This is a genomic window from Dermatophilus congolensis, assembly GCF_900187045.1.
Classification (GTDB): domain Bacteria; phylum Actinomycetota; class Actinomycetes; order Actinomycetales; family Dermatophilaceae; genus Dermatophilus; species Dermatophilus congolensis.
The window spans coordinates 1036709-1094379 of the sequence record NZ_LT906453.1 but is presented as its reverse complement, the minus strand read 5'-3'; the positions used below and the strand labels follow the sequence as shown (position 1 = coordinate 1094379).

The 57671-nt window shown below is 59.2% G+C and carries 47 protein-coding genes and 1 tRNA gene (2 of these 48 running past the window's edge); 16 read left to right on the top strand and 32 right to left on the bottom strand.

Annotated elements, in window-relative coordinates; translation table 11 throughout:
- From CKV89_RS04675 to CKV89_RS04665, 3 genes are all read left to right on the top strand, one after another.
- Window positions 1-696 carry the 3' portion of a glycosyltransferase family 2 protein gene (locus CKV89_RS04675; protein WP_034400933.1) on the top strand. It extends 135 nt beyond the left edge of the window, so 696 of the gene's 831 nt are visible here — the last part of the coding sequence; its start codon lies beyond the left edge, outside the window; its stop codon occupies window positions 694-696.
- A 17-nt stretch (window positions 697-713) separates the two neighbouring features.
- Entirely contained in the window at window positions 714-2015 is a 1302-nt protein-coding gene (locus CKV89_RS04670; protein ID WP_095068476.1) for a glycosyltransferase family 4 protein, read from the top strand.
- Window positions 2016-2199: 184 nt separating this feature from the next.
- Window positions 2200-3495, top strand: a complete 1296-nt coding sequence (locus CKV89_RS04665; protein WP_051277484.1) for a WecB/TagA/CpsF family glycosyltransferase — start codon at window positions 2200-2202, stop codon at window positions 3493-3495.
- 60 nt (window positions 3496-3555) lie between these two features.
- Here CKV89_RS04665 and CKV89_RS04660 read toward each other — a convergent pair whose 3' ends face one another.
- Window positions 3556-4557: a glycosyltransferase family A protein gene (locus CKV89_RS04660; RefSeq protein ID WP_084440986.1), complete on the bottom strand. Its 1002-nt coding sequence runs from the start codon at window positions 4555-4557 to the stop codon at window positions 3556-3558.
- A gap of 193 nt (window positions 4558-4750) precedes the next feature.
- Between CKV89_RS04660 and CKV89_RS12520 the strand changes: the two genes are divergently transcribed.
- Entirely contained in the window at window positions 4751-5296 is a 546-nt protein-coding gene (locus tag CKV89_RS12520) for an acyltransferase (protein ID WP_028327091.1), read from the top strand.
- A gap of 27 nt (window positions 5297-5323) precedes the next feature.
- On the opposite strand, the gene CKV89_RS04650 is transcribed toward CKV89_RS12520, so the two are convergent.
- The 22 genes from CKV89_RS04650 to lysA all read right to left on the bottom strand — a co-directional run bounded on the left by CKV89_RS04650 (window position 5324) and on the right by lysA (window position 30316).
- A complete protein-coding gene (locus tag CKV89_RS04650; protein WP_051277486.1) occupies window positions 5324-5899 on the bottom strand; it encodes a serine O-acetyltransferase in 576 nt (191 codons plus the stop codon).
- A gap of 118 nt (window positions 5900-6017) precedes the next feature.
- Entirely contained in the window at window positions 6018-8042 is a 2025-nt protein-coding gene (locus tag CKV89_RS04645) for a malectin domain-containing carbohydrate-binding protein (RefSeq protein ID WP_161626192.1), read from the bottom strand.
- A gap of 139 nt (window positions 8043-8181) precedes the next feature.
- The gene (locus tag CKV89_RS04640; protein ID WP_157728084.1) at window positions 8182-9735 is read right to left on the bottom strand and encodes a malectin domain-containing carbohydrate-binding protein; all 1554 of its coding nucleotides are present in this window, start codon (window positions 9733-9735) and stop codon (window positions 8182-8184) included.
- Window positions 9736-9948: 213 nt separating this feature from the next.
- The gene (gene atpD, locus CKV89_RS04635; protein WP_028327092.1) at window positions 9949-11406 is read right to left on the bottom strand and encodes a F0F1 ATP synthase subunit beta; all 1458 of its coding nucleotides are present in this window, start codon (window positions 11404-11406) and stop codon (window positions 9949-9951) included.
- A 29-nt stretch (window positions 11407-11435) separates the two neighbouring features.
- Window positions 11436-12320 carry a F0F1 ATP synthase subunit gamma gene (locus tag CKV89_RS04630; protein WP_028327093.1) on the bottom strand — a complete coding sequence of 295 codons (885 nt, stop codon included), beginning with the start codon at window positions 12318-12320 and terminating at the stop codon, window positions 11436-11438.
- A 78-nt stretch (window positions 12321-12398) separates the two neighbouring features.
- Entirely contained in the window at window positions 12399-14036 is a 1638-nt protein-coding gene (gene atpA / locus CKV89_RS04625) for a F0F1 ATP synthase subunit alpha (RefSeq protein ID WP_028327094.1), read from the bottom strand.
- A 105-nt stretch (window positions 14037-14141) separates the two neighbouring features.
- Window positions 14142-14960 carry a F0F1 ATP synthase subunit delta gene (locus CKV89_RS04620; protein WP_051277489.1) on the bottom strand — a complete coding sequence of 273 codons (819 nt, stop codon included), beginning with the start codon at window positions 14958-14960 and terminating at the stop codon, window positions 14142-14144.
- A complete protein-coding gene (locus CKV89_RS04615; RefSeq protein ID WP_034401089.1) occupies window positions 14960-15556 on the bottom strand; it encodes a F0F1 ATP synthase subunit B in 597 nt (198 codons plus the stop codon). The genes CKV89_RS04620 and CKV89_RS04615 overlap by 1 nt, the downstream gene beginning before the upstream one ends.
- A 77-nt stretch (window positions 15557-15633) precedes the next feature.
- Window positions 15634-15840, bottom strand: coding sequence for an ATP synthase F0 subunit C (locus CKV89_RS04610; protein WP_028327096.1), 207 nt, complete (start codon window positions 15838-15840; stop codon window positions 15634-15636).
- Window positions 15841-15972: 132 nt separating this feature from the next.
- Window positions 15973-16779, bottom strand: a complete 807-nt coding sequence (atpB, locus tag CKV89_RS04605; protein WP_028327097.1) for a F0F1 ATP synthase subunit A — start codon at window positions 16777-16779, stop codon at window positions 15973-15975.
- Window positions 16776-17150, bottom strand: coding sequence for an AtpZ/AtpI family protein (locus CKV89_RS04600; protein WP_034400935.1), 375 nt, complete (start codon window positions 17148-17150; stop codon window positions 16776-16778). The genes atpB and CKV89_RS04600 overlap by 4 nt, the downstream gene beginning before the upstream one ends.
- On the bottom strand, window positions 17147-17608 hold the full coding sequence (locus tag CKV89_RS04595) for a hypothetical protein (protein WP_028327098.1): 462 nt from the start codon (window positions 17606-17608) through the stop codon (window positions 17147-17149). Before CKV89_RS04595 ends, CKV89_RS04600 begins: the two co-directional genes overlap by 4 nt.
- Window positions 17609-17918: 310 nt before the next feature.
- Window positions 17919-19052 carry a glycosyltransferase family 4 protein gene (locus CKV89_RS04590; protein WP_028327099.1) on the bottom strand — a complete coding sequence of 378 codons (1134 nt, stop codon included), beginning with the start codon at window positions 19050-19052 and terminating at the stop codon, window positions 17919-17921.
- 122 nt (window positions 19053-19174) lie between these two features.
- Window positions 19175-20008 carry an L-threonylcarbamoyladenylate synthase gene (locus tag CKV89_RS04585; RefSeq protein ID WP_084440988.1) on the bottom strand — a complete coding sequence of 278 codons (834 nt, stop codon included), beginning with the start codon at window positions 20006-20008 and terminating at the stop codon, window positions 19175-19177.
- Between the two features lie 93 nt (window positions 20009-20101).
- Window positions 20102-21010, bottom strand: a complete 909-nt coding sequence (gene prmC, locus CKV89_RS04580; protein ID WP_034400937.1) for a peptide chain release factor N(5)-glutamine methyltransferase — start codon at window positions 21008-21010, stop codon at window positions 20102-20104.
- Window positions 21007-22098 (bottom strand): peptide chain release factor 1, encoded by a 1092-nt coding sequence (gene prfA / locus CKV89_RS04575; protein ID WP_034400939.1) that lies wholly within the window; start codon window positions 22096-22098, stop codon window positions 21007-21009. The genes prmC and prfA overlap by 4 nt, the downstream gene beginning before the upstream one ends.
- A 93-nt stretch (window positions 22099-22191) precedes the next feature.
- Window positions 22192-22407, bottom strand: coding sequence for a 50S ribosomal protein L31 (gene rpmE, locus CKV89_RS04570; protein WP_028327101.1), 216 nt, complete (start codon window positions 22405-22407; stop codon window positions 22192-22194).
- 144 nt (window positions 22408-22551) lie between these two features.
- Complete coding sequence (locus tag CKV89_RS04565; protein WP_084440989.1) at window positions 22552-23910, bottom strand: HAMP domain-containing protein; 1359 nt, start codon at window positions 23908-23910, stop codon at window positions 22552-22554.
- A 234-nt stretch (window positions 23911-24144) separates the two neighbouring features.
- Window positions 24145-26052, bottom strand: a complete 1908-nt coding sequence (gene rho / locus CKV89_RS04560) for a transcription termination factor Rho (RefSeq protein ID WP_028327103.1) — start codon at window positions 26050-26052, stop codon at window positions 24145-24147.
- 330 nt (window positions 26053-26382) lie between these two features.
- Window positions 26383-27426 (bottom strand): homoserine kinase, encoded by a 1044-nt coding sequence (locus tag CKV89_RS04555; RefSeq protein ID WP_231935452.1) that lies wholly within the window; start codon window positions 27424-27426, stop codon window positions 26383-26385.
- A 2-nt stretch (window positions 27427-27428) separates the two neighbouring features.
- Window positions 27429-28760: a homoserine dehydrogenase gene (locus CKV89_RS04550; protein WP_034400942.1), complete on the bottom strand. Its 1332-nt coding sequence runs from the start codon at window positions 28758-28760 to the stop codon at window positions 27429-27431.
- Window positions 28761-28894: 134 nt separating this feature from the next.
- Window positions 28895-30316 carry a diaminopimelate decarboxylase gene (gene lysA, locus CKV89_RS04545; RefSeq protein ID WP_028327106.1) on the bottom strand — a complete coding sequence of 474 codons (1422 nt, stop codon included), beginning with the start codon at window positions 30314-30316 and terminating at the stop codon, window positions 28895-28897.
- On the opposite strand from lysA, the gene CKV89_RS12025 reads away from it, so the two are divergent.
- Entirely contained in the window at window positions 30287-30454 is a 168-nt protein-coding gene (locus CKV89_RS12025) for a hypothetical protein (RefSeq protein ID WP_169714591.1), read from the top strand. The two genes, lysA and CKV89_RS12025, sit on opposite strands and share 30 nt — an antisense overlap.
- A gap of 36 nt (window positions 30455-30490) precedes the next feature.
- Here CKV89_RS12025 and CKV89_RS11750 read toward each other — a convergent pair whose 3' ends face one another.
- A complete protein-coding gene (locus CKV89_RS11750; RefSeq protein ID WP_154657629.1) occupies window positions 30491-31390 on the bottom strand; it encodes a hypothetical protein in 900 nt (299 codons plus the stop codon).
- Window positions 31391-31554: 164 nt separating this feature from the next.
- On the opposite strand from CKV89_RS11750, the gene CKV89_RS04530 reads away from it, so the two are divergent.
- A tRNA-Arg gene (locus CKV89_RS04530) sits at window positions 31555-31629 on the top strand.
- A 64-nt stretch (window positions 31630-31693) separates the two neighbouring features.
- Here CKV89_RS04530 and CKV89_RS04525 read toward each other — a convergent pair.
- Complete coding sequence (locus CKV89_RS04525; RefSeq protein ID WP_028327109.1) at window positions 31694-34087, bottom strand: alpha/beta hydrolase; 2394 nt, start codon at window positions 34085-34087, stop codon at window positions 31694-31696.
- 910 nt (window positions 34088-34997) lie between these two features.
- Here CKV89_RS04525 and CKV89_RS04520 point away from each other — a divergent pair.
- Together CKV89_RS04520 and CKV89_RS04515 are read left to right on the top strand one after the other, a co-directional pair.
- Entirely contained in the window at window positions 34998-36227 is a 1230-nt protein-coding gene (locus tag CKV89_RS04520; RefSeq protein WP_028327110.1) for a hypothetical protein, read from the top strand.
- A gap of 128 nt (window positions 36228-36355) precedes the next feature.
- On the top strand, window positions 36356-37372 hold the full coding sequence (locus tag CKV89_RS04515; RefSeq protein ID WP_028327111.1) for an NADP-dependent oxidoreductase: 1017 nt from the start codon (window positions 36356-36358) through the stop codon (window positions 37370-37372).
- Between the two features lie 46 nt (window positions 37373-37418).
- On the opposite strand, the gene CKV89_RS04510 is transcribed toward CKV89_RS04515, so the two are convergent.
- The 3 genes from CKV89_RS04510 to CKV89_RS11745 form a co-directional block, all read right to left on the bottom strand.
- Complete coding sequence (locus CKV89_RS04510; RefSeq protein ID WP_028327112.1) at window positions 37419-40106, bottom strand: AAA family ATPase; 2688 nt, start codon at window positions 40104-40106, stop codon at window positions 37419-37421.
- Window positions 40103-41239 carry a metallophosphoesterase family protein gene (locus tag CKV89_RS04505; protein WP_028327113.1) on the bottom strand — a complete coding sequence of 379 codons (1137 nt, stop codon included), beginning with the start codon at window positions 41237-41239 and terminating at the stop codon, window positions 40103-40105. Before CKV89_RS04505 ends, CKV89_RS04510 begins: the two co-directional genes overlap by 4 nt.
- Before the next feature lie 101 nt (window positions 41240-41340).
- Complete coding sequence (locus CKV89_RS11745) at window positions 41341-41655, bottom strand: C40 family peptidase (RefSeq protein WP_157728083.1); 315 nt, start codon at window positions 41653-41655, stop codon at window positions 41341-41343.
- A gap of 194 nt (window positions 41656-41849) precedes the next feature.
- Between CKV89_RS11745 and CKV89_RS12515 the strand changes: the two genes are divergently transcribed.
- Window positions 41850-41984 (top strand): hypothetical protein, encoded by a 135-nt coding sequence (locus CKV89_RS12515; protein WP_267879269.1) that lies wholly within the window; start codon window positions 41850-41852, stop codon window positions 41982-41984.
- A gap of 116 nt (window positions 41985-42100) precedes the next feature.
- Window positions 42101-42532: a hypothetical protein gene (locus tag CKV89_RS11740; RefSeq protein WP_157728082.1), complete on the top strand. Its 432-nt coding sequence runs from the start codon at window positions 42101-42103 to the stop codon at window positions 42530-42532.
- Between the two features lie 213 nt (window positions 42533-42745).
- Here CKV89_RS11740 and CKV89_RS04495 read toward each other — a convergent pair whose 3' ends face one another.
- A complete protein-coding gene (locus tag CKV89_RS04495) occupies window positions 42746-43438 on the bottom strand; it encodes a metal-dependent transcriptional regulator (RefSeq protein WP_028327114.1) in 693 nt (230 codons plus the stop codon).
- A 237-nt stretch (window positions 43439-43675) separates the two neighbouring features.
- Here CKV89_RS04495 and CKV89_RS04490 point away from each other — a divergent pair, with 237 nt between their 5' ends.
- Complete coding sequence (locus tag CKV89_RS04490) at window positions 43676-44212, top strand: hypothetical protein (RefSeq protein ID WP_034400950.1); 537 nt, start codon at window positions 43676-43678, stop codon at window positions 44210-44212.
- Between the two features lie 235 nt (window positions 44213-44447).
- On the opposite strand, the gene CKV89_RS04485 is transcribed toward CKV89_RS04490, so the two are convergent.
- Window positions 44448-45935, bottom strand: a complete 1488-nt coding sequence (locus tag CKV89_RS04485; protein WP_028327115.1) for an NCS2 family permease — start codon at window positions 45933-45935, stop codon at window positions 44448-44450.
- 131 nt (window positions 45936-46066) lie between these two features.
- Entirely contained in the window at window positions 46067-46810 is a 744-nt protein-coding gene (locus CKV89_RS04480) for a DUF3027 domain-containing protein (RefSeq protein WP_028327116.1), read from the bottom strand.
- Window positions 46811-47110: 300 nt separating this feature from the next.
- Between CKV89_RS04480 and CKV89_RS04475 the strand changes: the two genes are divergently transcribed.
- The gene (locus tag CKV89_RS04475) at window positions 47111-49420 is read left to right on the top strand and encodes a helicase-associated domain-containing protein (RefSeq protein WP_154657630.1); all 2310 of its coding nucleotides are present in this window, start codon (window positions 47111-47113) and stop codon (window positions 49418-49420) included.
- A 60-nt stretch (window positions 49421-49480) separates the two neighbouring features.
- Here CKV89_RS04475 and CKV89_RS04470 read toward each other — a convergent pair whose 3' ends face one another.
- Window positions 49481-51493 (bottom strand): M13 family metallopeptidase, encoded by a 2013-nt coding sequence (locus CKV89_RS04470; RefSeq protein WP_034400952.1) that lies wholly within the window; start codon window positions 51491-51493, stop codon window positions 49481-49483.
- Between the two features lie 280 nt (window positions 51494-51773).
- Here CKV89_RS04470 and CKV89_RS04465 point away from each other — a divergent pair, with 280 nt between their 5' ends.
- The 4 genes from CKV89_RS04465 to CKV89_RS04450 form a co-directional block, all read left to right on the top strand.
- Window positions 51774-53429 (top strand): DNA repair helicase XPB, encoded by a 1656-nt coding sequence (locus CKV89_RS04465; RefSeq protein WP_028327119.1) that lies wholly within the window; start codon window positions 51774-51776, stop codon window positions 53427-53429.
- Between the two features lie 203 nt (window positions 53430-53632).
- Window positions 53633-55360 (top strand): alpha/beta fold hydrolase, encoded by a 1728-nt coding sequence (locus CKV89_RS04460; protein ID WP_028327120.1) that lies wholly within the window; start codon window positions 53633-53635, stop codon window positions 55358-55360.
- Window positions 55361-55422: 62 nt separating this feature from the next.
- Entirely contained in the window at window positions 55423-56133 is a 711-nt protein-coding gene (locus CKV89_RS04455) for a response regulator transcription factor (RefSeq protein ID WP_028327191.1), read from the top strand.
- Window positions 56134-56177: 44 nt separating this feature from the next.
- A protein-coding gene (locus CKV89_RS04450) for a sensor histidine kinase (protein WP_231935451.1) crosses the window boundary here: on the top strand, window positions 56178-57671 show its 5' portion. 54 nt of this gene lie beyond the right edge of the window; 1494 of the gene's 1548 nt are visible here — the first part of the coding sequence; it begins with the start codon at window positions 56178-56180; its stop codon lies beyond the right edge, outside the window.

Here is a 57671-nt window from a genome sequence, read left to right as displayed (position 1 = left end):
GAGATTGCCCGCAGCTATGACAACGTCCGCGTGATCGATATCGCTATGCCAGGAAAAGCGAACGCGCTTAACGAGGGTGATCGTGTCGCACAAGCATTCCCGCGCATTTTCCTTGACGCTGACATTGTTTTGGGTCCGGGAGCTTTAGCAGCGATGGTGGAAACTCTCACTACTTCTCACACACGGGTCGCTGCCCCGCAAGTTCGTTTTAATTCTGCAGGGGCCAGTTGGGCCGTGAAACAGTATTACGAGGTGTACGAGCGCACTCCTTACGTCACTCAAGGCTTGGTAGGTTTGGGCGTATATGGTCTTTCCCGCTCAGCTCGCAGTCGTTTCCGTGAATTCCCGGCACTCCAAGCTGACGATTTGTTCATTCAGCGTCTTTTCGCACCTGCTGAACGCATCACCACTGCGGGATGGTTTGAAGTGCAGACTCCTCGAACTCTTAAAGATCTTGTCCGAGTCCGCACTCGCGTAGCCCGAGGTAACGCAGTGTTAGCCGCTTCTAGCCATACTCTCCCGGCAGCTGACTACAGCCCCACCACTACCTCCACATTCCGTTCTCTGGGCGACATCGTCCGCCATGCCCCGCATTTGGCTCCTGGCGCCGCGATTTACACCAGTGTCGTGACCGCCGCGCGGTTGCGTGCTCGACGCAGCAGCACCGCGTGGCACCGCGACGAATCCACCCGCTGACCTTCCAGGAGTCTTGTATGCCTACCCCTTCGGTTCCCCCGACCATCCCTGATGACGCCAGCGACATTAAGGTCGCGTACCTGGTCAGTAAGTATCCCGCTCTTTCTCACACATTCATCGAACGTGAGATCGCTGGTTTACGCGCCTTGGGGGCACGCATCGACACGTTCTCGGTGCGACGCTGCCCTGATGCTGAGCTGATCTCCGCGGCGATGCGGCAGGAAGCTGCTGAAACCACTGTTCTCATTGATGAGGTACCGGCAACTTTTCCTCGCATGCATGCTCGACTACTCACCTGCCAACCCAACGCGTATGTGCGCACCCTGATGCGGGCAGTCACCACCGGCGAACCACACCCCAAAACCCGCCTGTGGCAAGGGTTCTACTTCGCTGAGGCGGTCAAACTCCACGACCAGATGCGCGCCCGGGGGCTACGCCATGTCCACGTCCACTTCGCGAACGTTTCCGCCGATGTCGCCCGCCTAGCCGTGGCAATTGGCCGTTTCATCGACGGCCCCACCTCTGACTGGCGTTGGTCACTGACCATGCATGGCCCTACTGAATTCGAAGGCGTCGATAAAGTCGACCTGCCAGCCAAAATCGTTGATGCCGACGCCGTCAGCTGCATCACTGACTTCACCCGCAGCCAACTGATGCGGTACGTCGACCCCGCTCACTGGCACAAACTAGCCATCACACACATGACCATCGACCCCACCATCTATATGCCACCTCCCGATGGCCGCGCTGGACGTGAGGGACAGCCCTTACGGCTCCTGTTCGTGGGGCGCCTCGTCCCTGAAAAAGGTGGACCGCTCCTACTCGAGGCACTCACGCTGCTCAAAGAGCGCGGAACTGCCGTGCAGGTGCGTTTCGTCGGAGACGGCCCCGCACGCGAACTACTCGAACGCAGCACCCGCGAGCGCGGGCTAGATCACATGGTCGAATTTGTTGGGGCGGTCGGACAAGACGACATGATTCCCCACTATCACTGGGCCGATGTTTTCACTTTGCCCTCCTACATGGAGGGGTTGCCCGTGGTAATCATGGAAGCTCTTGCCACTGAATTGCCTGTCATCACCAGCCGTATCAACGGCATTCCCGAGCTCGTCCACGACGAGGTCATGGGGCATGTTCTCACCCCGGGGCGAGCCGATTTACTCGCCAACGCCATCGAAGACCAGGCCCGCAATCCTGACCGTCGACAGGCGCAAGGACATGCCGGCCGCAAAGCCGTTCTCGACAGCTACACCATCGACTCCCAAGCCCCTGTCATGGCTGATTTTCTCCGTACCGTCAGCCCCAACGCTGGCAAGTAACCCCACCCCTGGCATGCCCTGTCACTGAAGGATCACCGCAGCAGAAAATACCCTGCGACCCTCCCTGGCACCTCCCCGATTAACCCTTACCTGCGCGGTACTTTCAACGAACAGAGGTTCTGTGCGCACGGTATTGACCCTCGTCTATCTGCCTGCGCGCGTTCAACGTCCCGGAGGAAACCGCATGGCTACCCCTCACACTCGCCTCGGAGACTGTCCGCACCATACCGACACCAGCGACCGGCTCATCGCCACGGCGCTGGCAGTCACTTTTTCTCCCCTTTTAGCTGCTCGCGCAGCTATCGCCTACGCCACCACCGGCCACGTCTATGAACAGCACTCACGGCTAGGGCGCAACCTCACCCCGATCACAATTCGATCCTTTGCAGGCTCAGCACCCGGGCGTCGACTTCCTTATCTGCTGTCCGTAGCCAGAGGCGACATGTGCTTTATCGGACCCCGCCCCCTGGACCCTGAAGACGCTGAAGCCCAACCGCGCCGCACACCCAACATCACTCCAGGATTCCTCTCCCCCAGCCGGTTACGCGCTCGACTCGGCATCGACTACGAACCCGAAACCCTCACCTGCCACCAACGGCTGTTGTCTAAAGATGGCATCGCTTTAACGGCCCGCTACCTCATTGCTGAAGTTCTGGGCGGCAACGGACTTGCCACCCCAGCCACATACACACAACTCGGCTTATCCATCACCAACACCACCATGGACGAAGCACTCACCTGGTGCGTGGAGGCTGCCCGCACCCGCCCAGCGTCCACCCTCGTTTTCGTTAACGCTGCCTGTTACAACGAAAGCGCAGAAAATCCGGCCTACGCCAGCGCCCTCCACCACGCGGACCGTATCTTCCCTGACGGCATCGGCGCCAAGCTTGGGGCCCGCCTGCACGGGGTTTCACTGATAGCCAATCTCAACGGAACTGACATGTTCCCACGGCTGTGCGAACGTGCCCGCAATGAAGGACTTTCTCTTTTTCTTCTCGGGGCTCGGCCGGGCATCGCCGAGGCTGTTGCCCAGAACATGACCTCCAAATTCCCCGGGCTACACATCGCCGGAACCCGCCATGGATATTTCACCTCCGAGGAAGAACCTGAGGTCATCGCAACAATCAATAACTCTGGCGCTGACATCCTCCTCATTGCTTTCGGGGTTCCGAACCAAGAGCTTTGGATTGACCAGCACCGCAAACAACTCAATGTTGGCCTTATCCAGGGCGTAGGCGGGCTTTTCGATTTCTACTCTGGCCGTATTCCCCGGGCACCTTTGTGGCTGCGTGAGATCGGGCTCGAGTGGGTGTGGAGGCTTGTGCAGGAACCAGGGCGCATGTGGCGCCGATACATCGTCGGCAACCCACGGTTCTTACGCCGCGCCTGGCTCGACTCGCGCTGCACCCGGCACTGTCGTCACCACAGCACCGGGCAACGTCCTCTACTGAACTACCGCGACGAATACCCCGAAAACTAACAACGAGTTTTTCCGACCTCTAAACGGATCACCCTGTGACTGCGGTTATATCCTCACCGGTCAAATGTGGCTGATTTTGGTGTGCTTAGACCTCGGCCGCACCAATTCCGCTGCCCTGCGCTGACCCTCAGCAGCCGCACGCACTTGATTACGGATAGACCGCACAAACATATGCGCCCCATGCTTGACCTCACCTGGCCGCGCAGGCACCATTCCCGAGCGTAAAATCAACGCCACGTCTCCCACTGCCCCCACATTGGCCAGCATCGTCGTGAAATACCGAACCGCTCGCTCTCTCTGCTCAGGAGTCAATTCATCCCGATGCTGCAAGACATGCGCCCACATACGACGCATCCCCTTGACCACCCGCGAATTATCAACAGTGATCCGGATTGGGTCATGCGGATCAACTAAATAATCCACCAACACTTCACGCACTACACACACCGCCACTAGCCGGGAAACCCGCACATAAAACTCCCAGTCCTGCTGAGCAGGCATCGAAGCATCCAATCCCCCTGCCTGCAGCAGAGCTGAACGACGCACGATAATCGCCGAAAACCCACCCAGGGGATTCCACGTCATCATCTCGGTGGCAATCCACCCATCCACCTGCGGGATCTGCACCATCTCTGACGTGCCATCTGGTGCGTAATGCTCAATCCCGCACCCAGCCAACCCATACTCAGGCCCGCTTGCCCGCAGCATCGCCAACTGTTTCTCCAGCTTGGTTGGACGCCACGCATCATCACTATCCAAAAACGCGATCCATTCACCCCGTGCATGTGCGATCCCGGTGCTGCGTGCCGCGTTCCCGCCCTTGTTGACTTCGTGCTCATAAAACCGCACCCGCGGGTCGCTCACCCCGGCCATATACTCAGCCGTGCCGTCTTGCCCGTGATCGTCAACAACAATCGCTTCCCAGTCCGTGAACGTCTGAGAGTACACCGACTCCAACGCGCGCTGCAACACCCCGAGCCGTTTATACGTAGGGATGATCACTGAAACGGTGGGTGCAGCATCAGTACTGTTCCGCTCCGTTCCGTCATTGGCCGGGGTCATGAAAGCCTCCGAGTTGCCTCACGTGCGTTCCGATTTGCCAGGCAGCGCTCAAACGCTTCTGACACCTCTTTACAACCACCCTCACGGTTCTTGGTTTTGATAGCCAGCCAACACAACTGTCTTTACTAACCCATGAAGATTCTTTGACTCCTCCTGCCTTGCTTGTCCGGCGCTGCCTTCTATGCTCGGCCCCATGCCCCTGAAGTCGATGCTCCGCTCACTGAAAAAAGAACGTCTTCCGCTGCTGCGACTCCAGGCGCGTCATCGAGGCGCGTGCATCTCCACCACGGTGAAATTCTCCGGCGATCCTGGCCAGGTACGCCTAGGAAGCAAGGTCACCATTGAGGGGCCAACAGTGATCAACGTCGCTCAGGGCGGAGAACTCAACGGTTCTTTGCTGGAAGTTGGTGACCGCACCTACATCGGCGAGTTCAATAACATCCGGTGTGCGGGAGCCCGGATCGTTATCGGAGCTGACTGCCTCATTTCGCAACACATCACGATCATTGGCACTAATCACGGCACTGCACCAGGAATCCCCATCAATACACAACCGTGGGCAGGGGAAGGCGTAGTGATCGGTGACGACGTGTGGATCGGTGCCGGTGCAGTAGTGATGCCTGGGTCGCAGATTGGTGACGGGGCTGTGATCGGTGCTGGCGCGGTGGTGCGTGGGCAGATCCCTGCTGGGTGGATCGCGGTAGGTGTACCAGCCAAGCCAATTCGCCAGCGATCCTAACCGGCTATCACGTGATAGCCGGTTCGTTCATCGGTCCCGGCGAGGTATAACTGGGCGGGCTGGGATCCCCACCCACGTAGTGTTTGGTTCGGTGTCGGAGACAAGAACTGCGTTGGCGCCGATACTCGTCCCAGATGCCACTGTGATGGGGCCAAGGATTTTCGCACCAGCACCGACGACGATGTCGTCGCCTAGCGTGGGGCCTTCCCTGGTGTTACGAACGCCAAGGACAGTCTGATGGTAGAGCGTGACATTCGCGCCGATGCTCACGCTGGGGTGGATCATCACGCCACGCAGGGCGTGTGGGATGCGCACGCCAGGACCGATCCACACTTGGTTGGGGATCTCAGAGCCGATGAATCCTTCAACCCACACGAATTTGAGGACTTGCAGCACACGTCGGATCAGGAAAGCTTTTATACCTGGCTGCCGGTGCCACGCTCGTCCTGCTCGCAGGCAGAAAAGGGTGAGGCGTTGTGTCCAGTACGGGTTGCGGGGAAAGTCGGCGGCGAGCATGGCACGACACCATCGGACCGGGTCCTGAACGGGTTGGTCGGCAGTAAGGGGTCGGGGTGGCCCGGCGGCTGTTTTTTCTCGTGCCATCGCAGAGCTCTCCTTTGGGCGGGTGCATACCCGGAAGTACAACGTTAGCCGGGCGTGCACAGCCTAGTGCGCACTCCCGGCCAACTCTGGCGGTTCGCGATGTGAATATTTGTGTCGCTTAACGTTTCCCGTAGTTGACGGGTAGTGCTTCTAGCTCTGTCCAAGGGAAGTCGCGCATCGTGGACCAGGCATCGCTACCCAGATAAGCAGACCAGGGGTCTTTACCTGTTTGGGCAGTGATAACTCGGCTGGATTCGGCAGTGACTGCGACGGCACCGGCGTTGTCGGTGACGATGAATCCGTATTTTTTCGCTGCTTCGGCGATTATGCGACCGGCAGGGGTGAGGTTGTACCTGTCTAGGTCAAGGTTTGCTGGTAGGCGCAGTCGTTGACCTTCGTAGGGTGCGTTGGGGTCTGTCGAAGTGCCATCGGTACGGTTGGCAGGCCAGCTGTATCCCAGTCCGCTGGGGGTGGGAACTGCTAGAGCGATCGCGTGGTCGATGCGTCCGCGGCGAATGTCGTCCAGGGTGATCATTCCGGGTGAGATAGCCATCCCGGAGGCTGAGGCCCCGAATCCGTCAGGGAAAACTGTTTCGTGGGTGGAGAAGTTGTCGATGCGTCCTCCCCAGCAGGCCTGCCAGCGGTTTTTGCTGTCGCGGGACATTTTCCAGAATTCCCAGAGTTGATCGGTGGCTGGGTCGTAGATGCTCATTTCTCCGTCACTGCCCGCGGCAGGGATGGCGTTGGCGGGCACGGGCACTGACCGGAAGTGCGCGGCTCCATCGAAAAGGTTGCTCGGTACTCCCCAGTCGACGGCGCAGGAGTGGATGATGTCGATTCGTGGTGTGCCTGGCTCTGCCACGTGCATGGCAGTAGTGAATTCACGGTTGTTGAATCCTGCGTATCCGTCGTAGCGGGTTGCGGCTTGACGGGCGATGTAATCGCCGACTGCCTGGGCGTTGGCGGCCAGGGGGGCGTTGCTGATGTCAGTGGCGTAGACCGATCCGGGGTAGAGGGGGAATGGAAGGCCTGGATAGTTGCGCTCTACGGTGGTGTAGCTGGTCAGCGTGGTCGCGCTGGTGACCTCGATGGCGCTGATGGTTGGGGTTCCAGCAGTGGCGCGGAAGGTGAGGTCGAGGATGCCATCTGTGACGTTGGTTTCGAAGGTGACGTCGTAGGCGGTGCGGGGGCCGACTGCAGCGGTGATGTCGATGTCTTTGACCACGGTGGTGTCTTCGGCGAGGACATCGAAGACACGGCCGCCTTTGTTCCAGTAGGTGTTTTCGACCATGGCGAGGCGTACTTTGTAGCGGCCTTTGCCTGGAACATCGAGGGCGTATCCGCGTGGGTTTTGCACGTAAGTGCGGTAAACCTCGTCATCGTCTGTGCCTTGGATGTCAATGCCGCGCAGCCCACGGTCGACGCGGTTCGTACCGAGTGTGGCTGACCAGCGGTTCCAGACGTTGCCGGATTTGTCGGTGACTGGTGTGGGTGAAGCCACCATGCGTGAGGTGAATGAGTTGTGTGGTGTGGCGGTGGATGGCGCTGGTGCGGGGGCAGATGGGGCTGCTGGGGTGATGGTGATTCCGGCGATGATGGCTTTATCAACGCTTGCGAGGAATTTCAGATCGAGTGCGCCGTCAGTAACGTTGGTGGTGAAGGTGATGTTGTGTGCGGTGGAGTACCCAGCAGTGGCGTAGATGTCTAGATCGTCAACGACGGTGGCACCTTCGGCAGTGATGTCGAAAACGCGTTTGCCTTTTGCTTTCCAGTAGGGCTCTGCGGTGGCGATCGTGACGTTGTAGCGGCCAGCGGTGGGCAGAGGAATTGTGGTGCCGGTCAGACCGTAGACCTCGTAGCGGTAGAGGTCCGGGTCGTTGGTGTTAGTGATGGGCTGGCTGGCAGGGGCAATACGGTAGTTGGGGGTTCCGCGGAGCGTGTACATGGGTTTCCAGGTGTTTCCCGCTGGATCGACGCGTGAGGTGGTGCGGGCAGCCAATCGAATGGTGTTGGTGGTCGTTGCGGTAGCTGCGGGTGCTGCGCTGTATTGGGTGGCGTGACCTGGGGTTACTGCTGCGGAGGTGATAGTTCCAGCAAGTGCCAAAGCGATGGCTGTGCGTGTTGGTGTGTTGTAGGCAGGCATGATGATGGTTCCTTCCGTGGGGGGGTGTACACGCCGAGGCATCCGTTCCTCGTCTGATGTGTCTTGTGGGGTATCCCGCTGCGTTGAGGGATACAAAGTAGGGAGGCCGGGTATGTACGGCCTCCCTGACTGTGTGTGGTCAGTTCTTGCCGTAATCCTTGGGAAGGGCTTGCATCTTGTCCCAGGGGAAGTTTTTGAGTGCGCTGTAGGCGGGGCCGCCTAGCAGGGTGTTCCAGGGGTTGGTGCCGGTGCGGGCTTGTTCTGCTCGGCCGTCTTGGGTGGCGACGGCCACGGCTCCGGATCTGTCGGAGATGATGAAGCCGTATTTTTGTGCAGCCTCGGCGACCATTCTCCCGAAGGGGGTGAGGTTGTAGTCGTTGAGGTTGATGGTGGGGTCCAGGCGGATGCGTTGCCCTTCCATGAGGGCGTTGGGGTTGGTGGAGATTCCGTCTGATCTGTTGGCGGGCCAGGAGAATTTGTCCCAGCGGTGGCTGTCGAGGACAGCCAGGTACATGGCGTGGTTGATGGTGCCTCGGCGTGCTTCGTCGATACCGATGAGGCCGGGGGCCATGGCTAGTCCGGAAGCGCTAACGCCGTAGGGGAAGGTGAATTGACCGATGTTGGTTGAGAGTTTGTCGATGCGCCCGCCCCAGCATGCTTCCCATCCGTTGGTGTTGCGGCGCATCTGCCAGAACTCCCAGAGTTGGTCAGTGGCGGGGTTGTAGATGCTCATTTCGCCGTCGCTTCCGCGTGCTGCGGTAGCGTTGGCTGGAACGGGAACGTTGACGAAGTATTTGGGGCCGTCGTAGAGGCCTGCGGGGGTGGAGGGTTTTTTCTGGCAGTTGTGGAATCCCACGCGGATGCGGGGGGTTTTGCCGGTGGCGATGTTGACTGCGCCGTTGAATTCGTAGGCGTTGGTGGCTGCGGTTCCGCCCCAGTTGTCGTGTACTTGGCTGGCTAGGTGAGCGATGGATTGCTCGGAGTTGGCGGCCAGTGGTGCTTTGTCGATGGGGGTGTAGAAGGGTGAGCGTGCGTCGAGTTTGACGACTCGGGTGTTGGTGGGTGTGGCGACTTTGCCGCGGGAGGTGACGGTGACGGCGCTGATGACGGGTTTTTTGGCGCTGCGGGAGGTGAATTTGATGTTGAGGAGGCCGTCGGTGACGCGAGTGGTGATGTTGAGGTCGTAGCCGCGGTTGCGTCCTGCAACACGAGCGATATCGAATCGGTTTGCAACCTTGCGGTTTTCGGCGGTGATGTCGAAGACGCGTTCGCCGGGGGCTGCGGAAGGTTCGACGAACATGAGCCGGACCCGGTAGGTGCCCTTGGGAACGGGGAGTTGATAGCCCGTGGCGTTGTTGGCCAGGGACTGGTAGGCGATGCGTTCACGGGGTGAGGGCACGCTGGTGACGGTGACAGCGGAGCGTTGTGTTGTGCCGAAGGTTAGGGGCATACGCTCCCAGAGTTTGCCGGATGCGTCGCGTACTGCACCGGTATGTGAGGATGCGCGTACGGCAAAGACGCTGGCGGGCCGAGCTGCCGTGTTTTGGGTGGTGGAGGTTTTGCCAGTGGTGGGGGCGTTGTTAGGAACCGCGGCGGCTGCTACGAAGACGGGGGCCAAGAGCAGCGCGGATGCGGTAGCTATCGTTGCACGGCCAGCGATATGCGAGCTTGCGAGGCGGATCTGTGTAAACAAGGCGGGGCCTTCCCTGGCTGAGTGTGTCGCGGCGGCGTTGCCGCGCTGACACATACCTCATCGACCGCCATTTACATCACATGAGTGTGTTTTATTTCCTTGTCCAAGTCATATGACACATCCAGGTGTCCATCAATAGGTGTGGGGCTCCGACCATGGTCGGAGCCCCACACCTATTGCATTGAGCACCCCGGTTGGGGTGCTCAATGGTGGTTACTTCTTAGCGAGTTCTGCGGCCTGGCGCTCGACGTCGTCGAGGCCACCACACATGAAGAACGCCTGCTCTGGGACGTGGTCGTATTCGCCGTCACAGATGCGGGTGAATGCGTCGATGGTCTCGTCCAGCGGAACCGTCGATCCTTCGATGCCGGTGAACTGCTTGGCAACGTAGGTGTTCTGCGACAGGAAGCGCTGGATGCGGCGGGCGCGGTTGACGACGATCTTGTCTTCCTCGGAGAGTTCGTCCATACCGAGGATGGCAATGATGTCTTGGAGTTCCTTGTTCTTCTGCAGGATTCCCTTAACGCGCACGGCGGTGTCGTAGTGGGCCTTACTGATGTACCGCGGATCGAGGATACGGCTCGTGGAGGTCAGCGGGTCCACTGCGGGGTAGATACCCAGGGAGGCGATTTCACGGCTCAGCTCGGTGGTGGCGTCCAGGTGAGCGAACGTCGTGGCCGGAGCTGGGTCGGTGTAGTCGTCGGCGGGCACGTAGATAGCCTGCATCGAGGTAATGGAGTGGCCGCGCGTGGAGGTGATGCGCTCCTGGAGCACACCCATCTCGTCGGCCAGCGTCGGCTGGTATCCCACGGCCGAGGGCATACGGCCCAGCAGCGTCGAAACCTCGGAACCGGCCTGCGTGAACCGGAAGATGTTGTCGATGAACAGCAGCACGTCCTGGTTCTGCACGTCACGGAAGTACTCGGCCATTGTGAGGCCGGACAGGGCGATGCGCAGACGGGTGCCCGGGGGCTCATCCATCTGGCCGAACACGAGCGCGGTCTGCCCGAGAACGCCAGCTTCTTCCATTTCGACGATGAGGTCGTTACCTTCACGGGTACGCTCACCGACACCTGCAAACACGGATACACCACCGTGGTCGCGGGCCACACGAGCAATCATTTCCTGGATCAGAACGGTTTTACCGACACCGGCACCACCGAACAGACCAATCTTTCCACCCTGCACATACGGGGTGAGCAGGTCGATGACCTTAATACCCGTCTGGAACATCTGGGTTTTGGATTCGAGCTGGTCGAATGCGGGAGCCTTGCGGTGGATACCCCAGGTTTCACCGACCTCGAGCTTTTCTCCTTCGGGAAGGTCGAGGCAGTCACCGGTCACGTTGAAGACGTGTCCGAGGGTGGCGTTACCTACCGGGACCTGGATGGAGTCGCCCGTGTCGATGACTTTCTGGCCACGGACAAGACCGTCGGTCGGTTGCAAAGCGACGGCACGAACGACGTTGTCGCCGATGAACTGAGCGACCTCGAAGTTGATGCGGCGCTCTCCTTCGGAGAGGGTCACCTCGCTGTAAAGCAAGTTGTACATCTCTGGCATCGAGTCCTCGGGGAACTCGACGTCGACGACGGGGCCGATGACGCGGACAAGCCGTCCCGTGCCGGGCGCGTTGGCGTCCTGGCTGGACTCCTCGACGAACGCAGTTGACATTGCTGAGTACTCCTCGTTCTCTCGCCCGATCACGCGTCCGCGAGCGCGTCCGCGCCGCCCACGATCTCGGTGATCTCCTGGGTGATCTCGGCCTGGCGAGCTTGGTTCGCCAACCGGGTGTAGGTCTTGATGAGCTCTTCGGCGTTGTCAGTTGCCGATTTCATGGCTCGTTGCCTGTTGGCCAGTTCGGATGCGGCCGCCTGGAGCAGGCAGTTGTAGATGCGGTGACGTACGTACTGGGGTAGTACGGCGTCGAGGACCTCGTCTGCGCTTGGTTCGAACTCGAACAGTGAGTGCATTTTCTCGTGTTCGTGCTCGGCGTCGACGACAGCCAGAGGTAGCACGCGGCGGGCGCGGACTTCTTGGGACACCATCGAGTTGAACCGCGTGTAGACCACGTGGACCTCGTCGAAGGGTTGGCTGTCGGCAAGGAAGCCATCAAGCAAGGTGTCGGAGATCTCTACGGCGGTCTCGTAGACCGGCGCATCCGTGTTCCCTTCCCAGGAGTTGACGAACTCGCGTGAGCGGAAGGAGAAGTATTGGATTGCTTTGCGTCCATAAAGGAACGCTGAGACTTCGATGCCTTGCTGGTTGAGGCGTTCGACGAGTCGCTCTGTTGCTTTGAGGACGTTGGCCGAGTACGCACCTGCTAGTCCTCGGTCACTGGTAACGACCAGAACCGCTGCCCGGCGAGGGTTGGTTACCACGCGGGTGAGGGGGTGGTCGACGTCCGAGTGTCGTGTAACCGCAGCAAGTGCTTTGGTGATCGCGTCGGCGTAGGGAGTGGTGGCTTCGACGCGTCGACGGGCTTTACCCAGTCGGGACGAAGCCATGAGCTCCATGGCTTTCGTGATCTTCTTCGTCGCAGTGACGGAGCGGATGCGGCTCCGGTACTCCCGGATCTGCGCTCCCATGGAAAACCGCCTTCCTGATCGGATCGGACGGGCTGGACCGGGCCGCCGACATTGTGTGATGTCGGCGGCTTACGGGCCTCAGCCGCGTCGGATCGTCTCCTGATCCATTTGCTCGTCGCTGAGGGCGTCAACGTCCTCGGCGGCCGAGCCGGGAGTGATTGCTCCTCCGCTACCGGCCTGGAATTGGTTGTCGAATTCCTTCACTGCGGTTTCGAGGGCGTCGATGGCGGCGTCGTCGAGTTTGCCGGTTTCGACGATGCCGTTGAGGACTCCCTGGTGGTTGCGTTGGAGGAACTCGTGGAATTCAGCCTCGTAGCGGCGCACGTCGGAGACCTCGACTTTGTCGAGCTTTCCGGTGGTGCCAGCCCAGACGGACACAACCTGTAGTTCGACGGGCAGCGGGGAGCTTTGCGGCTGTTTGAGCAGCTCAACCAGGCGGGCACCGCGGTCAAGCTGAGCTCGGGAGGCTGCGTCGAGGTCGGAGGCGAACATGGCGAACGCTTCCATGGCGCGGAACTGGGCAAGGTCGATCTTGAGGCGGCCGGAGACCGACTTCATTGCCTTGATCTGCGCGGCGCCACCAACACGGGAGACGGAGACACCCACGTCGATAGCCGGGCGTACGTCGGCGTTGAAGAGGTCGGCCTGGAGGTAGATCTGGCCATCGGTGATGGAGATGACGTTGGTGGGGATGTACGCGGAGACGTCACCGGCTTTGGTTTCGATGATGGGTAGTCCCGTCATCGAACCAGCTCCAAGCTCGTCGGAGAGCTTGGCACAACGCTCAAGCAGGCGAGAGTGCAGGTAGAAAACGTCACCGGGGTAGGCTTCACGGCCCGGCGGGCGGCGCAGCAGCAGTGACACTGCACGGTAAGCCTCAGCCTGCTTGGACAGGTCATCGAAGACGATGAGGACGTGTTTGCCGCCGTACATCCAGTGCTGACCGATGGCCGAACCGGTGTAGGGAGCCAGGTACTTGAAGCCAGCGGATTCAGAAGCGGGGGCGGCGACGATGGTGGTGTATTCCAAAGCGCCGGCCTCTTCAAGGGTGCCGCGCACCGAGGCGATCGTGGAGCCCTTCTGACCGATAGCGACGTAAATGCATCGGACCTGCTTGTTCGGGTCTCCTGATTCCCAGTTGGCTTTCTGGTTCAGGATTGCGTCAACGGCAACAGTGGTTTTACCGGTTTGACGGTCACCGATGATGAGCTGGCGCTGGCCACGACCAATCGGCACCATCGCGTCAACGGCTTTGATACCTGTTTGTAGTGGCTCGTGAACGCTCTTACGCGACATCACGTTGGGAGCCTGGAGTTCAAGCTCGCGGCGTCCTTCTGCCTTGATTTCGCCAAGACCGTCTACTGGGCGGCCCAGGGGGTCGACCACGCGGCCGAGGTAGTTGTCGCCGACAGGCACGGAGAGAACTTCTCCGGTGCGGTGCACTGCCTGTCCTTCTTCGATGCCGGAGAAATCACCCAGAACGACCACACCAATTTCGTGGCGGTCGAGGTTCAGGGCCAGGCCCAGGGTTCCGTCCTCGAAGCGCAGCAGCTCGTTGGTCATCGCTGAGGGCAGGCCCTCGACGTGTGCGATGCCGTCACCGGCGTCGGTGACGCGTCCGACCTCCTCGCGGGAGGCCCCATCGGGCTCGTATGACTGGACGAACTGGTCGAGGGCGTCCCGGATTTCCTCCGGACGGATCATGAGCTCCGCCATCGTTAAGTCTCTCTCCTCATCGGCGGCCGCGAGGCGGCCAGTTGGGCTATCGGTGCCGGGGATCCGGCGGTGTGCCTCGGTGCCTGACACCGGGCGGTGCTGGTATCAGGACACACTCAAGGTGCGGCTGACATCGGCCAGTCGACGCTCGATCGTGCCGTCGATGACTTCGTCGCCGACCTGAATACGAAGACCGCCGAGCAGCTGGGGGTCCTCGACCTGGGTGACGAAAATGGTGGTTCCGTACATTTTGCTCAGGCCCGCTTGCAACCGGCTGACGGCTGTTTGTGGGAGCAATGTACGGGTGGTGACGACAGCGGTGACTGCCTGTCGTCGTTTGGCCGCGAGGCTGAGGTAGCGCCGAATGACCGTCGCATAGTCATACCCGCGGGGGTTAAGCACGGGGCGCTGGGCGATCCAGACGGTGTCGGGCAGAACTTTTCCGGCGAGCAGGCGCGCCACGAGTTCTGCTTTAGCGTGCTTGTCTCCGCGATCCTCAGAGAGCGCTGCACCGATCTGGTGGTCCTGACGGAACTTTTCCTCGACGGCGATGAGCTCGCGCTCTATCTGGTCAAGGTTTCCTTCGGTTTGCGCTGCGGCCAGGACGCAGTCGCCACCGAGGCGTTCCATGCCGGTTACGAGGTTGTAGGACTCTTTCCAGTGCCCAGAGACGGCGGCCTCGACAACAGCCAAAGCAGGTTCGCTGAGTCGTCCACCGAAAAGACGACGTGCCAGTTCACGCTTGGACCACGCATCGCGTGAGCGATCCGTGAGAGCCATTCGTAGTTTGGCGTTGTCGGCAAGAAGTTCCGAGACCGAGAACAGCTCTCCGGCCAGGGAGCGGAGGTCAGGACCTCCAGCCCGCTGGTAACCGGCGAGTGTCTCGACCGCGCTCTGCCATGCCGAGCGGGGTGCACCATCCATCAGCGACCTGCCCGGTCCATCGTGGAGGTCTCACGCTGCAAGGTGCCGTCTTCGAGCTGTTGCAGGAACCGCTCGATGACACCGTTGCGTCGAGCGTCGTCCTGAAGGGACTCGCCGACAATGCGACCTGCCAGATCGGTGGAGATTCGCCCGACGTCGTTTTTCAGTTCAGCCATGGCGCTTGCACGCTCGGCTTCAACCTGACGGCGGGCAGATTCAATGATGCGCTCGGCTTCAGCGCTGGCCTGGGCCCGCATCTCGGCAACGATTGCAGCACCTTCTTCACGGCCGCGTTCGCGCATCTGGTTTGCTTCGTGGCGGGCGTCTTCCATCATCCGCTGGTACTCGGCCTTAAGAGCTTCCGCCTCGGCGAGGGATTTCTCCGCACGGCTCATGTCGCCTTGAATGGCGTCCACACGCTGTGTGTAGGCGGTCTCCATCTTGGGAACGACGTACTTGATAATGAAGATGAGGAAGACGGCGAAGAAGACACAGCCGAAAATCAACTCACCGAGGTGAGGGAGAATCGGCATGCCTAAGCCGTGGTTGCCGCCACCGCCCGCTGCGGCGGGAACGGCGGCCGCGAGGTTCGACATGTTCTGCACGGAGAACTCCTTGTGCCATGCATCGTCCCGGCCTGGTTAGGCCGGGCGTTGGGGGTGGGCGGTCGGACTCAGCGGAGGATGAAGACGAGAACGAAGCCCAGGATGGCGAGTGCCTCGGCGACAGCGAAGCCCAGGATGGCCAGCGGCTGGAGGACGCTCTTGGCCTCAGGCTGACGGGCCACACCGTTGATGAGGGCAGCGAAGATGAGGCCGATCGCGAGGGCCGGGCCCAGCGTCGAGATGCCGTAGCCAACGAGGGAAAGGGAGCCGGTCATGATCTGCAGATTCCTTCTCTGGTGGTGAGTTACCTCGGCTGGTGCCGAAGCATCGTTCGTGTGAACGGGTGGTCTATGAAGTTGTGAGTAATGGGTGCATCACCTGGTGGAGATGCGGTTAGAAGAAAAGTGTCAGTGTGCTTCTTCGAGGGAGCTCGAGATGTAGGAAGCAGTGAGCAGGGTGAAGACGTAGGCCTGCAGGAACTGGATCAGCATCTCGAAGCAGGTCATGAGGAAGGCTCCGCCGTATGCAGCGATGCCTGCGGCTTTGAGAGCTCCGGGTGCGCTGAAGAGGAGGAATTCACCACCGAGAATGAACAACACCAGAGTCATGTGACCGGCAAGCATGTTGCCGAAAAGACGCAAGGTGAGAGTCATCGGCTGGATGAGGAACTTGGTGACGAATTCGATGAGGAAGATGAAAGGCACGATCCAGGCGGGAAGACCGCCGGGGACCATGGTCTTGAGGTAGCCGCCAACGCCATGCTGCTTGAGGCCGACGTAGTGGTAAGCCAGGTACACCACGAGGACAAGGGCGAGTGGGAAGGCGATTCGGCCAGTGGGCGGGTTTTGCAGGAACGGGATCACGCCAGCGAGGTTGTTGGCCAGGATGAAGGTGAACAAGGCCAGCAGCAGCGGCAGGAAACGCAGGAAGTGTTTGCTGCCAATCATGTCGCGTGCGATGCCGTTACGAACAAAGTCGTAAATGAACTCGACGAGGAACTGGGATTTGGTGGGCACGACCGCTGCGCGGCGGGCACCGAGGAACAAGAACGTGGCGATGATGGCAACTGCCACGAGGGACACCAGCATGGGGCGGGTGAAAGCGAATGCACCGTCGCCGATGAGTGGGGTCCAGAAGTCACCGGTGGAGGGTGCCACGAACTCGCTGCCGGAAGCGGTGAGGGCTCCGGCGAAGGCCGCGCTGGTGAAGCTCACGAAATCTCCTCAGATGTTGTGCGGTTCAATCCGGGGGAAGCGGTCACGTTAGGACGCGCTACCGGCTCGTTCACCTTGGCGGTGTGCGGCGCAAAGGCGGAAGGGACAGGGGATTGGCTCCCACCGTACCGGAGCCAGACGATGTACAAAGACAACCCGAGCCCCAGGAGAGTTCCGACTGCGATACCGAATCGTGTTCCGAGCCATATGTCGATGAGGTAGCCCAACCCGCCGTACACGACAGGACCGGCGATCAGGTAAGCCACCAGGCGCGATGCTGCGTTGGATGCGTTGTCTGACGTGTTTTTTTCGGTCTTTGCGAGGGCGTTCCAGTCGGTGTTTCGTCGTTGCGAGGGTGGCACGTATCTCACAACTCACCTCGCTCAGCTGTGGAGTAAGCAAATACACGGGTACGTAGCAAGGAGTACGCCTGTGCTGATTGCCACACCACGACCTCCACAGCGACGCTCGCGCTGAACCACTCAGGGGCTGGCATGTGAATGCGAGGCAGCTGCATGAGCACGATTCCAAGCGCGATGACTTGGATCACGTACACGCCTAAAGCACCGACGAGGTAGTTGGCGGTTGGCCCACGCAAGATCAGCCAGATCCCTAGCGCCCCCATAGCGAAAAAATGGGCGGCAAATGCAGCTCCTGCAAAGGAGGCCAGCGCTGCTCCGTCGGGCCCGAAAGCCATAGCAGTCACGGTGATGATGAGCGCCGCCACCGCACTAGCGCAGCAAGCAGTCAACATCATCGGTTTAAAAGCAGATTCGACACCGACGTCAGTGATGGTGCGTGCCCTCGAATGCGTCATGGTGGACGTCACTACGGGGCACCCCCTTGAAGGTTTGGGTCATCGTCGGCCAAGAGTTTTCAAAACCTAGCCGATCATTCAATGCCGCGTACAGACATCGAGCGAAATCTTCGAAATCAGTTGCAGCGGTTTGAACTTCGACCAGTGGAAGCAAGTGCCGCCACCTGTTGGCGGGGCATGAACTTTCCTGTGAGCACCAGCAACGTTTTACAACGTCACCGAGAAGATTCCTTTAAATCTGAGCCACAGCTGTTCCTTACCTGAGATTAACACGCACGACCTGGTCGATCCGCCAGTTCGGCACCCACAACCCCGATTGCTTTCATTCAGCCTCACGGGTTTTGGACAACCGAAGCCGAGAACGCCGCATCCGCAACCGATCCCCCACATTGAGCGTGAGCACCAAAGCAACAGCAGCGAGCAACATGATCCCTGCCAACGGCACAAGCCCATCAACAAAACTAAATGAGACGACCCCAAAAGCAACGATGGCCGCCCACAAATACAGCAAAAGCACCGCGTGCCTATGCGAGTGGCCGATGCGAAGCATTCGATGCTGAAGATGCTGAGCATCAGCTTGGAAAGGACTTTGCCCCCGGCGCACACGTCGAACCACAGCCATAAACATGTCCAACAACGGAATACCCAAAACCGCCACTGGGACAATCAAAGGCAAATAGAGAACGATTTCATCGTTCTGTGTGACGTGAGCCGTCGGATCGATATTGCCGATCATTGAGATCATCGCAGCAGAGAGCATTAACCCAAGGAACAGTGCCCCTGAGTCCCCCATGAACAGCTTGGCCTGATGAAAGTTATGCGGCAAAAATCCGATACAACTTCCAGAAATAGCAGCACATACGAACGTGCCGGTGGAGATGACGTTCGGCGGATCATAAGTGTACGAAAGCTGATAGGCATAGATAAAAAAGGCAAAAGCCGCAATAGCAACAATCCCTGCAGCCAAACCATCTAATCCGTCAATAAAGTTGACGGCATTCATCGCCACCAGGGCAATAAAAACGGTCAACCCAATAAGAACTGGACTAGGCAGTACCGTGACACCGAAAAGTGGAATTGATAGCAGCTGTACACCAAACCATGCCATCACTCCAGCAGCAATAGCTTGACCCGCCAATTTAGTGAGGGCATCAAGCTCAACAATGTCATCAATAGCCCCGACTGCAGCAGCTAAAACTCCCCCAGCACAAATACCAAGAATTTCAGTGCTGTCGAAAATCTGAGATAGATGCGGCAATTGTCGAGCCACTAACACCGCGGCAAGAAAGCCGAGACATATACCTACCCCACCCAGTCGTGGGATTGGTTGCGAATGCACGTCACGAGCACGCACAGCGGTAACTGCACCAACACGCACAGCCAACCGCCTAATCAATGGAGTGATGACGAAAGTACAAGCAGCAGCAAGCGTCGCAATGAAAAAGTACTCGCGCACGCTAGCCCTCCTGCCAACGCCGGTTTACCCCCGACCACGTGACACACGTGAGTTCTAGAGTCACGAGATCCGACTTCCCCCAAGGCAGAGAGCAGTCTGCGCCATAGTATCGACCCAGAACTTCATGAACAGCTATTACCTGCCGTAGGTGGTTCAGTATTCGTTCTCGCATGTCCCTTGTTCTGCTCGACGTGTGATGTGCCTTGCTCTTCAACTGACGAATCAGCCGATGCACTCGTGGCTTTCTCACCAGGGTGCGATTGTTTTTGCTCGACTTCAGGTCTGTGCTCAACTTCGGGCGTGTCCGCAGACGCAGCGTCGTCACCAGGAAACGCCACCGAACGCAACTGCACTTCAGATATTTCGCCTTCACGCAGAACTGTGAAATCCGCGCCTGTGGCATCGATGATCGTCGAGGCCTGCCCACAACCAGCCGGGCCCCCATCGAGATAGATCGACACCGCATCACCAAGTTCGCGCTCAGCATCGGCAGCACTTGTCGCAGCCGGGTGGCCATGCTTATTCGCACTCGTGACCGCCATAGGTCCAGTAAGAGCCAAAACGGCCAAAGCTAGCTCAGAATCCGGCATGCGCAGTGCCACAGTTCCGTTGGTGTCACCCAAATCCCACACGAGACTACTTTGTGCCTGCAGAACAATCGTCAACGGGCCGGGCCAAAACTCATTCACCAACCGGCGGGCATAGTCCGGGACAGATGTAGCCAACCCATCAAGCGTGCGCTTGTTCGGCACAAGAACCGGTGGCGGAATATTGCGACCACGTCCTTTCGCGGCAAGGAGGTCACCAATGGCTTCGCTATTGAAAGCATCAACCCCCACGCCGTAGACCGTGTCGGTAGGGATGACAACCACTTCTCCGCGCTGTACCGCATCGGCAACAGCATGGATCGCCGAGTCGGCTGTCTCGTTGTCGGTGCCGTCGACGATCTCGCTCATCTGTGCCTCCTCCACCCCTACGCAGGGGTGCCTACGGTTGTGCCACTGACGATCTTACGATCGTGTCCTCCACGCGCGCTTAGAGCGACCCGGTCAGCTGCTTTCTCCACTGGTGGCACGGGTGGCCACTACATGCCGGGGGCGGCCAGCGTCGTCGTTTTGATCATGAACCTTTACCCAACTTTGCTGCCCCAGCAGCACATCAACAATCGCTTTACCCTGCACATCTGCATGTTCCATCAGGAAAAGGCCACCTGGCCGCAGCAGGTCACTGGCTCGCCACGCTACGGCCGTGGGGATGGCCAACCCGTCATCGCCAAGCCCATATAGCGCCATTGCCGGATCATGCTCAGCAACCTCAGGGTCGATAGGAATCGCATCTGGCGGTATGTACGGCGGGTTAGAAACGACAATGTCAACAATTCCGTCAAGGTCGCCCGTGACAGCTTCAGCTGTGGCATCTCCGCGACGTAACTCCACCTGAGCTGCCATAGAAGTGATATTGCACTCAGCCCACTGTGCAGCATCACAGGAAAGCTCAACAGCAATCACCCGCGCTTGAGGCACCTCCGTCGCGATAGCCAAAGCGATCGCGGCAGAGCCGGTACACAAGTCCACTACAAGCGGCTCATGAACCCCTTCCTGCACGAGCGTTGTGGCCGCATCGATGGCAAGCCCAGCAAGCATTTCCGTTTCCGGCCGCGGAACAAACACCCCAGGCCCTACGCACAGCTCAAGATGACGAAACGGCGCCAACCCAGTGATGTGTTGCAAAGGAATCCGGCGTGACCTTTCAGCCACCACCAGCTCGTAAGCTGCGATATCCGCTGATGTTAAGGCATGCCCTAACAGTGCAGAGCGCTCCACATCTGCTGTGTCACATCGAGTTACATGCGCCAGAAGCAGCGCAGCATCACGCCGCGGCGAGGGCACTCCAGCGGCCTGAAGATCCCTGGTCGCCTGCCGTAAAGCCTGCCCAAAAGAGCATGATTGAACGGTCATGAGGCGGCTTGCGCCATGCGTGCCCGCTCATCAGCTTGCATCGCCGACTCCACCACGGGGTCCAATTGACCATCCAGCACAGTATCGAGGTTGTAAGCCTTATACCCCGTACGGTGATCAGCGATCCGGTTCTCCGGATAGTTGTATGTACGAATTCTTTCACTACGGTCAACGGTACGAACCTGGCTCCGCCGCGCAGCCGAAGCCTCGGCCTCAGCCGCATCTCGCTGTGCCTGCAAAAGCCTGGCACGCAATACCCGCATCGCAGACTCTTTGTTCTGCAACTGTGACTTTTCGTTCTGGCTCGTCACCACAATCCCCGTAGGCAAGTGAGTCAACCGCACAGCAGAATCCGTCGTATTAACGCTCTGTCCACCCGGGCCCGAAGAACGGTAAACATCAACACGCACGTCATTAGGACCGATCTCGATCTCGTCATCGGTTTCCACCTCAGGCATCACAAGCACACCTGCTGCAGAGGTATGAATACGACCTTGGCTTTCCGTCACTGGCACACGCTGCACCCGATGCACACCACCCTCATACTTCAAACGTGCCCAAGGAGCCTGGCCAGGCTCGGGGGTCCCCTTGGCCTTTACCGCCAGCCGAATGTCTTTGTACCCTCCCAGGTCTGAGTCAGTGGCTTCCAGAACCTGCACACTCCAGTTCCGCTGCTCCGCATAACGCATATACATACGCACAAGATCACCAGCGAACAAGGCAGACTCTTCCCCACCTTCACCTGCCTTCACCTCCAACAACACATCACGGTCATCATCAGGATCGCGTGGCAGCAACAAATGATGCAGCCTCTCCCCCGCGCTCTCCAGTTGTTGACGCAGCGCAGGCACCTCTTCAGCAAACGCAGCATCCTCGTCAGCCAACTCAATCGCTGCCTCAAGATCGCCATGCACCTGCTCAAGCTCACGAGCCGCAGCAACCACTGGCCCCAAAGCAGCGAACCGTTTACTTGCCGCCCGGAAACGTCCCTGGTCTGCCAGCAGCACTGGATCCGAGAGGTCTTTCTCCAACTGCTGGTACTCCTCAACGTGAGGTTGTGCAGCTTCCAGTAACGACTGAACTTCCATGCCAATCCCCTCTCATCACCAACGCCGCGCACACCGCGACGAAACAACGATGCGCCGGACCCAGTATCGGGTCCGGCGCATCAATCACGACCGTTAGTTGGCCTTGCGCTTACCGTAGCGGGCCTCAAAACGAGCAACACGGCCACCGGTGTCTAGGATCTTCTGCTTGCCCGTGTAGAACGGGTGGCACTGCGCACAAACGTCGGCGCTAATAGTGGCGCTCTTCGCAGCACTGCGGGTGGTGAACTGGTTACCGCACGTGCAAGTAACCGTTGTCTCGTGGTACTCAGGGTGAATGTTTTTCTGCATGGTTTCTCCTTGGTAGAGGCTGCCGGGTCGCACGGAATCATCCGAATGATGAGGTGGACGCCATGTGCGTGAACCGGCGCGTTGCGTGAACCGGCAGACAAAGCTAATTATGCCTGAGCTCCCGCTATGTGAGAAACCACCTGATCATGCGCGAGCCAAAGCCACGCTCTTGCGAGCCATTTCACGCATCACCCGCTCTATATAAGCGATCTCCGAGGCATCCCACGCGCGCTCATCAGCCCAAGAGCTGACCGAAATCACGCCAGCAACATCACCATCAACAAGTATTGGCAAGAACAACGCTGACTTAGAGCGCACCACCACAGGATCCTCAGCGATCCACGTATCCAAAGACTCAAGCTCGCTACGAGCCCCGCCATCCCATACACGCACCGCATACGGCGTCTCTATCGTCGGTGGCGTATGCGCCGAAATCCGGTACCACCACATTTCTGGAACCTGCAAACGAGCAGTCGCCGTCCGCGACCACACTGCGGCATATGGCCCCTCATCGGTCCACCCAGCCAACCGAACCGCATCAACTGCCAAAGTAGTGCCAATAGCATCCGCAGCGACCTGCGCTGCACGAACCATACTCGTCTCACGAGAAACCAACATCACGGCATCGTTACCAGCCTGCAGCAGAGCCAACGACTGCGCCTGCTGATCCACCAGCCGCAGATGCTCCCGGTTCAAATGATTCAAATCCGCCGCTACTGCTCGAATCTCCGGCGTTCCTGCCTCCACGTTGGCCCACGCCGTGCGCTCCCCCTCCACCTGCCGGCGCAACGTTTCTCGGAGCCCAAGCAACGGACCAGTCAAACTACGAACCGTCCGCCACGCCGTAAAAATCGCCAACAACGCAGCAAGCACGGTCGCAGTCAAAACAATCCGGGCACCATCACCAAGCATGTCCACCACTTGCGAGCGCCACGAAATCGCCGCCGCATCCAAAGTGGCCTGTACCGCCGCATTGTCTTGCATAGCGACTCCGTACAACGCCCGCGCCCTGACCATGTCTGCTTGCGGAGGCGTTTCTTCTTCGGCTGCTTTCGTCAGCAATCGGCTGGCCTCCACCCAAGCAGCCGTCGAAGCTCGCATCTGGGCAATCTGTTCCGAAAGATTTCCCACCCTGGATGTGTCATTCAATGGCCATAGCCATGCCAGACGCTGCACCGCATCAATATCAGTTGTGTACCTCTGAGAGAACCGATTCCACGGCGCCAGCAAATCAGCGGACGAAGAAGCGTCACCGATCTCAGCGCCTTGACTGGCAGTCACGGCAGCCGAGAAAGACCGCTCAGCCGAACGCAAATCATCCAACACCCGAACATTGGCGGCCCTGGCGGGCGCAATCACTTCCGCCTGCTTCTGCACCATTGAGGCGGCATGAGTGCTGATCCACGCTGATGAGCTCCCGATCAACACAAGCAACGCAATCAACAGCGTCGTGAAAAGAATCATCCTGGTTCGCACGGAAAGGGAACTCTTCGGTCCTGTCATGCCAGCTCCCTTCGACGCGCTCAGCCCTGGATTTGCAGCCTAGCAATGCCTTTAGCGCTCGCAGCCCCTGGGGGCCAACCGTCCGCTACTCCAACAATCAGTGTCAATACAACACGCGGTCGCGTAGATACAAGGAACGAGGGCATCTGCCCGCGCGGCCATCACCGCAGGATGCAGACACCCTCGCACCTCAATCTTCAAAGTTACTCACCCTGACTACCTCCGGCAGCCAGGTCACTCATCTTCAAGTTTGATACTGGAGTTCCGCTGCACCATCATCAAAAACTCTGCGTTGCTCTTCGTCTTCTTCATCTGCGACAGCAACAGTTCTAGCGCAGCCTGCGGCTCTAGCGCCGAAAGAACCCGACGCAGCTTCCACATGAGCTTCAATTCCTCGGAACTCATGAGAATCTCTTCGCGACGCGTACCCGAGGGGTTCACATCGACAGCGGGGAAAATTCGACGATCAGCGAGTTGACGCGACAACCGCAGCTCCATGTTGCCGGTGCCCTTGAACTCTTCGAAGATAACCTCGTCCATCTTCGAGCCGGTCTCAACCAGAGCGGTAGCCAGAATGGTCAACGACCCACCATTCTCAATGTTGCGGGCCGCACCAAAGAACTTCTTCGGCGGGTAGAGCGCACCAGAATCGACACCACCAGAGAGAATGCGTCCGCTTGCCGGAGCCGCCAAGTTATAAGCACGCCCCAACCGAGTGATCGAGTCCAGCAACACAACCACGTCGTGCCCCAGCTCGACCAGACGCTTAGCGCGCTCAATCGCCAGCTCGGCAACCGTGGTGTGGTCATCGGCAGGCCGATCAAAGGTAGAGGCAATAACCTCACCCTTAACCGTGCGCTGCATGTCCGTGACTTCCTCTGGCCGCTCATCAACGAGCACAACCATGAGGTGAGCCTCGGGGTTGTTCGTTGTGATCGCGTTGGCGATCGCCTGCAGCATCAGCGTCTTACCAGCCTTGGGCGGGCTGACAATGAGGCCTCGCTGTCCCTTACCAATCGGTGACACCAGATCCATGATTCGGGTGGTGTACACATTCGGTTCGGTCTCCAAACGGAGACGTTCTTGCGGGTACAGCGGCGTCAACTTATTGAATTCAACACGCCCTCGAGCTGCTTCTGGCGTGCCACCATTCACCGTGTCCAAACGCACCAATGCATTGAACTTCTGTCGCGCCGGGGGCTGCTCGCCCTCACGCAACGCTTTCACTGCACCGGTAACGGCATCGCCCTTACGCAACCCGTGACGCTTAACCATGGCCAACGGCACATACACATCACCTGGGCCTGGCAGGTAGCCACTCGTACGCACGAACGCATAGTTATCTAGTACGTCCAAAATGCCCGCTACCGGGACCAGAACGTCATCCTCACTGTAGGACTCCACCTGGTCATTGCTGAAGTCATCGCGACCACGACGACGGTCACGGTTACGGTTGCGGTTACGGCGGCGCCCACGGGAGTCATCTTCGTCACGGTTACGTCCACGGCGCCCACCCCGCTCACCGCGCTCGAAACGCTCCCCGCGCTCATCATCGCGGTTGCGGTTACGGCGGCCACCACGGTCGCCACGGTCCCGGTCACCGCGGTCCGAGCGATCCCGGTCACCGCCACGCTCATGGCGCTCTGTGCGCTCATCATCGCGGTTGCGGTTACGGCGGCCACCACGGTCGCCGCGATCACTCCGTCCGGAACGGTCATAGCCGTTCTGCTCCTGCCTGTCGGAGCGTCCCATACCCTCCACGGCCTGTTCATCACCCTTGTCTTCGCGCGTCTCATGCAAGCGCTCGCGGCCGGACTCCGACACGCGGGTCCGCTTCTCGTGATCTTGTGCGCCGTGATCTTCCCGCTTTTCACTGGCACGGCTCTGCTCACTGGTCTCCACGGATCTAGCGGAGCCTTCATGTGTTTGAGCAGGTCGCTCCGGCCGAGAGGAGTTGCGGCCACTACCGCGACCTGCTCCTTCAACCTCGCGAATAGCGGTGATCAAATCACCCTTACGCATCCCAGTGGTGTCAGGGATACCTATATTCCGTGCAAGTTCCTGCAGCTCCGCCAGACGCATCGTCGTGAGACCGCGACGCTTGGGGGCGGTTCCCACACCCGCTTCGGTGGTGTCGGTCACAAACGTTCCTTCCCCTCGGCGAGCAACTCGCTTCATTCCGAGGTTTTTGCCACGGCGGCCGAAGGATACGGCAGCATGTGGACGGCGGCAGAGAACGGGGCTGATTCACCGGATGTGAATACAGGCGCGTTCCTGGCGCCGTTTCGAATACGTGAAACTCTCAGCGGACACGGCATCGGAAAGCGGATACCGGTAAAGCGGATCGTCGCCGCATCGGGGGCACATCGCACGAAAGTGAACGGATCGAACAACAAGATCTAGGCCGCTGAAATGACCCGTCTCCTTAATGATCCGCAGGCCCCGTCAGATAAGGGTCAGAACAGGGTCTGATCAGGCGAGCGAAACATCTCCGCCAGAGAGCGCCTCAAGAGTAACACGCTCAACCCTCACACCTCTCGTCGGAACACCAGGACGAAGAACCTTCCACCCCTGACTACTACGACCAGCCACCACAGCCTCAACCACCGACACATCACCCGAAGAAGAGCCCAACACAAGAACACTCGGCCCCGCACCAGAGATCACAGCAGCCAGCCCTCGAGCTCTCAACTCATCAACAAGTTCCATCGACGCCCCCAGCGAGCCACGCCGCTGCTCCTGATGCAGCCACTCCCTCGTAGCAGGCAACAACAAATCAGGACGTTGCGACAACGCCAACGTCAACAACGCAGCCGTACCCGAATTCCGGGCAGCCTCACTATGGGGCACCGAAGCCGGCAAAACCGATCGCGCAATTGACGTCGGCAGCTGAGCCGTAGGTACAACCACCAACGGTTCAATATCCGGATGTAACGGAACCACCGCAGAGGCAAAACGTGGAACCGACTCGACCTGCTCGCCCGCCTCATCCAGTACCCACGACACAGTGGCACCACCAAAAACACTGGCAGAAGCATTATCAGGATGCCTCTCTAAACGAGAAGCAAGATCACTCACGGCATCAAGGTCGATCTGCACCTCACCTTGGTCCAGCGCATCACCCTGATTCTGCTCAGCCACGGCAATCAGCCCGAAACCCAATGCCACACCCGCCGTAATAGCTGCCGCCGAAGAGCCCATCCCCCGCCCCTGCGGCACCGTTGAAGCGCACCTCAACACCAAACCAACAGGAACCGCGACCCCGGCCTGCTCAAAAGCAGTACGCATCGACGCGTAAACAAGGTGCCTCTCATCACGAGGAACACCCTGATCATCACCATCGATCACGATGCTCAGCCCAGGGGTCTCCACCACGCCAGCTACATACGTATCCCACACCCCCAAGGCCAAACCCACCGAATCGAACCCGGGACCCAAGTTGGCCGAACTGGCGCAGGACCGCACCCGCACCGCTGTCCCCACCGGCAACACATCAACCACCGCGCTACCTTTCACCCTCAGCTCCCCACAACCCGCATCACAGAATTAACTCCGCGAACAACCCCCAAACTCGACACGGCCTTCACCGTCGCCGACAACGAGGCCTCACTACCTTGATGCGTCACAATCACCAACTCAGCATGACCAGACTCCTGGCCATCCTCATCTGCAGCAATCGACTCCTGACGAACCTGCTCGATTGACAAACCAGCCTCAGAGAACAACCCCGCCACCGACGCCAACACGCCTGGACGATCCTCAACATCCAACGACAGGTAATACCGAGTCTGAGCCTGCCCCGGATCCAACACCGGCAAATCCGCATACGCCGACTCCACCGGTCCACGGCCACCCTGCACACGATGACGAGCCTGGGCCACCACATCACCCATCACCGCCGAAGCCGTCGGCTCACCACCAGCACCAGGCCCATAGAACATCAACTCACCAGCCCCCGAAGCCTCAACAAACACCGCGTTGTAAGCCCCACGAACACCAGCCAGCGGATGCGTCACCGGCACCATCGCCGGATGCACCCGCACCGAAATACCCTCCCCCTCACCCACATCAGTACGCTCACAAATTGCCAACAGCTTGACCACACACCCCATGGCCCGCGCCGCACGCATATCTGCGCTTGTCACCTCAGTGATCCCCGTCCGGGAGACACCCTTCAACGCCACCCTCGAGTGGAACGACAACGACGCCAGAATCGCTGCCTTAGCCGCAGCATCAAACCCTTCAACATCCGCAGTTGGGTCAGCCTCGGCATAACCAAGCTGCTGAGCACGCTCTACCGCCTCATCGAACCCCATACCGGTCGAATCCATCTGATCCAGAACGTAGTTCGTCGTCCCATTGACGATACCGAGCACACGATTCACCGAATCGCCAGCAAGCGACTCCCGCAAAGGACGCAGCAACGGAATAGCACCAGCCACTGCAGCTTCATAGTGAATGTCCACGCCAGCTTTCTCAGCAGCCGCATACAGCGTCGGACCATCCTCAGCCAGCAACGCCTTATTTGCCGTCACCACACTCGCACCGTGATCAAACGCCCGCAGGATCAACGACCGCGCAGGCTCAATCCCACCAATAACCTCGATCACAATATCCGCGTTCTCCACCAACGACTGCGCATCAGTAGTGAACAACTCCGCCGGCAACCCCGACGCAGAACGATCCACCCCAGCCCGGCGCACCGCCACACCCACCAACTCCAACGGCGCACCAACCCGCGCAGCTAAATCCTCAGCCCCCTCAGTCAGCACCTTCGCAACTGCAGAACCAACCACACCAAAACCAAGCAACGCCACACGAAGCGGAACCTGCCGAGAGTCATCGTTCATCACTGGACTGCTCACCTCTACTACATCAACTTGTACACAACACACTCGACCAGACCAGAACGCAAACCAACGAACCAGTCCCCATCAACACACGCCGCAACAACCCCCAACCCGACAACACACCACCAGTGCCATCACCCTTCGTCCACATCCAAAGCCAAGATGTCCTCCACCGTCTCACGCCGAACAATCACTCGCGCAGCACCATCGCGCACCGCAATCACCGGTGGACGCGGAACATGGTTGTACTGGCTCGACAACGCACGGCAATACGCGCCCGTGCCAGGAACCGCAACAAGATCACCCGGCACCAAATCATCTGGCAAATACTCATCCAGCACCACGATATCGCCGCTCTCACAATGCTTTCCCACTACCCGCGACAACACCGGCCCAGCCTGCGAAACCCGCGAGGCCAACGTCGCACTGTAGTCAGCCTCATACAACGCCGCCCGCACGTTATCGCTCATCCCACCATCAACCGACACATACCGACGCCGACCACCACCTGGCAACGCAACGTCCTTACACGTCCCCACCTCATACAACGAATATGTGCTCGGCCCCACAATCGAACGCCCTGGTTCCACCGAAACCACAGGAACCTCAACACCAACCTGCTCAGCCTCACACTGCAACAACACCGCAAACTCCTGCGCAATACGCGAAGGCGGCATCGGCTCATGCTCACTGGTGTAAGCAATCCCAAACCCACCCCCAAGATCAAGCTCAGGAAGCACCCTGCCCTGCTCATCACGGCATTGCGCCAACAAACCCAACAAACGACGCGCCGCTACATGGAACCCATCTGAAACAAAAATCTGACTACCAATATGGCTATGCAAACCCACCAAACGCATATGCCGCCGGGAACGAATCGCCTCCACCGCCTTAGCCGCCACCCCCTGAGCCAATGAGAAACCAAACTTCTGGTCCTCATGCGCCGTAGCGATGTACTCGTGCGTATGGGCCTCCACCCCCACTGTCACCCGCACCATCACCCGCGCAACCACCCCCAGCCGTGCCGCAACCCGCTCCACCCGATCAATCTCGTCAAACGAATCAACCACCAGACGCCCCACCCCATACAACAGCGCCTGCTCGATCTCCGCCACTGACTTGTTATTGCCATGCATTCCGATCCGCCCAGCAGGGAACCCCACCCGCTGAGCCACCGCCAACTCACCACCAGAACACACATCAAGACTCAGACCCTCATCCATCACCCACCGAGCAACCTGCGTGCACAAAAACGCTTTACCCGCGTAATAAACATGGGCCCGCCCCACCCCGAACGCCGACTCGAACGCCTCTTTAAACGCACGCGCCCGATACCGGAAATCCTTCTCGCTCATCACATACGCAGGCGTACCAAACTGTTCAGCAACAGTGAGCGCATCCACCCCATCAACACTCAATCGGCCACGCTCATCACGGCCAGTTCCCCTGGGCCACAGCTGCGGCAGCAACTCGTTGACATCCGATGGCGTCGGCAGCCACAACGGCGGCCCCCCATACCCTGAAGCATGCATCGCTCCAGCCTCATGCGCGCGCATCTCAACCTCGAATCGCTCGACAACAAGACAGAGCCCCGCGGCGCAAACCACATCGACCGAAGCGGAACCACACCGACAGCCCTCACTTCTGAGTGTGTCAGCTCCATCCATCCGCAGGAACACATCACTAATCCGTGAGATCCCCTACAACACCAAAGCCACACAAAACGCCCATCACACACGATGCGGCAACGCCACCCCCAACGCAGCCACGCCATCATCGACAACGCTCAGTACAGAACGCGCAACAGGCACCGGCAACCACCTCGCCTCCTGCACCAACTCCCCCACCGCCAACAGATGACGAGCCACCAGCCTCGGCGAGGACGTAGCCACCGCCTGCTCCAGCACAAACGGCCACGAAATCAAAAGCACACTCAGCTGCTCTATACGGCGACGATCACCACCAGACACAACGCCCCTGCAATATTCATCACCACTACGAACAGTCAGCGCAGCCCGAAGCCGAGCATGAGCAACCACAAATGCAGCATTGCCTGCTTTTCTCGCCAATAACTCTGTTGAATACAGCTCCACCGCACGCGCAGGAGCAGCCAGCAACAACGCCCACGCCACCACCGCACTGCCCAGCGCATCGACGTCTTCTTCCCGCAACAACTGGCCATCAATCTGCACCAGAGCACAACGGACCTGGTGCGTTTTTTCTTCATACTTGACTCGTACTCCTTGGGCAGGAGTAACCACACGCTCCACACAGTCCCCCACTGCAGAAGCACAGCCACTGAGGGCAGCAACAAACACCTCTTCGCGAACCCCACCCCCCTGAGCAGCTTCTATCTGAAGACACGACCCACTACCTAGCCACAATCGCAACCCACCATCCTGAGTAGGCAATAGGGCAGCATGGTCCTGCTGCCCTATTAGCTCCAACTCAACATCAAGCCCCCTACCTGCAGGTCGCGCGGCAGCAACCCCCGGAATCTGCACCACCTGATCAGCAAGAGCAGACTGCCACCTTGAAGGGTCGCCACCAGCTGCGAGTAACTGCGGCAACGGAGTACGCCACGTACGGAGGCCATCAACTGGACGCAGCGCAACTTTCCGGAGCAACACTCGTGATCCACCGAGCCGTGCAATCAGGTCATTTTCCACGCAGGAAGAAATTTTTCGAGCCAACTCCACGACTGATAACTGCCCAACCATCACGCGGAATGCCCCCTGTGTGAGCTTCTATTTCAGTGCTGCCCGTTGAGCTGATAGCCTGACCTACGTCCCGAGCCCCCTTAGCTCAGGGGATAGAGCACCGCCCTCCGGAGGCGGGTGCGTAGGTTCGAATCCTACAGGGGGCGCCATAGAACGGTAGTGGCCCCGGACCAGCGATACTGGTCCGGGGCCACTACCGTTCTCATGTGGCGTTTAGCCGATCTTGCCGGTAAGGATCTTGTCCGGAACGTTGAACGCGGTAAACGAAAGCTTGAGCTTCACCTCACGTCCGGCTACTCCAGGAGCAGCCGCGACACGCACCGTTGCCGTCTGAGTTTTCTTGTCGAACTTCACATCGATCGACTGCGCATTCTTGGAGAAGACATCTCCCGTAGCTTTTTCGATCCCGAAGGCTTTGCGCGTCGCCTCATTGAGCTCTTTAGACAAAATCTCCTTGGCTCCAGCCGGCTCAGGCTGAACAACCAACCCAGATGAACGGTTCGTCGAGCCATTCATCTTGATCTTCCACTCAAGCACGCCACCAGCCTTCGCTGTGGCTTGCTCGGGAATGACAGAGAAAGTGGGGTCGGGATCGTCATCAACAACCTCGACAAGACCAATGGGGTTACGCACCACAATCGGCCCGCGCGTTTCAATACCGATCTGTTTACGCACCGTCTCATCGTCAACAGTATTCCCCTCCACAGTGAAGGGAAGATTCACTGACTGCTGTCCAGGCTTGACCTGCACCCAGCTGACGTTAGAAAGATCTTTATCTCCATCCTTACCCGCGGCATCCGTAACAATTCCGACCTGAGCCGGAGCCGTCACGCGCCCCTGAATCGGCAAAGTCACATTAATTTGATGACGCTTGTTTCCCTCGTTAACACGGACAACTTTCGTTGGGGCCTCAATAATCGCCGGAGGAGGCGTGGCCGTCATTCCCCCTTGCCCTCGAGCAATAGACATGTCGAGAACAGCAATATCGCTTGCAGAAGAAGCAGTGAAACGGATACCGCCTAGAGTTTTCCCCTGAACTCCATCAGGCAGATCAACCCGCCACAGTTGGGCAAGGTCACGCACGTGTGATCCCTGATCCGTTGGTTCTTTCCCACCTAGACGGGACAAGTTCACGGGGGCCGTGTGCAGCTCTTTGCCTTGGGCATCGAGAAGGGTTGCCTTCATACGGGCAGCCTTCGGCCCGCGAACCACGATGCGCGCTTCAAAAGAGTCACCTCGTTGAAGAGGTGTCGGCGCAGCGAATTTGATCCCGCCAGCTTGCCCCTGATCCAGAGGCATGTGGAGCGCAAATCCGTTCCGGGAGTCATTATCCAACCAGTGCGGGGAAGCGCTGCGGTCAGAGTCGGTGCGGCATTTCTCCGCAGTGCACCACGTGGCGCGATCAGTGGGGGTGCCTGTCAGACCTTTGGTCGACGTCGCTCCCAGCGCATTCATCACAGTGATGCGGTTTCCTCCAAGTGGCAGCGCCGTGACGCTATTGGCCCCAGCACCTTTGGCGGTTTTCCGACCATCCAAAACTTGCTGAGCATTACGATCCCCAAGAAGGAACGCCCGAGCGGTTTCTCCCGCGTACGTCACAAAAGCATCGCGCTGCTGTTTGGCACTGATTCGCGTTTTTGCTGGACAAGCAGCACGAGTGCCATCATCCAGTCCTGCTGCTACGCCCAAACCGGGAGTCCACTCCGTGTTGAAGAAGTTATGCACTCCCCCGGTGAGAACGAGGCTGGAATGGAATGCTGCCCCGGCGCCGTAACGACCCGGTGCGTCGGTGTAGATCTGCCCTTCAAGACCAGTGACGTCACCGTCACAGGTAGGCAGCATGGACACGGAAGGCACATTAGGAGTGCTGATGCGCCCGAAGTTCGTGGGCGCAAGAGTGAGAACCCCAGCCACGCGCCATGGGTCATTGGTGGTGCTATCGAGTGCTGTGCGCCCCACCCCTTCCCCGCCACGAGAGTGTCCGATAAGCATCGTTTTTTTCAGGTCGAATGCTGTTTTACCTTGCCACGACACTGACGAAGGAGAGGAAGCCGCGGTAGCAAGAAGCTTCAGGTTCGCGCGAGCTACAACGGAGCGAGCTGCGGCGCCTTTGTCTGGGAGTTCTTGGTCGTTAGCTGTGACGGCGTTCGCATCAATAGAAACGGTGTAGTACCCCTGCGCTGCGAGCGCTTTCTGGGCATAGTCGTATCCGCGATAGTTCGGGACTTCGCGAGCGCCTTGAGGACAAGGCCACTCTGAGACGCTCTCTTTGGCGGCATTGGTGCAGGTGTCGAAAAACCCGTGCAAGAAGAAGATGACAGGTCGGTTACCGGGCGCACCGACCGGCTCCACGACGTGCCCTCGAATGACATTGTTCTTCTTGATCTGCGGCACGAAAACCGAGCCATGCTGATAGTCGAATGAGCGTGTCTTATAGGTGCCTGCGTTTGTCTGCGCAGATTGATCGTTAGTGGTGCGGGCTGCAGTGCCCGAGACGGCTTGAGCAGAGGTCGGAGTGAAAACAGGTGCGGTAGCTGATCCGGTAGCGAGGAGGAGAGCAGCGCCGAAAGACCCTGCGCGAGGGTGTTTTCGGATGAAACTAGACATGGTGGCTCCATCGTGCGAGACAGGTAGGGCCCGAGACATAACCGCCTTAGGGGCGGTTTTTTAATGTCTGGGGTAGTAGGGTGCCCGCGCGAAAACGGGGGTCCATAGATATATTGCGCCTGCAAGGCAGCCCTCGTCCAGCTGCACGTTTAGCTGTTTCTCAGCGGAAGTAAATAGATGTTTTTGTTTTCCACCACTTCATATAGGTGGATTTCTCCACCCCAACTATATTGGCATTTTGCCGGGAATGACCCCGCACCCTTGAGAGGAACACCTCATTTCCACAGGCGCAGTAGAGAAAAATTTGACCACCCGTAAAAGAACTTATTTCTTCGCCATGGATAGCTTTATGCCACCTCAGGTTGAATATCTGCACACATGAAACCGTGACACCGCCCGTATTGCACAGCTGCAACAACTGCTCTCGCTTGCGTTTCATCGTTTGCAACAGGAGGCGCTTCGGCCGCAGAACACGCTGCTAATGACAATGCCAATGCAACGGCAGCCAACCCGATATCAGATCTCATGAGGCACTCCGCGACGCTGAATAAACCGACCACACCAGTATCCCCACCACGCACCTCAACCCATGGAAGCCCCCGGCGCGCGTCGCACAACTAAAGCACTACGAACCGCTCTTATAACGGAATAACCGCATGCACGGAACTGAAGAGAACGCCGAAACACTGAGGGCACCCACTCCCCCAACACCCCCTGCCCTCTAGCCCAAAAGCGCACAGCCACATATGCGACTACACACCTCGAAAAACGTATCGACATAAAGCGTCACAGATAGACGTGACCACGACACCAACCACCACAACCTTTGAACACCAACCCACAAGAGCGACAACGCATTCACCACTTCTGATGAAATGCGCGAAACGTCACTTGCCTCTCGGAGTGCCCCATGAACACCCCTGATGATTCCACCGTGCCTCTACCCAACTCACCGGCCACCTCCCGCGCTGCCCGGTCCAGGAAAGTCCCCTGGCTGATTCGGCGAGCGAACCTTCCCAACCCCCAGCTCAACGACCCCCGCACCGAAACCCAAGCTTTACGTGAAGCAATCAGCGACATTTGGCGAAGGATCTGGGCAGTAGCCTTCGGGAGCCTTCTGATCGTTTCCCCTTTGACCGCCCTGCCCTACCTACTCAGAAGCCCCGGAAGCGCCGAAAATGCCCTAGCCACATGGTGGGATACCGAATTCCAAGGAAACGCTTTCGAAGGACTCGAACCATCAGCCGTCGCTTCTGGGTTCGCAGCAATCGTGGTAACCCTTTTCGTCGCGCACACCATGCAAGGACAAGTCCCGCCCTCCCCTTCCGAGAACGACATGAACACGCACATCGAAGCCAAAGCGCGTGTCATTGTTCTAGACATCCTCGTCTCCTATGTAGGAGCCACCGGCGCTGCATTCAGCTGGCTACTGATCCAGCTACCCGAAGACGGGAAAAAAGCTCAGTCAGCAGACTTCCTCATTCCCCTCGGCAGTGTCCTGATCTGCAGCGCACTGACCGCTCTCACCTCACGATCCACCGAATCGTTACATCTGCTGCAGCTCATGGACAAACTCCAAAAAGCGAACCTGAATTCTGCAGTACAAGCCTATGAAAAACACATCCATAATGCCGAGCGCAGGGGAGTCATCATCGATAAAACAGGTCTCCCAATCCGTGAATCCCTCAAATCATGGTCACACGGCTTCCCCATTTCACCCACGATCTACGTAGCCCTCGGATGGATTCTTTTTAACCTCGCCTTGGGTGTAGTTAGAGGCGGTTTTTCCCTAGCCCTTATCGCCGTGATTATCGTCTTGGCCACCATTGGTTGCCTCTTGAGCTTGGCCCTCCTATCGATCATCATCGATGGAATTGTCACCCAAACCATCGGAGGACGACTCGGAATATTCACCACCCGATTGTTCTTCATCAGCATTCTTTTCCTGATCTATCTCCTCACCGGAATCATTCTTTTTTTCCTTCACCCTCCTGTAGGGCTCCTCATGACCACCTTCGCCTTCCTCCCCCTTGGAGGAACCTGGCTCAGCATCCCCCACCCCAAATTCACCGAATCAATCGGCGTCGCCCTCAAACGTCGCGGCATCCTCTTCGCAAACATGAAGCCAGGACGGATCTAGCCTCTGCCCCAACCGACTACGCGTACAGCCCATCACCACCGAGGCACCGTATAGGTGACGTAATCCAACAAATGTGATGAGTTAGTCAACGCAACTCACGAAAACCAGACGCGTCGAGAGGAATTCACATGCCAACAACCACACGAGTGTTTCTCGCGCAGTACCCCAACGGCGAACCCACCGACGAAGACCTCCGCATCGAAGAAACCCAACTCACCACACCCGAACCCGGCCAAGCCCTTCTCCAAACCCTCTCCCTGTCCCTAGACCCCTACATGCGCGGACGTATGAGCCAAGCCGAGTCTTACTTCCCACCACTAGAACTCGGCAGCACAATCGTCGGCGGAACCGTCTCCCGTGTCCTTGAATGCCCCGGCGGCGAACTCACCCCCGGAGACCTCGTCCTGGGCTACGGCGGATGGCAAACCCACTCCGTAGAAAACGTCGCCCACCTCACCCGCCTCGACCCCGACAAAGCACCACCCTCCACCGCATTGGGCATCCTCGGCATGCCCGGATTCACCGCATACGCAGGGCTACTCCTGCTTGGAAAACCACGCCCAGGAGAAACCGTCGCCGTCGCAGCAGCAACCGGCCCCGTAGGCTCCGCCGTAGGACAAATCGCCCGCATCCACGGCGCCCGCGCAGTCGGCATCGCCGGCGGAGAAGCCAAAACCGCATACCTCAAAGAACTTGGCTTTGACGCCGCCTTGGACCACCGCAGCTCCACCTTCGCCGAGGACCTGGCCACCGCCACCCCCGATGGCATCGACGTCTACTTCGAAAACGTCGGCGGACACGTTTTCGACGCCGTCCTGCCCCGCATGAACACCTACGGACGCATCCCCCTGTGCGGCCTGGTATCTGGCTACAACTCCACCGACCTACCTGCCGGCCCCGACCGCAGCAGCCAACTCATGGGCACCATCCTCAAAAAATCCCTCACCGTCCGCGGATTCATCCAAACCGAATTCCAGAAAGACCACTACAGCGACTTCCTGCGCGACATGACCACCTGGATCAACGAAGGAAAAATCCAATACAAAGAAGACATCGTCGAGGGCCTGGAAAACTCCCGTGAAGCTTTCCGCGGCTTACTCACCGGCAAAAACTTCGGAAAACTCATCATCCACGTCGCTGAATAACCCCACTAGGCCGGGACAGTCCACGGACTGCCCCGGCCTAGTGCCGCTACACCACCGAATACCGATCCTGCCCAACAACAACAACCTCAGCCCCCCGCACCCCGTCATAGCGACCAGGAGTACACGTCAACATCACTACCTGAGCCCGCTCACCGATACTTTCAAAAGCCGCAGTAGTAGCCACAATGCGCTGCGGATCGGAATACCCGAGCGCATCGTCAATCACCACCGGCACCCCCTCCCCCGGCTCCACCAACTGCGCCACCGCCAACCTCACCAAAATCGACAGCTGCTCCTTGGCACCACTGGATAACGACTCAAACGGCACATTCACCCCGTGCAGCACCCGCTCCTGCACCTGGAGATCTTCAGCCACCACCACATGAAAAGACGGTCCGTACACCAACCGTCCCAACCGTTCAACCTCAGCCCTAAACGGCGCGACATACGCAGCCTTAGCCTGCGCACTGTGCTCCCGCAGCACCTCACGCAACATCCGTGCTGCCTCCGCACGTCGCGTCACCACCTGCGCATCATGCTCAGCCACTTCCAACTGCGAAGCAGCCTCATCCAACTGCTCTGCCCTACCCTGACCACCCGCCTGCTCCAGCACAGCCTCAATACGCACCAACTCACGCTCAGCATCAGCCAACCGAGACCGCGCGCCCTCCACCCGACGCTCCACCGCCACCAACTGTTCTTCACCTGTAGCAGCTTCCTGTGCCGCTTGCCGAGCCTGCTCATGCTCCACCTGCGCCTCCTGCACAGCAGCTACGGCACGGACCACTCTCTCGTTAACGTCTTCATCGCTCAGCTGCGCACGCGCCGCCTCCAACTCACTTTGCCGCACCTGCAACTCACGCCGACCAGCCACAAGATTCGCCTCAGCAGCAGTCGCGGCTTCCCTCGCCTCTGCAGCGGCAACAGCGGCCTCTTCCCCACGTACTCGAAGACGCTCCACCTCATCCGCAGCTGACTCCTCAGCCTCCACCAGCGCACTTAATGCCACCTCCGAACCGTCATCAGCCGCATCGCTCTTATCCTCAGCACCATCCGTTCTCAGAAGCATCGAGGCAAGCGCACCTTCTACTTCCTCAAGACGATCGCGCATCCAACTAATCTCATCACCGGCCAACAACGCGCTGCGCTCAGCTTCACCCCTCTCAATCTCAGCCTCCACCACAACTCGTCGCGATGCCTGACGGTGAGCCTCCTGCATGCTGTCCACCCCGCACTCTTCTACTAGTAACCGCTCCACCTCACGTTCCGCACGACGCACCTGATCAATGTGCTCAGCCGCCCCCGCCTCAGGAACCCACCGGAAAGCCGCCACACCAGGAACCACTACCTCAATGGGCTCACACAGCACCCATTCACTCTCATCTTCGCCCAGCTCAACTGCAGCACCATCAACCTCAACTGCAGCCGAACCAGCCAATGCACGCCCCGTCACCCGCGCTGAAGCCGCCCGCTGAGCAATACGTGCCACCTCCACTTCCCGCTCAGCAGCCTCAAGCTTCTCTCGCAGCTGCGCATCTACACGCAACTCCTCCAACTCATTACGTGCTCGCCCCAGCCGCGCTGCCACGTCATCTACACGCGCAACACGTTCACTCAACCGCTGCTTCTCTTGCTCCAACGCACCCTGCCTCCGCCGCTGCCGCGCAGCCGCCACCGCACGCCGGCAAACACGAGAGTGACTCTCAGCCTGCGTTATTTCTTCCCCCACCTGCTCAGCACGAGTTGCCATCTGTGTTCGCTGTTGCGCAGCGGCGGCGAAATCTTTCTCCGCTTCCTGTACCTGCTGCACACGCCCAGCGACATCATCAATCAGCACCTCCCGGCGAGCTGCCTGCGACTGAGAGTCCTCCTGCACACGAAGAGCTTCCGTAAGCGCATGCTTAGCCGCAGCCTCGCGTTCTCGAGCCGTATCAGCTTGTTCCCGCCGCGTTGCCCATTGCCGTGCCTGGTTTTCGGTCTCCTGAACTTTTACGCGTAAATCGACGATGCTGGCGCTGATGTTCGCATGCCGCTTGACGTCCCGGTCAACTTCCTCAACCGCGCGTTGAGCTGCATCCCGCTGTTCTTGGGCAGCTGCTACATGTGCAAGCGCTTTTTCGTATTCGCCTTTGGGGCGCCCAGTGGAGGGGGTGAAGTAGCGGGTGTATTCGCTCTCGACAGCAGTAAGAATGGTATCCCCGTCGCCGCCAGCATCAGTACCAGCTCCGCTTGCGGCGTCAAGCGCGGCGCGTAGTTGTGTACTGCCTTCTAGACAGATGGGGGCAAGTTCGCTGCCTTGCAGGAGACGCAGGGCATCCCATAGTGGGGTGTCTACGTATTCTTCCAGTATTTCGGTGGCTCGTTCATGGGCGGCGACGCCGGAATGGTTTTCGGTGCGTGGAGTAGTGATGTGCAGGGTTGTTTTTCCGCCGCGGCCTCGTGCCCCATTGGCGCCGCGCTTTGCCCATCGTTTGGCGTAGGAAAAGCGATATGGGCCAATGCTGGCTTCGAGTTCAACGTAGGGAGATTCGTCTTCGCCGATGGGGTGAGCTTCAGTGATGGCTTTGTGGCTAGAGCTGTCTTTGTATCGGAAGAGCAAGTCGATGGCTTCGATGAGGCTTGATTTTCCTGCTTCGTTGGGGCCTTCGATGATGATCACGCCCGTGTCGGGAAATTCGACTGTGGTTTCGGTGATTCCTTTGAAGTTGCGGACGGTTAGGGCGTGAAATTTCATCGACGTACTCCCGCGGAGAGACGGAACAGCAGGGATAGGGCATCACGAGCTGCGGCAGCGTCCTGATCATGTGGGGTGCTGGCGCGTTGTTCAAGTTCGCGTGCGGCAGATGCGACGAAGCCGGAAAGTCCCATTGTTTCTACGTCGGTGCCTTCGACAGCGACGGCGATGTCTTCATGTCGTTGCCAGGAGAAGAGCGCAGCTAGCGAGGTGGAGTATCGCTCGAGGAGGGTATCCAGTTCTGCTTTGTCGGTGAGGCTGAGGGTGCCACGCAAGATTGTGCGCACGACGGTGCGGTCTTTGGGGTCTATGGCTGCTAGTCGGCTGTCGAGGTCAACGATGTCTTCTCGGCTGTTGAGGTCAGCCTCGAGGGTCAGGAAGGTCCAGGTACCGACATGGATGGGGGTGACCTCGACGTGCCTGGCGCTGTCGATGTCGACGATGAGGACGTCGCCGGGCAGTTTTTCCACGAAGTCGGTGACTTCACAGGCTCCGCTGTAATGGATTCGCCCGGTGTTTCCTACAGAAAGACGGGAGTGCCTGTCTCCCAGGGCGATGTAGTTGACAGCGCCGCACTCCAGGGCGCGTTCCATGGTGGCCAGGCGCATGGTGGCCGGGTTGTGTGAGTCTGGATCGATGAGGTCAACGCTGCCGTGACCAAGTGCGATGCGGGGTAGATCCCCGGGGCCTTCGAGGGTGTCAAGTTCGCGGCCAAGTAGGTCTGCGCGGGGGTCGTTTGATGGCAGTGGTGCGGCGACGATTTCGAACCCTAAGCCAGTGTTTGTGATTCCGGTATCGAGGACGTGGACGTTCTCGGGTACGTGGTCGAGCCATGCTGGTGAGGTGTAGATGGAGACGGCGTTGAGAGCATCGTGGTTGCCGGCAAGGAGATAGATGGGTAGTCCCACGCTGCGCATCGCGTCGATAGAACGGTGGACTGTGGCAGGTGCGACGAGGTTGGAGTCGAAAACGTCGCCAGCAACCACGATGGCGTCGGCGTTGTGGCTATGTGCGAGTTCACCGATAGTGCGGATGGCATCGATGCGTGCGGCTGTGTATCTGGCTTGGGCTTCTCCTGCTAGATAGTGGCGTGTCATACCGAGCTGCCAGTCGCTGGTGTGCACGATCCGCATGTGGGGCTCCGTTCGCTGTTCTCCACCTGCCGAAGAGGTTGTCGCGTTCAACGTACAGGGCAGCGGCGACGTTCTTGTCTGAGATCGTGTCTTGTGTGTGGCTAGTGGGCACGGTGGTACGTCACTTTTGAGGACCAGATTTTGTGTAGGCCGGTGGTGCGGCCGCTGCGTGGGGCGTCGTACATGTAGCCATTTCCGGCGTATATGCCCACGTGGTGGGCAGGGGATCCGAAAAATACGAGATCGCCAGGTTTGGGATTTTTTATGTGGGTGGTTGCTGCTTGTTGTTGCGCTGCTGTGCGTGGCAGGGAGATGCCTGCTTTTCGGAAGATGTGTTGAGTGAACCCGGAGCAGTCGAATCCGCTGGTGCTGGTGCCTCCCCATACGTATGGAATACCGGAGAGGTTTTTCGCCATTTCAAGGACAGCTGTTTTATGTGTTGGTGCGGATGCGGCGCGTGTGGATTTTTTGGTGGTTGGTTTTTTCTGGGTGTGGCGGTGTGTTTTTTTCGGTGATGCGGTGGGTGGTGTGTAGAGGCGTGGATGGGGTGTGCTGCGTTTACCTGGATGGAGTCGGGGGCCGTGTGGTGCTTTCTCGAAGGGTTGTGCAAGTGCAGGTTTGTGTTCAGGTTTCGGTGTGCTGGGGGTGGCTGGTTGTGTTGGAGCGGGCTGTCGGGACGGGGGTGTGGGAGTTTGGGCAGCTGGTGGGGTTGCGGGGCGTGAAGGTGCGGGGGTTTGTTGGTTAGCTGAAGGTGCGGGCTGAGGCGTACTGGTGGTTGCGCTGGCGCAGGTTACAGGTGCAGGTTGCTGGGGTGGGGTGTCTTTTTTACCTACTAATTGTGGAAGGTAGACACGAGCACCGGTGGTGGTGTTGGGGCTGGTCTGGGGTGGTGGTGTTGGGGCTGAGGTGACCAACGGTGGTGGCTGGGGAGTTGGGTTTATTACTGCGGCGCAGGGGCAGTCGGTTGTGGCTGCGGCTGACAGTTGTGCCGCGGAGGGGACAGGTTTTCTGTGCTGGGTTGCAGTGCGAGTGGCGTTGGTGGCAGCTGTGTTGGATGTTGTCTCTGCGTGTGTTTTTGCGTTGGCCAAATCAGTTGAAGTGTTGTGTGGCGGCGGTGTTGTGCGCGCAGTGACCGTAGCGGTGGTGGGGTTTGGTGTAGGGCTGTGGGGGGCATCGGTCAGTTGGGCTGAGGCTAGTGCTGAACCGGCCAGGACAATTCCGCCGGTTAGCACAGCTCCTGATGCGGTGCGTGCGATCCATGGTGAGTCTGCTGCGACGCGGCTCCACATGTGATCGCCGGGGACGCGAACACGGTGGCGCGCTGAGGCCTCGTGTGGTTGGAGGCAGGCTCGTGGGGGTGGCGGGATAGTCGGCATCAGAACTCCTGAGGGAGGCGGTCATGAGTTCTCTCATCCTTGACCGCGCAGCCCTGACCAGGTGTGCCGTCCCCAGCTGTGTTTTCTGTTCAGTGGATTATTGCCAGGTTGTGGAAACTGTGTCCGTTGTTCAGGACTTCTCTGCTGGCTCCACGAACAGGTAATCGGCTAGCTCATCTCCGAGCCACAGCGCTTTGTCTGAACCGACTTTCTCGCCGTAGAGGACCACGCCATCGCCGTCGCGGCGCGGAATGACTACGGCTCCGGGGGTCACTCCGGCGCGAGACATTTCGGAAAGAATGTCTGCCTCTGCTTGCAGATGCTCACCGATGCTGCGCAGCACCACTGGTGTGTCGTCAGGCACTGCTCCGATACGCAGTGCCTGTGCGATCGGTTGTGGCTCCTCACCGAATGCTTCCAAACCTGGAATGGGGTTTCCGTATGGGCTGCGGTCGTAGTCCTTCAAAATGGCCAGTATTTTGCGCTCCACACGGTCGCTCATGACGTGTTCCCACCGGCACGCCTCTTCATGGACGTACTCGATTTCCAGACCGATCACGTCGGTCAACAGTCTTTCGGCGATACGGTGTTTACGCATTACACGTGTAGCTAGGTCACGGCCAGCCACAGAGAGTTCGATCGTCCGGTCGGGCATGACTGTTAAGAGCCCGTCGCGTTCCATACGCGCCACCGTTTGCGACACCGTCGGGCCGGAGTGTTCCAGTCGCTCCGCGATGCGTGCACGCAGAGCTGGCACACCTTCTTCCTCAAGTTCGAGGATGGTGCGCAGATACATCTCAGTCGTGTCGATGAGGTTGCTCACGTCCTTAGTCTGACACCCCTGATGAGGTGTGACTATCCATGGCGTTCGCCAGAACGTGTCGCGTGAGCAGAAAAGCCGCTCCACCACACCCCACGTGCGACCAGCACGACTCCAGGAACATCGGGTAGCGTCAACATCTTCGAGGCCAATACGTATGAATCCAGCCTCCAATCCGTTACCTCGCTTCGAGGCAACGGCCCCCCCTTGCACACCCAAACGTCCCGAAAGGTGCTCTCGGTGGTCGATCGCAAAGCTCTCGTCGCTCGCCTGTTCAAACTCGGCGTGACCTATGGACCGATCGCCTACGAAGGCGTGATGCGTAACCGTGGCGCCATCGAACATGTCGCCCGCAAATCTTTTACACGCAGCACCACCTACGAACACATGGCCTACGAGCACGCAGCGGGCCTGGTTAACGGCAGTGTTCTGCTCACCTTCGATGGCGATACCCGCGTATACGTGGTGTTCAGCGGTGATCGGCCCGTAGCTACCCACCCGGCGGTCCCCACTCCTATTGATCGCCTCCTAGAGAACTACGACATCACTCGACGCCTCACTCCCGAACAATGGGTACGCGAAAACGCTGAAGCACAAGCTCTCAAGTCCAGTGCCAGTGTGAGTAGCCGCCTACGCGGAATTCCACGGGCTATCACCCGTGGTTCTGCTGCCAGCCGCGCAACGATCCGCATCACCCCGCGTGTCTCTACATCTACACCTGCGGAAAAAACACCGACCGAAAAGACAGGGACAGACAGCCCCTCCTCGCAGGACTGACCCAACTCACGCAATCTCACAAAAGCGGCGACAGCACCACCGCAGCCAACATCGCCACCAGAGCGACCCACACGATCACTTTGCGTACCCGGGGAGTCATCGACGCGTCCTTTCCATGAGGGGAAACCCAAGACTAATCACCCTGGACCCTGACCCGGTATGTCAGCGACAAGCAAAGGGGCCTGCGCCGCATCTTGATGCAAGCGCAAGGCCCCTTTGCTCATTGATCTATGTGTCAGGCACCTACTAGCCAGTGACGGATTGGGTCCATCGTGAAGTAGATAAGGAACATCACGGTCACCACCCACATCAACGCGTGAATCTCCCGGAATTTGCCCTTGGCTACCTTGATCGCAACGAACGCGACAAACCCCGAACCGATACCAGCCGTGATCGAGTACGTAAACGGCATCATCACCATCGTCAAAAATGCGGGGATCGCGATCTCTAGGTCACGCCAGTCAATGCTGCTGACCTGCTGCATCATCAAGAAACCAACCACAACAAGAGCAGGTGTCGCCGCCTCGTAAGGAACAACCTCAACCAACGGAGTCAGGAACATAGCTACCAGGAACAAAACCCCCGTCACCACCGACGCCAACCCGGTACGAGCTCCTTCAGCCACACCCGAGGTCGACTCGATAAATCCTGTGTTCGAGCTTGTCCCTGCAGCACCACCAACAATCGCAGCGCTGGCATCAACCACAAGAATGCGGGAGGCATTCACCGGCGTTCCTTCTTCATCAAGAAGGTCAGCCTCAGCACCGATGGCGACCATCGTCCCCATCGTGTCGAAAAAGTCGGCCAGCACCAGCGTGAACACGAGAAGCAACGCCGTCAGCGCCCCCACCCGCTCTACAGAACCGAGGAGGTCGAAGTGACCAAGCAGCCCAAGATCAGGGGTAGCGATCGGCGAATTCGGCAAACGTGGAATGTTCAAGCCCCAACCTGTGGGGTTTACCAATTTGCCAGCAGCATCTTTCTGACCACCAATGTTGAATAACGCCTCAACAAGAATGGCCAGCCCTGTTGCACCAACAATTCCGTACAGAATCGCGCCCTTAACCTGACGAACCAGCATCGTCACGATGGCCAGCAGCCCAACCACGAACACGAGGCTTGGCCATCCGGCCAAGAAACCACCCGGACCAAGTTGCACCGGTGTGCCCTCGGCCTTACGCACAATCCCAGCGTCATACAAACCAACAAAAGTGACGAAGAGGCCAATACCGACACTCATCGCCGTCTTCAACTGCGCCGGTATCGCGTGGAACACCGCCTGACGGAACCCAGTCAGCACCAGCACAAGGATGACAATTCCTTCGATTACCACCAGACCCATCGCATCGGCCCAGGTCATCCCCGGCATACCCGCAATCGAAAACGCCACAAACGCGTTCAGGCCCAAACCGGCAGCAATAGCGAATGGGAAGTTAGCGATCACTCCCATCGCGATAGTCATGACCCCAGCCACCAACGCGGTGGCTGCAGCGATTTTTGCCAGATCAGGGTTAGCTCCCCCACCCAAGAACTGTCCCGTTCCATCAGGAACCAGGCCAAGAATCAGCGGGTTGAGAACCACGATGTAGGCCATCGTGAAGAACGTCGCAAGACCACCGCGCACCTCGCGGCCAACAGTCGATCCACGCTCAGAAATATGGAAAAAACGATCGATCACGCCACGGCTCTCAACGGGCGCAGCAGAAGCAGGGGCATCAGGCATGAAGGAAACCTTAACGTTACCTGTGACCTACCACTCGCCACGCCTGAGAGCGACCAGAGAACCGCCTTATTAGCCAACGAATCTCGTTGCGTTAACCAGGCGCGGCCGCGCCCCACAACCCTGCCGGTAAATTACACCGCCTCGATAGCTAAATCGTCGACAACCGGCTCAGAAGCCAACGCCGCCTGAGTAGGCGCAGCATCAGTCTCGCTGTGTGCACCACAGCCATGATCCAAACTCACCACTCGACCATCCGAAGGCGACCATGGCGAAGCGCACACACCAAACACGCTGCGCAGCGCACCGGTCACCGGCAAGAAGAAACCACACGTGCTGCACGGGGCCTTCGCAGCCCGAGCCATCTCAGAACGCGGCCCGCACTCCCCCTCGTACCATCGAGTCGCAGCAGCCTCACGCCCCTCCGCGGACAACACCCGCGGACGCCCAAGACCCAACTCCCACAAAGCAACCCGATCAACATCCTCATCACCAGTTGCCTCAAACCCCGGCTGTACCAGAACATCATCTTCCCGGTAGGGCAACACATCACCAGGACGCAAATCCCCCGGCTGCAACCGATCCGCATACGGCACCCACTCTTTAGACAGCACCGCATCAGCCCCCGGCACCAAACCGACCTCACACACCGTCACCTTGCGAGAACGCGGCGCACGCCCCAACGTCACCGACCAACGCCACCCCCGGTAGGCCTTCGCCATGCACTCAAACTTGTGCGTCACCAACCGGTCAGCTTCAGTCACCGACTCCACCAAATCACCCACCGTGCCCGGCTCGGCCAACTCAGCAGCAACCCCCCGTGCAACCTCAACCGCACGCGGTGAACTCAACGTGGTGTCCTTCTTAACAGCGGGCATCACACACCTCCACAAAGATCGCCGCAGCACACACAAACACCGCCAAGCCGAAACCCCCGGCCTTGGGAACTGTGCATAGCCTCGACCTCACATCCGAAACGTCATCTGTGCCGAGCCGACCGGCGCAATCACACCTGGCAGAACCCGTATCCCACACGGATCACCACTACAGGGGTGCAGCCTGACACCAGCCCGTCATCAAACCAGCGTAGCTGGTGCCATCGCCCAACGCCCCACCCCAGCCCAACAACACCATCCAAGAACCCAACCCCCACCTCAGCGAGGACTACCGTGGAAAACATGGCCGCATGCCCATTGAGCCGAAAAATTCGCTCACTCGCCGAGGACCTACGCACCCGCAGCGACGATGCCCTCATCACCCTCCTCCAACAACGTCCCGACCTCGCCCGACCAGCCATCCCCGACCTGCGCACCCTCGCTGCCCGCGCCACCGCAACCCCCAGCGCCGCCCGCGCCCTGGACAACCTCGCTCCCCGCGAACTCCACGTCCTGCAAGCCCTAGCCATCAGCAACGGCAACGTCACCCAGGCTGCAACACTCCTCAACATCACCCCCACCGCACTACGCCGCAGCGCCGAAACCCTGCGCGACCTCGCCCTGCTCTGGAAAGAAAAAAACACCTACCACGTACCTGCAGGCGTCAACACCGCCCTAGGCCCCTACATCGCCGGACTCGCACCAGCAGACGAAAACACCCCCCAGCCCGATGAAATCGCTGACCACCTGAACACACTCACCCCCCACCAACGCACCATCCTCGACACACTCACCTGGGGACCACCCATCGGCGACATCCCAGCCACAGGACGCATCACCGACATCGTCGAACACCTCACCACCCTCGGACTCCTGCAACGCCCAACCCCCACCCGCATCATCCTGCCCCGCACTGTCGCACTCGCCCTACGCAACGGCAACCTCCTACCCCCAAACACCCTCGACCCCACACCCCCAACAACCACCCCTCTACCCCCGCACACACCCGAAGCAACCCTGGCAGCCATCACCACCTGCCTCGAACGCATCGACGAACTCGGCCACATCCTCGCAACCACCCCACCCCGGATGCTCCGCAACGGCTCCCTCGGCGTGCGCGATCTACGCCGCATCGCCGCCGACACCGACACCGACACCAACACCACCACCCTCTACCTCGAAATCGCATACAGCGCAGGACTCATCGGCACCTACGACCCACCAGCCCGCCACGCCGACACCGACACCTACTACGCCCCCACCCTCACCTATGACACATGGCGCCACACCAGCGCTGCCACCCGATGGGCCCGCCTAGCCCTAGCCTGGTTCGACACCGACCGCACCACCACAGCCACCACCCCCCTGGGCCCAGAAAACACCTCCACCGCCTACCGCACCACCCGTCACCGCGTCCTACACGCTCTGACCTGCCTACCCACCGGACACGGCACCACCCCCGCCTCACTAGCCACTTCGCTGACCACCCAGCACCCCCGCCGCGACCCCAACCTCCTCACCGACGCAACCCACATCACCCTCCACGAAGGCACCCACCTCGGCATCATCACCAACGGAGCACTCACCCCCACCGGACACGCACTCTGGATCGCCTGGAACAACGGCCTAACCACCACCGACCTCATCGACCCAGACACCCCACCCAGCGCCGAGGACGACCCACACAGCACAGCCCTGCATGCCCTTGCCACCCTCGACACTCACCTGCCACCACCGGCAAACGACATCCTCCTCCAAAGCGACCTAACCGCAGTCGTCCCCGGCCGTCTCGAAGGCCACACCGCCGATTTACTCCGCCTCATCGCCGACCTCGAATCCCGCGGAGGAGCAAGCGTTTTCCGATTTACCCCCGAAAGCATCCGCCGCTACCTCGACACCGCAGCCTCCGCCGACGACCTCCTTACCACCCTCAAACGCCACTGCCCCACTGGCATCCCCCAACCTCTTGAATACCTCATCCGCGACGTCGCCCGCCGCCACGGCCGTGTCCGCGTCGGCGAAACCAGCACCTACCTGACCAGCGACGACACTTCCTGCCTCGACGCCATCGAACACGACCCCCGCCTGACACACCTCGCCCTACGCCGACTAGCCCCCACCGTTGTCATCACCCACTACGACCGCAACACCACCCTGACCGCCCTACGCAAAGCCGGACACAGCCCACTGGCCGAGTCCCTCAGCGGCAACCACATCCCCCACAGCCGCAACACAATCCGCGCCACCGACCAGCACACCCCCACCCCCATCCTCACCGCGCCACCACCGATAAGTCACGACGATGCCGCTCACCTCATCCAGGCCATGCGCGCAGGAGACGCTGCACTCACCAACAACGACGACCCCACTATCGAAGCCAGCGACCCCACCATCACCCTGGACACCCTCCGCGAAGCAATCACTGCACGCCACAACGTGTGGATTGCCCTGGCAGGACCCGACGGATCCACCACCAAACTCCTCCTACGCCCCACCTTTATCGAAGCCGGACGCGTACACGGCATCGTCGACGGAAGCGACGCTGTACGCACCTTTTCCATCCACCGACTCATCGGCGCTACCACTGCCCCCGCCAACCCCCTAAACAGCTAAACAGCGACGATGGCCGCCCTCGCCTCGAACTGGGCGAAGACGGCCATCACTGACAGCAGCTCACCAAATACGCACTCGTTCACTGGGCGCGAGCCACAAACCATCACCTGGCGCGACCTCAAACGCTTCATGGAACTCCGTCAAGTTGCGCACAATGTTGGCCCGCAAATCTACCGGCGAATGCGGATCAATCTTCAACAAACGACGCGCCTCCTGCGGACGAGACTTACCCCGCCATGCCTGCGCCCACCCCACGAAGAATCGCTGCTGGCCAGTCAAACCGTCCAGCAAAGCTGGCTCCGCGCCATCCAAAGAAATCAAATACGCCAGGTAAGAAATCGTTACTCCACCAAGATCCCCAATATTCTCACCAACCGTCAGAGCTCCATTAACTTTCTCTTCGGGAAGATCACGCGTCCTCAAACCCTCATACTGCGCAATCAATGCCGTGGCGCGCTCATCAAAACGCTCACGATCTTCTTCAGTCCACCAATCCTCTAGATTGCCTCGACCGTCATATTTTGACCCTTGGTCATCGAATCCATGCCCAATTTCATGGCCAATAACCGAACCAATAGCGCCATAATTCACTGCATCATCCGCCTCAGGATCAAAGAAAGGCGGCTGCAAAATAGCTGCCGGGAAAACAATCTCATTCATTCCCGGGTTGTAATACGCATTCACTGTCTGTGGAGTCATGAACCACTCACCGCGATCCACCGGACCGCCAAGCTTGCGCCATTCACGATCCGTTTCAAACGCCATAGCGCGGCGCACGTTTCCAATCAGGTCATCAGCCTCTACTCGCAACCCTGAGTAGTCACGCCACGAATCCGGATAACCGATTTTCGGAGTAAACAACGAAAGCTTCTCCAAAGCGCGCGCTTTGGTTGCTTCACTCATCCAATCCAAATCCGAAATATCACGCCGATACGCCTCAATTAGGTTCGACACTAGTTCCTGAACACGCGCCTTCGATTCAGGCTTGAACCGCTCGGCAACATACAAACGTCCCGCAGCTTCACCAATCAGCCCATCCACCAAGGCAACACCACGGCGCCACCGATCCCGCTGCACCGTCGTACCAGTCAACACCCGACCGTAGAAGTCAAAATGCTCCTGGTCGAAAGCCCCCGGCAAATAGGAAGACCACGAACGCAGCACCGACCACACCGCCCACCGCTTCCACTCAAGCAGCTCAGCTGACTGAACCAACTCAGACAATCCCTGCACATACGAGGGCATCGCCACCACGAACTCACCCGGCCCGCCCTCAGGTGCACCAGCACCATCAAGCCACGCGCGCCACGGAACCGCTGGCGCCAACTCCACCAGGCCATCAAAAGAAACCTTGTTATAAGTAGCGACAGCATCCCGCGCTGCCACCCGGTTCCAATGGTGCGAAGCCAACACCGTTTCGTGCATCATCACAGCACGCGCAATCTCACCTTCAGCACCTAACGGAGCCACCAGCTCAGGAGCATGTTCGGCCAGCAAAGCGAACGTGCGCTCGATATGTTTCACATACTGCTCACGGACCTCAGCGTGATCCTCTTCCCGGTAGTAGGCCTCGTCCGGCAGACCCAACCCTGACTGGTACACATTCGTCACATACGAGTCAGAAGCTCGCCGATCGGTATCAACAAACACCGCCACCGCCCCAGCCACACCTTCACGCTGCAGAACTCCCAGACGAGCCCACAACTGCTGAGCATCAGCAGCCTCAATCACCCCCGACACGGCATCGACCAGCGGTGAAACCCCAGCTGCCTCTACCTGCTCAACATCCATGAAAGACGCATACAGCGCTCCCACCTGGGCACGCACGCCGGCCAGCTCATCACCCTGGTCCCCTTCTGCTGCTGCCTCAGCAGCCCGGTCCACGATCTCGCGCATGTGCTCCTGCGCGGTATCGCGCAACACATCAAATGTCCCAAACCGGCCACGGTCAGCAGGGATCTCTGTGCGCGCAGCCCACCCACCGTTAACAAACCCAAACAAATCATCCTGAGGGCGGATGCTGCGGTCAAAAGCATCCACATCCACACCCGAGCGCAACTGATCAATAGACATGCGTTTATCTCCTCATCGGCGGTGCCTCGACCGCACACTCTTTGGTCGCGCGGCCTTTGGTCGCGCGGCCTTTGGTCGCGCGGCCTTTGGTCGCGCGGCCTTCGAAACCTCTCAGAGGTTCACAGACCGCCAATCCGGCCCTTACCGCTTTCTCACCGTACTGAAACACCGAAGCTAACAGGGCCTTTCTGGAGACATACGTTCAACATTCCCCATAGATTCCTCACCCCACGCACCTTGCGGGAAGCAAAACACCGCCACCAACGTTGTCCCTACCACCATGACAAACGGCGCACTTATCGTTCAGAGCGACAAGACACTCCTCCTGGAGGTCAACCACCCCGACGCAGTCGCGGCACGAGCCGCGATCGCACCATTCGCCGAACTCGAACGCTCCCCCGAACACATCCACACCTACCGCATCACACCCTTAGGGCTATGGAATGCCCGCTCGGCCGGATACGACGCCGAAACCGTCGTACACGCACTCGTGGAGCACTCCCGTTACCCCGTGCCTCACTCGCTCCTGGTCGATATCGCCGACACCATGGACAGATACGGGCGTCTTCGCCTCATCAAAGACGGCGATCGCCTCATCCTTGAAGCCACCGACCTGGCTGTATTTACAGAAGTAACCCGGCACAAAAAAATCGCTCCCCTCCTTGGCGAGCGCCTCGACGATAAACGTGTCATCGTCCACAACAGCGAACGAGGACATCTCAAACAAGAACTCCTCAAAGTCGGGTGGCCCGCCGAAGACCGAGCCGGATACGTGGATGGAAAAGCCCACCCCATCGGCCTATCCGATACTGACTGGCACCTACGCCCCTATCAGCAACACGCCATCGACAGCTTCATGGCCAGTGGATCAGGAGTAGTCGTTCTTCCTTGCGGGGCAGGAAAAACCCTTGTCGGTGCTGGCGCTATGGCCGCGGCAAGCACCATTACCCTCATCCTCGTCACTAATACCGTCGCTGCCCGCCAATGGCGCAACGAACTGCTACGCCGCACCACTCTGAGCGAAGACGAAATCGGCGAGTACTCCGGCACAGTCAAAGAAATCCGTCCAGTCACCATCGCCACATACCAAGTCCTCACGCACAAACGAAAAGGCACCTACACCCACCTGGATCTGCTCAATGCCCGCGACTGGGGACTCATCATTTACGACGAAGTCCATCTGCTGCCTGCCCCGATCTTCCGGATGACCGCTGATCTGCAAGCACGACGCCGGCTGGGCCTGACCGCGACGCTTGTACGCGAAGACGGACGCGAATCAGATGTGTTCAGCCTTATCGGCCCCAAACGTTTCGATGCCCCCTGGAAGGACATCGAGTCCCAGGGATACATTGCCCCTGCCCGCTGCACCGAAGTACGTGTGGCACTGCCTGACAGCGACCGGGTCACCTATGCCACCACCGACCCTCAGGAGCGCTACCGTTTCGCTTCCTGCCACAACGTCAAAGACACCGTTGTGGCAAAACTGCTTACCAAGCACCCCGGAGAACCCACCCTTGTCATCGGCCAATATCTCGAACAGCTTGAAACACTTGCAGCCGAACTCGACGCTCCGCTGATCACCGGACAAACGCCCGTCAAACAGCGTGAAAAACTTTTTCACCAATTCCGTACTGGCGAATTAAACCTGCTCGTTGTAAGCAAAGTGGCCAACTTCTCTGTCGACCTTCCCGAAGCCAGTGTTGCTATCCAAGTCAGCGGCACATTTGGCTCTAGACAAGAAGAAGCCCAACGTTTAGGCCGTCTGACCCGGCCGAAAAACGATGGTCGCAGCGCGCACTTCTACACCATCGTGGCCCGCGACACTATCGACGCCGAATTCGCAGCTCATCGGCAACGGTTCCTCGCTGAACAAGGGTATGCATACGCGATCATCGATGCTGATGACCTTGAGACAGAAAACGGTGCCACGCACTAAAAACCATCACTACACTTGCAGGACAATCCTTTTAAGCGAGGCTGCAATTTCGGCAGCGCCCCGGACAAAGGCTCTCGTGCACAACCCGAGCAGCACCCGTAGGCGAACAAGCTGGCACAGTTATTCCGAGGGCATTAGCCACGGTTCTGGTGCCCCTGACCGTAGATAGCAGCATCTACGCACCCACATGCGCAGGAGGGGCAATGAAAAATCAGCCGACCACCACACCACCATCGCAGCGCCACAGAGGCGGCAAGTCACGACGCGCCTCAGTAGCCCGCATGGCTGCAGCGATCCTGGTAGCGACCCCCGTTGCTCTCACACCCTGGTCAGCAGCCCAAAATGCGCACGCCGCCACCAAAGACCCCACGGTCAAAAAATCTGTTGCCAGTGTCTTGGCTGCGCGCAAGAAACCCACTCCACGCACCGGAGCGCAAAAGCCCCTTCCAGCCCTGTCCAAAGCCCAGTACCTGGCGCAAAAACCCGCCTGGTCTTACAAAACGTGCTCCACCGCAGCACGGGTAGCCGCAGACACCGGCAACAGCCCCTACCCCATCGAATGTGCTCGCATCCGCACCCCCTTGGACTGGCAAGACTTCTCTAAAGGCTCCATCAACCTCAACATCACTCGCCTCAAACACAGCAGCAAAGCCCGCAGCGCCCGCCCACTATTCGTCAACCCTGGCGGCCCCGGCTCTCCCGCAGGCGAATTCGTTTCAGCGATCGCTGACTCAAAAGAATCCCTGCGCACCACCCACGACATCATCGGCGTCGACCCCCGCGGCACCGGACTATCCAGCCCCGTTGAATGCCCCCTGCCCGACTTCACCCCCAAAGACCAGCGCGACACCAGCAAAGCTGTCCGCGAGCGCATGTGGCAAAGCTACAAGCAGTGGACGCAAGCGTGTACAAGCAAGCACCCCAAAGTGCTCCCCCACATCACCACCGCTAACACCGTCGCTGACATGGATCTGGTCCGACAGGTCCTCGGCTTCAAAACCATCGACTTTTTCGGCACTTCCGGTGGTTCTTGGATGGGCGCTTGGATGGCCAAGCTCTATCCGCACAGCACTGGACGCGTACTCACCGACGCTAACGCTAAGTTCACCGGTGACTGGCGTTCATCTTTCGCGCTGATGCCCCAAGGCTTCCAGCGCCGCTGGGACAAACAGGCTCTTCCATGGATCGCTCGGCATAACAAAGACTTCGGCCTAGGAACTACTGCCAACGAAGTCCGCAACAACTACGAGAAAATCCGCAGTGAAGTGGCTAAAGGACGCGTTCGCGACCTCACTCCTGCCAGCTTCGATGCCACTCTCATGCAGATGCTTTACAGCGATGAATCGCTCTCCTCCATTGGAGCCACGCTCAAACAGCTCAATGTCAGTCTGCGCAGCAGCAAAGGCACGGTGAAGATGCCCTCCGGGCAAACCTTCGAACCCGATGACAACGAAAGCCTGCTCTCCACCCAGACTGTCCGCACGGCCATCGTCTGCAACGACACTAACTTCGACCGGCGTCGCGAATCTCTCGAAAAGGAATACCTCGACGCGCAGAAGAAATACCCATTGCAAGGCTCCATGCTCAGCGTCATAGCCGCCCCGTGCGCCTACTGGCCATGGGCTCCCAAAAAGGTTCCCACCATCAATGGTTCAGGCTCGGTCAACATCCTCATGATCCAAGGTGAAGTTGACCCGGCTACCCCCGTAGAAGGCGCCCGCGCAGCACACGCTGCACACTCCGCCACCCGCATGATCACCATCGATAACGACGGAAACCACGGGGCATTCACCTCTGCACCTGATAACAAGTGCGTGAACAACATCGCTCTTGCCTGGCTGCAGCGAGGAATCTGGCCGCGTCAAGATGTCACATGTAAGGGCGCCCCCTTGCCCATGGAAAACAAAATATTTGAGGTCACTACTCCCTGACCCTCGGGTGCCTCGAGGCACAAATCCAGGCAAAATCCAGGCAAAACACGCATTCTGGAACAGTGACCGAAGATGTGACCGCCGAAGCCCGCCTACTCGTTGTCGAGGACGAACCCAGCATTCGTGAATTGCTAGCGACCTCACTCAAGTTCGCGGGCTTCGAGGTATTCACCGCCGCCGATGGTAACGAAGCAATCGAAGTTGCCGAACGTGAACAGCCCGACCTTGTCGTCCTTGACGTCATGCTTCCTGACATGGACGGCTTCGCTGTGACTTCCAAACTGCGAGACCGTGGCCGCGAAATGCCGATCGTTTTCGTCACCGCCATGGACAGCGTCGAAGACAAAGTTAAAGGCCTGACCGTCGGCGGCGACGACTACGTCACCAAACCTTTCAGCCTTGAAGAAGTTGTGGCTCGCATCCGCGCTGTGCTGCGCCGCACCCGTGGCGAAATCAGTGACGACTCCGTTCTGCGCTTCCACGACCTCGAACTCAACGAAGACTCACACGAAGTACGTCGCGGAACCCGCGTCGTGGACGTCTCACCCACAGAGTTCAAACTGCTCCGTTACCTCCTCATGAACCCCAACCGCGTTCTGTCTAAACAGCAGATCCTTGACCACGTTTGGGACTACGACTTCCGCGGCGAAGCAGGGATCGTCGAGTCATACATTTCCTACCTGCGCCGCAAAATCGACACGGAGGAACCGCACCTGATCCACACACGCCGCGGCGTTGGATACGTGCTGCGATTGCCTCCCGAATCAGCATGAGCGGGGTGCCACGCCCGCGCATCTCACCCGCGGCCGTGGGCCGGGTGACCGGCCGACTTCACGAAAAGTCGCTCACCTGGCGACTCCTCGCCGTCCTCGTCGTGCTCCTCGTCGTGGCGCTCACTCTCACGAGCCTGGCGACCAGCGCAATCATGCGCCGCTATCTCGTAGACCGCACCGTCGAGGAGCTCCGCACGGCAGCCGCACCCGTGGCTGAACGCGTGCTCCCCCAATACATGAATCGCAAAAACGACATTGACGTCCCCAGCACCTACGTCGTGTCGTTTATGAACACGGCGGGACGTCCTGTAGCGACCCTGGTCCCCTCGGGCATTGACGCTGAATCCGTCCCCGACATGCCCCGCCTGACCACTCGCGACGCCCGCGTCAGCTCCGCCGAACCGTTCATCCTTTCCTCGCCCAACGCATCCAGCCCTGCCTGGATCGTCGTTGCTGGACAAATGAGTAACGCCTCAGGCACCTACGCTGTGGCTACCTCCCTGGCCGGTGTGGAACAAGCCATCAACAAAACCATCGCAGCATCCTTTACCGTCAGCATGCTGCTCGTTTTGGGCTGCGTTTTCATCGGCTGGATAGGGTTCCAGCGCGCTTTCCGGCCACTACGCACCATCGAAGACACCGCCGCTGCGATCGCGGCAGGCGATCTATCACGACGCGTCCCCGAAACACGCGCACACGACGAAGTACAAAGCCTTTCCCGCTCCATCAACGCGATGCTCGCTCAAATCGAGGAGTCCTTTCGTATCCGCGAAGCTGGCGAACAGCGCATGCGACGCTTCGTCACCGACGCATCTCACGAACTGCGCACTCCCCTTGCAACAGTCCGCGGCTACGCAGAGCTCTATCGCCAAGGCGCTGCCTCTTCTCCTGAGCAAACAGCAGCCGCCATGAGCCGCATCGAAAATGAAGCCACACGTATGGCCGGACTCGTCGACGATCTGCTCACCCTCGCCAGACTCGACAACGCCCGCCCCATGAACATGAGCGTCGTTGACCTCACCGTTCTGTCTGCGGACGCCGTACAAGATGCCCGAGCACGCGACCGCGAACGCGAAATCCGTCTCCTGTCCATCGATGACGGTGACCTCGTGCCCACCGAAGTTGTTGGAGATGAAGCACGCCTGCGCCAAGTTGTCACCAACCTCGTCGCTAACGCCCTTTCCCACACTCCTGCAGGAAGCCCCATCGAAGTGGCCGTTGGAATACACCAACAACGAGCTCGCGTTGAAGTACGCGACCACGGACCAGGCATCGAACCCGAAGTCGCCGGCAAAGTCTTCGAACGCTTCTACCGCAATGACCCAGCCCGAGGCCGTAAACCCAGCGGCGGATACGGGCTCGGACTGGCTATCGTCGCCGGACTCATTGAAGCGCATGGAGGACGCGTCGGTGTAGCACCAACCCCTGGCGGAGGAGCTACTTTCGTTTTTGAGCTTCCTATTGCAGCCAATAGCAACACAGAGGCAGAGCACCCAGCCTCACAAACTGAAACAACTGCCACACGGGCTCGACGCCCT

What these genes read in the sequence shown, in the direction of transcription:
- CKV89_RS04465 (WP_028327119.1), top strand. Translation starts at nt 51,774, where the DNA reads ATGACAAACGGCGCACTTATCGTTCAGAGCGACAAGACACTCCTCCTG.
- CKV89_RS04485 (WP_028327115.1), bottom strand. Translation starts at nt 45,935, where the DNA reads ATGCCTGATGCCCCTGCTTCTGCTGCGCCCGTTGAGAGCCGTGGCGTG.
- prfA (WP_034400939.1), bottom strand. Translation starts at nt 22,098, where the DNA reads ATGGAAGTTCAGTCGTTACTGGAAGCTGCACAACCTCACGTTGAGGAG.
- CKV89_RS11745 (WP_157728083.1), bottom strand. Translation starts at nt 41,655, where the DNA reads ATGGCGAAAAACCTCTCCGGTATTCCATACGTATGGGGAGGCACCAGC.
- CKV89_RS04510 (WP_028327112.1), bottom strand. Translation starts at nt 40,106, where the DNA reads ATGAAATTTCACGCCCTAACCGTCCGCAACTTCAAAGGAATCACCGAA.
- CKV89_RS04585 (WP_084440988.1), bottom strand. Translation starts at nt 20,008, where the DNA reads ATGAGCGAGATCGTCGACGGCACCGACAACGAGACAGCCGACTCGGCG.
- CKV89_RS04620 (WP_051277489.1), bottom strand. Translation starts at nt 14,960, where the DNA reads ATGGATGGTGCACCCCGCTCGGCATGGCAGAGCGCGGTCGAGACACTC.
- atpA (WP_028327094.1), bottom strand. Translation starts at nt 14,036, where the DNA reads ATGGCGGAGCTCATGATCCGTCCGGAGGAAATCCGGGACGCCCTCGAC.
- CKV89_RS04665 (WP_051277484.1), top strand. Translation starts at nt 2,200, where the DNA reads ATGGCTACCCCTCACACTCGCCTCGGAGACTGTCCGCACCATACCGAC.
- atpD (WP_028327092.1), bottom strand. Translation starts at nt 11,406, where the DNA reads ATGTCAACTGCGTTCGTCGAGGAGTCCAGCCAGGACGCCAACGCGCCC.
- CKV89_RS12025 (WP_169714591.1), top strand. Translation starts at nt 30,287, where the DNA reads ATGCATCGCTCCAGCCTCATGCGCGCGCATCTCAACCTCGAATCGCTC.
- CKV89_RS04525 (WP_028327109.1), bottom strand. Translation starts at nt 34,087, where the DNA reads ATGTCTAGTTTCATCCGAAAACACCCTCGCGCAGGGTCTTTCGGCGCT.
- CKV89_RS04630 (WP_028327093.1), bottom strand. Translation starts at nt 12,320, where the DNA reads ATGGGAGCGCAGATCCGGGAGTACCGGAGCCGCATCCGCTCCGTCACT.
- CKV89_RS04550 (WP_034400942.1), bottom strand. Translation starts at nt 28,760, where the DNA reads ATGAACGATGACTCTCGGCAGGTTCCGCTTCGTGTGGCGTTGCTTGGT.
- CKV89_RS04660 (WP_084440986.1), bottom strand. Translation starts at nt 4,557, where the DNA reads ATGACCCCGGCCAATGACGGAACGGAGCGGAACAGTACTGATGCTGCA.
- CKV89_RS04650 (WP_051277486.1), bottom strand. Translation starts at nt 5,899, where the DNA reads ATGGCACGAGAAAAAACAGCCGCCGGGCCACCCCGACCCCTTACTGCC.
- CKV89_RS04610 (WP_028327096.1), bottom strand. Translation starts at nt 15,840, where the DNA reads ATGACCGGCTCCCTTTCCCTCGTTGGCTACGGCATCTCGACGCTGGGC.
- CKV89_RS04460 (WP_028327120.1), top strand. Translation starts at nt 53,633, where the DNA reads ATGAAAAATCAGCCGACCACCACACCACCATCGCAGCGCCACAGAGGC.
- CKV89_RS04670 (WP_095068476.1), top strand. Translation starts at nt 714, where the DNA reads ATGCCTACCCCTTCGGTTCCCCCGACCATCCCTGATGACGCCAGCGAC.
- lysA (WP_028327106.1), bottom strand. Translation starts at nt 30,316, where the DNA reads ATGCGCGCGCATGAGGCTGGAGCGATGCATGCTTCAGGGTATGGGGGG.
- prmC (WP_034400937.1), bottom strand. Translation starts at nt 21,010, where the DNA reads ATGACCGTTCAATCATGCTCTTTTGGGCAGGCTTTACGGCAGGCGACC.
- CKV89_RS12520 (WP_028327091.1), top strand. Translation starts at nt 4,751, where the DNA reads ATGCCCCTGAAGTCGATGCTCCGCTCACTGAAAAAAGAACGTCTTCCG.
- CKV89_RS04615 (WP_034401089.1), bottom strand. Translation starts at nt 15,556, where the DNA reads ATGTCGAACCTCGCGGCCGCCGTTCCCGCCGCAGCGGGCGGTGGCGGC.
- CKV89_RS04515 (WP_028327111.1), top strand. Translation starts at nt 36,356, where the DNA reads ATGCCAACAACCACACGAGTGTTTCTCGCGCAGTACCCCAACGGCGAA.
- CKV89_RS04520 (WP_028327110.1), top strand. Translation starts at nt 34,998, where the DNA reads ATGAACACCCCTGATGATTCCACCGTGCCTCTACCCAACTCACCGGCC.
- rpmE (WP_028327101.1), bottom strand. Translation starts at nt 22,407, where the DNA reads ATGCAGAAAAACATTCACCCTGAGTACCACGAGACAACGGTTACTTGC.
- CKV89_RS04480 (WP_028327116.1), bottom strand. Translation starts at nt 46,810, where the DNA reads ATGCCCGCTGTTAAGAAGGACACCACGTTGAGTTCACCGCGTGCGGTT.
- CKV89_RS04565 (WP_084440989.1), bottom strand. Translation starts at nt 23,910, where the DNA reads ATGACAGGACCGAAGAGTTCCCTTTCCGTGCGAACCAGGATGATTCTT.
- CKV89_RS04505 (WP_028327113.1), bottom strand. Translation starts at nt 41,239, where the DNA reads ATGCGGATCGTGCACACCAGCGACTGGCAGCTCGGTATGACACGCCAC.
- CKV89_RS04645 (WP_161626192.1), bottom strand. Translation starts at nt 8,042, where the DNA reads ATGCCTGCCTACAACACACCAACACGCACAGCCATCGCTTTGGCACTT.
- CKV89_RS04470 (WP_034400952.1), bottom strand. Translation starts at nt 51,493, where the DNA reads ATGTCTATTGATCAGTTGCGCTCGGGTGTGGATGTGGATGCTTTTGAC.
- CKV89_RS04475 (WP_154657630.1), top strand. Translation starts at nt 47,111, where the DNA reads ATGGCCGCATGCCCATTGAGCCGAAAAATTCGCTCACTCGCCGAGGAC.